This window comes from Bradyrhizobium ivorense, assembly GCF_900696085.1.
GTDB lineage: Bacteria > Pseudomonadota > Alphaproteobacteria > Rhizobiales > Xanthobacteraceae > Bradyrhizobium > Bradyrhizobium ivorense.
Genome location: NZ_CAADFC020000005.1, coordinates 114,702 through 170,832, shown reverse-complemented (window position 1 = coordinate 170,832; position 56,131 = coordinate 114,702). Strand labels below are relative to the sequence as shown.

Annotated in this window: 54 protein-coding genes, 1 tRNA gene and 1 pseudogene (1 of these 56 running past the window's edge); 29 read left to right on the top strand and 27 right to left on the bottom strand. The window is 65.8% G+C overall.

Annotated elements, in window-relative coordinates; all coding sequences use genetic code 11:
• Window positions 1-4 precede the first annotated feature (4 nt).
• A complete protein-coding gene (locus tag CI41S_RS09610) occupies window positions 5-442 on the top strand; it encodes a hypothetical protein (protein ID WP_139858729.1) in 438 nt (145 codons plus the stop codon).
• 249 nt (window positions 443-691) lie between these two features.
• Here CI41S_RS09610 and CI41S_RS09605 read toward each other — a convergent pair whose 3' ends face one another.
• From CI41S_RS09605 to CI41S_RS09595, 3 genes are all read right to left on the bottom strand, one after another.
• Window positions 692-2,068: an AmpG family muropeptide MFS transporter gene (locus CI41S_RS09605; protein WP_139858728.1), complete on the bottom strand. Its 1,377-nt coding sequence runs from the start codon at window positions 2,066-2,068 to the stop codon at window positions 692-694.
• 78 nt (window positions 2,069-2,146) lie between these two features.
• Window positions 2,147-2,452 carry a GIY-YIG nuclease family protein gene (locus CI41S_RS09600; RefSeq protein ID WP_139858727.1) on the bottom strand — a complete coding sequence of 102 codons (306 nt, stop codon included), beginning with the start codon at window positions 2,450-2,452 and terminating at the stop codon, window positions 2,147-2,149.
• Window positions 2,453-2,809: 357 nt separating this feature from the next.
• Window positions 2,810-4,018 carry a DNA recombination protein RmuC gene (locus tag CI41S_RS09595; protein WP_139858726.1) on the bottom strand — a complete coding sequence of 403 codons (1,209 nt, stop codon included), beginning with the start codon at window positions 4,016-4,018 and terminating at the stop codon, window positions 2,810-2,812.
• A 170-nt stretch (window positions 4,019-4,188) separates the two neighbouring features.
• Between CI41S_RS09595 and def the strand changes: the two genes are divergently transcribed.
• The 3 genes from def to truA all read left to right on the top strand — a co-directional run bounded on the left by def (window position 4,189) and on the right by truA (window position 6,666).
• Entirely contained in the window at window positions 4,189-4,716 is a 528-nt protein-coding gene (gene def, locus CI41S_RS09590) for a peptide deformylase (protein ID WP_139487133.1), read from the top strand.
• Window positions 4,717-4,993: 277 nt separating this feature from the next.
• Window positions 4,994-5,929, top strand: a complete 936-nt coding sequence (gene fmt, locus CI41S_RS09585) for a methionyl-tRNA formyltransferase (RefSeq protein ID WP_139858725.1) — start codon at window positions 4,994-4,996, stop codon at window positions 5,927-5,929.
• The gene (truA, locus tag CI41S_RS09580; protein WP_139858724.1) at window positions 5,929-6,666 is read left to right on the top strand and encodes a tRNA pseudouridine(38-40) synthase TruA; all 738 of its coding nucleotides are present in this window, start codon (window positions 5,929-5,931) and stop codon (window positions 6,664-6,666) included. Before fmt ends, truA begins: the two co-directional genes overlap by 1 nt.
• 46 nt (window positions 6,667-6,712) lie before the next feature.
• Here truA and dapE read toward each other — a convergent pair whose 3' ends face one another.
• The 11 genes from dapE to rpmH form a co-directional block, all read right to left on the bottom strand.
• On the bottom strand, window positions 6,713-7,885 hold the full coding sequence (dapE, locus tag CI41S_RS09575) for a succinyl-diaminopimelate desuccinylase (RefSeq protein WP_139858723.1): 1,173 nt from the start codon (window positions 7,883-7,885) through the stop codon (window positions 6,713-6,715).
• Complete coding sequence (locus CI41S_RS09570) at window positions 7,882-8,523, bottom strand: DUF805 domain-containing protein (RefSeq protein WP_172627973.1); 642 nt, start codon at window positions 8,521-8,523, stop codon at window positions 7,882-7,884. Before CI41S_RS09570 ends, dapE begins: the two co-directional genes overlap by 4 nt.
• Window positions 8,524-8,943: 420 nt before the next feature.
• A complete protein-coding gene (dapD, locus tag CI41S_RS09565) occupies window positions 8,944-9,789 on the bottom strand; it encodes a 2,3,4,5-tetrahydropyridine-2,6-dicarboxylate N-succinyltransferase (RefSeq protein ID WP_139858721.1) in 846 nt (281 codons plus the stop codon).
• Window positions 9,790-9,967: 178 nt separating this feature from the next.
• Complete coding sequence (locus CI41S_RS09560; RefSeq protein ID WP_139858720.1) at window positions 9,968-10,672, bottom strand: pyrimidine 5'-nucleotidase; 705 nt, start codon at window positions 10,670-10,672, stop codon at window positions 9,968-9,970.
• Window positions 10,673-10,683: 11 nt separating this feature from the next.
• Window positions 10,684-11,670 carry a DUF1036 domain-containing protein gene (locus CI41S_RS09555; RefSeq protein WP_139858719.1) on the bottom strand — a complete coding sequence of 329 codons (987 nt, stop codon included), beginning with the start codon at window positions 11,668-11,670 and terminating at the stop codon, window positions 10,684-10,686.
• A 149-nt stretch (window positions 11,671-11,819) separates the two neighbouring features.
• Window positions 11,820-12,713, bottom strand: coding sequence for an acetylglutamate kinase (gene argB, locus CI41S_RS09550; protein WP_139487140.1), 894 nt, complete (start codon window positions 12,711-12,713; stop codon window positions 11,820-11,822).
• A gap of 181 nt (window positions 12,714-12,894) precedes the next feature.
• Complete coding sequence (locus tag CI41S_RS09545; protein ID WP_139858803.1) at window positions 12,895-13,221, bottom strand: DUF423 domain-containing protein; 327 nt, start codon at window positions 13,219-13,221, stop codon at window positions 12,895-12,897.
• A gap of 38 nt (window positions 13,222-13,259) precedes the next feature.
• A complete protein-coding gene (gene yihA, locus CI41S_RS09540) occupies window positions 13,260-13,913 on the bottom strand; it encodes a ribosome biogenesis GTP-binding protein YihA/YsxC (RefSeq protein WP_139487142.1) in 654 nt (217 codons plus the stop codon).
• Between the two features lie 169 nt (window positions 13,914-14,082).
• Window positions 14,083-15,939, bottom strand: a complete 1,857-nt coding sequence (gene yidC, locus CI41S_RS09535; protein WP_139858718.1) for a membrane protein insertase YidC — start codon at window positions 15,937-15,939, stop codon at window positions 14,083-14,085.
• Window positions 15,940-15,982: 43 nt separating this feature from the next.
• Window positions 15,983-16,330, bottom strand: coding sequence for a ribonuclease P protein component (gene rnpA, locus CI41S_RS09530; RefSeq protein WP_139487144.1), 348 nt, complete (start codon window positions 16,328-16,330; stop codon window positions 15,983-15,985).
• Window positions 16,331-16,361: 31 nt separating this feature from the next.
• Window positions 16,362-16,496 (bottom strand): 50S ribosomal protein L34, encoded by a 135-nt coding sequence (gene rpmH / locus CI41S_RS09525; protein WP_008542748.1) that lies wholly within the window; start codon window positions 16,494-16,496, stop codon window positions 16,362-16,364.
• Window positions 16,497-16,873: 377 nt separating this feature from the next.
• Between rpmH and CI41S_RS09520 the strand changes: the two genes are divergently transcribed.
• Together CI41S_RS09520 and CI41S_RS09515 are read left to right on the top strand one after the other, a co-directional pair.
• Entirely contained in the window at window positions 16,874-18,352 is a 1,479-nt protein-coding gene (locus CI41S_RS09520; protein WP_139858717.1) for a sensor histidine kinase, read from the top strand.
• Window positions 18,353-18,545: 193 nt separating this feature from the next.
• A tRNA-Arg gene (locus CI41S_RS09515) sits at window positions 18,546-18,622 on the top strand.
• Window positions 18,623-18,905: 283 nt separating this feature from the next.
• On the opposite strand, the gene CI41S_RS09510 is transcribed toward CI41S_RS09515, so the two are convergent.
• Window positions 18,906-19,871, bottom strand: coding sequence for a LysR family transcriptional regulator (locus CI41S_RS09510; protein WP_139858716.1), 966 nt, complete (start codon window positions 19,869-19,871; stop codon window positions 18,906-18,908).
• Window positions 19,872-20,042: 171 nt separating this feature from the next.
• Between CI41S_RS09510 and CI41S_RS09505 the strand changes: the two genes are divergently transcribed.
• From CI41S_RS09505 to CI41S_RS09495, 3 genes are all read left to right on the top strand, one after another.
• Window positions 20,043-20,756: a molybdate ABC transporter substrate-binding protein gene (locus CI41S_RS09505; RefSeq protein WP_172627971.1), complete on the top strand. Its 714-nt coding sequence runs from the start codon at window positions 20,043-20,045 to the stop codon at window positions 20,754-20,756.
• A gap of 385 nt (window positions 20,757-21,141) precedes the next feature.
• Window positions 21,142-21,519, top strand: coding sequence for a hypothetical protein (locus tag CI41S_RS09500; protein WP_139487148.1), 378 nt, complete (start codon window positions 21,142-21,144; stop codon window positions 21,517-21,519).
• A 196-nt stretch (window positions 21,520-21,715) separates the two neighbouring features.
• A complete protein-coding gene (locus CI41S_RS09495) occupies window positions 21,716-21,907 on the top strand; it encodes a transcription initiation factor IIE subunit alpha family protein (protein ID WP_139487149.1) in 192 nt (63 codons plus the stop codon).
• Between the two features lie 122 nt (window positions 21,908-22,029).
• On the opposite strand, the gene CI41S_RS09490 is transcribed toward CI41S_RS09495, so the two are convergent.
• Window positions 22,030-23,106 (bottom strand): AraC family transcriptional regulator, encoded by a 1,077-nt coding sequence (locus tag CI41S_RS09490; RefSeq protein ID WP_139858714.1) that lies wholly within the window; start codon window positions 23,104-23,106, stop codon window positions 22,030-22,032.
• Between the two features lie 370 nt (window positions 23,107-23,476).
• On the opposite strand from CI41S_RS09490, the gene CI41S_RS09485 reads away from it, so the two are divergent.
• The 6 genes from CI41S_RS09485 (at window position 23,477) to CI41S_RS09460 (ending at window position 30,066) form a co-directional block, all read left to right on the top strand.
• Window positions 23,477-25,129 carry a fatty acid--CoA ligase gene (locus tag CI41S_RS09485; RefSeq protein WP_139858713.1) on the top strand — a complete coding sequence of 551 codons (1,653 nt, stop codon included), beginning with the start codon at window positions 23,477-23,479 and terminating at the stop codon, window positions 25,127-25,129.
• A gap of 43 nt (window positions 25,130-25,172) precedes the next feature.
• Window positions 25,173-25,649: a MaoC family dehydratase gene (locus tag CI41S_RS09480; protein WP_139858712.1), complete on the top strand. Its 477-nt coding sequence runs from the start codon at window positions 25,173-25,175 to the stop codon at window positions 25,647-25,649.
• On the top strand, window positions 25,646-27,349 hold the full coding sequence (locus tag CI41S_RS09475) for an alpha/beta fold hydrolase (protein WP_139858711.1): 1,704 nt from the start codon (window positions 25,646-25,648) through the stop codon (window positions 27,347-27,349). The genes CI41S_RS09480 and CI41S_RS09475 overlap by 4 nt, the downstream gene beginning before the upstream one ends.
• Window positions 27,350-27,380: 31 nt before the next feature.
• Window positions 27,381-28,289 carry a poly(3-hydroxyalkanoate) depolymerase gene (gene phaZ, locus CI41S_RS09470; RefSeq protein ID WP_244626455.1) on the top strand — a complete coding sequence of 303 codons (909 nt, stop codon included), beginning with the start codon at window positions 27,381-27,383 and terminating at the stop codon, window positions 28,287-28,289.
• Between the two features lie 24 nt (window positions 28,290-28,313).
• Window positions 28,314-28,739 carry a phasin family protein gene (locus tag CI41S_RS09465; RefSeq protein ID WP_139858709.1) on the top strand — a complete coding sequence of 142 codons (426 nt, stop codon included), beginning with the start codon at window positions 28,314-28,316 and terminating at the stop codon, window positions 28,737-28,739.
• A 109-nt stretch (window positions 28,740-28,848) separates the two neighbouring features.
• Complete coding sequence (locus CI41S_RS09460) at window positions 28,849-30,066, top strand: acyl-CoA dehydrogenase family protein (protein ID WP_139858708.1); 1,218 nt, start codon at window positions 28,849-28,851, stop codon at window positions 30,064-30,066.
• Between the two features lie 310 nt (window positions 30,067-30,376).
• Here the strand turns inward: CI41S_RS09460 and CI41S_RS09455 are convergent, their stop codons facing one another.
• From CI41S_RS09455 to CI41S_RS44175, 4 genes are all read right to left on the bottom strand, one after another.
• Entirely contained in the window at window positions 30,377-31,618 is a 1,242-nt protein-coding gene (locus CI41S_RS09455) for an MFS transporter (RefSeq protein WP_139858707.1), read from the bottom strand.
• A complete protein-coding gene (locus CI41S_RS09450; RefSeq protein ID WP_139858706.1) occupies window positions 31,615-31,944 on the bottom strand; it encodes a hypothetical protein in 330 nt (109 codons plus the stop codon). The genes CI41S_RS09455 and CI41S_RS09450 overlap by 4 nt, the downstream gene beginning before the upstream one ends.
• 24 nt (window positions 31,945-31,968) lie before the next feature.
• Window positions 31,969-32,421 carry a MarR family winged helix-turn-helix transcriptional regulator gene (locus CI41S_RS09445; RefSeq protein WP_139858705.1) on the bottom strand — a complete coding sequence of 151 codons (453 nt, stop codon included), beginning with the start codon at window positions 32,419-32,421 and terminating at the stop codon, window positions 31,969-31,971.
• A 147-nt stretch (window positions 32,422-32,568) separates the two neighbouring features.
• Complete coding sequence (locus tag CI41S_RS44175) at window positions 32,569-32,895, bottom strand: hypothetical protein (RefSeq protein ID WP_244626454.1); 327 nt, start codon at window positions 32,893-32,895, stop codon at window positions 32,569-32,571.
• Window positions 32,896-33,183: 288 nt separating this feature from the next.
• On the opposite strand from CI41S_RS44175, the gene CI41S_RS09435 reads away from it, so the two are divergent.
• The 9 genes and pseudogenes from CI41S_RS09435 (at window position 33,184) to CI41S_RS09395 (ending at window position 39,782) form a co-directional block, all read left to right on the top strand.
• Complete coding sequence (locus CI41S_RS09435) at window positions 33,184-34,254, top strand: sensor histidine kinase (protein WP_172627970.1); 1,071 nt, start codon at window positions 33,184-33,186, stop codon at window positions 34,252-34,254.
• A gap of 43 nt (window positions 34,255-34,297) precedes the next feature.
• Window positions 34,298-34,954, top strand: coding sequence for a response regulator transcription factor (locus tag CI41S_RS09430; RefSeq protein ID WP_139487161.1), 657 nt, complete (start codon window positions 34,298-34,300; stop codon window positions 34,952-34,954).
• Between the two features lie 143 nt (window positions 34,955-35,097).
• Window positions 35,098-35,463 (top strand): hypothetical protein, encoded by a 366-nt coding sequence (locus CI41S_RS09425; protein WP_139487162.1) that lies wholly within the window; start codon window positions 35,098-35,100, stop codon window positions 35,461-35,463.
• Between the two features lies 1 nt (window position 35,464).
• Complete coding sequence (locus CI41S_RS09420) at window positions 35,465-37,216, top strand: OmpA family protein (protein WP_139858703.1); 1,752 nt, start codon at window positions 35,465-35,467, stop codon at window positions 37,214-37,216.
• Window positions 37,216-37,716, top strand: coding sequence for a Rab family GTPase (locus CI41S_RS09415; RefSeq protein WP_139858702.1), 501 nt, complete (start codon window positions 37,216-37,218; stop codon window positions 37,714-37,716). Before CI41S_RS09420 ends, CI41S_RS09415 begins: the two co-directional genes overlap by 1 nt.
• Before the next feature lie 511 nt (window positions 37,717-38,227).
• Window positions 38,228-38,619 (top strand): annotated as a pseudogene (locus CI41S_RS09410) (DUF3597 domain-containing protein).
• 91 nt (window positions 38,620-38,710) lie between these two features.
• On the top strand, window positions 38,711-38,998 hold the full coding sequence (locus tag CI41S_RS09405; RefSeq protein ID WP_139858701.1) for a hypothetical protein: 288 nt from the start codon (window positions 38,711-38,713) through the stop codon (window positions 38,996-38,998).
• A 78-nt stretch (window positions 38,999-39,076) separates the two neighbouring features.
• Window positions 39,077-39,496 carry a large conductance mechanosensitive channel protein MscL gene (gene mscL / locus CI41S_RS09400; RefSeq protein ID WP_139858700.1) on the top strand — a complete coding sequence of 140 codons (420 nt, stop codon included), beginning with the start codon at window positions 39,077-39,079 and terminating at the stop codon, window positions 39,494-39,496.
• A 103-nt stretch (window positions 39,497-39,599) separates the two neighbouring features.
• Complete coding sequence (locus tag CI41S_RS09395) at window positions 39,600-39,782, top strand: hypothetical protein (protein WP_139858699.1); 183 nt, start codon at window positions 39,600-39,602, stop codon at window positions 39,780-39,782.
• Window positions 39,783-39,862: 80 nt separating this feature from the next.
• Here CI41S_RS09395 and CI41S_RS09390 read toward each other — a convergent pair whose 3' ends face one another.
• The 3 genes from CI41S_RS09390 to CI41S_RS09380 form a co-directional block, all read right to left on the bottom strand.
• Window positions 39,863-40,681 carry a class I SAM-dependent methyltransferase gene (locus tag CI41S_RS09390; protein WP_244626453.1) on the bottom strand — a complete coding sequence of 273 codons (819 nt, stop codon included), beginning with the start codon at window positions 40,679-40,681 and terminating at the stop codon, window positions 39,863-39,865.
• Window positions 40,668-41,132 carry an Rrf2 family transcriptional regulator gene (locus CI41S_RS09385; RefSeq protein WP_139858698.1) on the bottom strand — a complete coding sequence of 155 codons (465 nt, stop codon included), beginning with the start codon at window positions 41,130-41,132 and terminating at the stop codon, window positions 40,668-40,670. Before CI41S_RS09385 ends, CI41S_RS09390 begins: the two co-directional genes overlap by 14 nt.
• A 61-nt stretch (window positions 41,133-41,193) precedes the next feature.
• Window positions 41,194-42,924 carry an ATP-dependent Clp protease adaptor ClpS gene (locus CI41S_RS09380; protein ID WP_139858697.1) on the bottom strand — a complete coding sequence of 577 codons (1,731 nt, stop codon included), beginning with the start codon at window positions 42,922-42,924 and terminating at the stop codon, window positions 41,194-41,196.
• 349 nt (window positions 42,925-43,273) lie between these two features.
• Here CI41S_RS09380 and CI41S_RS09375 point away from each other — a divergent pair, with 349 nt between their 5' ends.
• The 3 genes from CI41S_RS09375 (at window position 43,274) to CI41S_RS09365 (ending at window position 47,694) form a co-directional block, all read left to right on the top strand.
• Window positions 43,274-45,616 carry a mechanosensitive ion channel domain-containing protein gene (locus CI41S_RS09375; RefSeq protein WP_139858696.1) on the top strand — a complete coding sequence of 781 codons (2,343 nt, stop codon included), beginning with the start codon at window positions 43,274-43,276 and terminating at the stop codon, window positions 45,614-45,616.
• Window positions 45,617-45,957: 341 nt separating this feature from the next.
• Window positions 45,958-47,058, top strand: a complete 1,101-nt coding sequence (locus CI41S_RS09370) for an LLM class flavin-dependent oxidoreductase (RefSeq protein WP_139858695.1) — start codon at window positions 45,958-45,960, stop codon at window positions 47,056-47,058.
• 81 nt (window positions 47,059-47,139) lie between these two features.
• Window positions 47,140-47,694, top strand: a complete 555-nt coding sequence (locus tag CI41S_RS09365; protein ID WP_139858694.1) for a flavin reductase family protein — start codon at window positions 47,140-47,142, stop codon at window positions 47,692-47,694.
• A gap of 340 nt (window positions 47,695-48,034) precedes the next feature.
• Here CI41S_RS09365 and CI41S_RS09355 read toward each other — a convergent pair whose 3' ends face one another.
• Window positions 48,035-48,439 (bottom strand): hypothetical protein, encoded by a 405-nt coding sequence (locus CI41S_RS09355; protein WP_139858693.1) that lies wholly within the window; start codon window positions 48,437-48,439, stop codon window positions 48,035-48,037.
• On the bottom strand, window positions 48,439-50,022 hold the full coding sequence (locus CI41S_RS09350; RefSeq protein WP_244626452.1) for a tetratricopeptide repeat protein: 1,584 nt from the start codon (window positions 50,020-50,022) through the stop codon (window positions 48,439-48,441). The genes CI41S_RS09355 and CI41S_RS09350 overlap by 1 nt, the downstream gene beginning before the upstream one ends.
• 410 nt (window positions 50,023-50,432) lie before the next feature.
• Here CI41S_RS09350 and CI41S_RS09345 point away from each other — a divergent pair, with 410 nt between their 5' ends.
• Entirely contained in the window at window positions 50,433-51,188 is a 756-nt protein-coding gene (locus tag CI41S_RS09345; RefSeq protein WP_139858692.1) for an SDR family oxidoreductase, read from the top strand.
• 147 nt (window positions 51,189-51,335) lie between these two features.
• On the opposite strand, the gene CI41S_RS09340 is transcribed toward CI41S_RS09345, so the two are convergent.
• Complete coding sequence (locus CI41S_RS09340; protein WP_139858691.1) at window positions 51,336-52,898, bottom strand: winged helix-turn-helix domain-containing protein; 1,563 nt, start codon at window positions 52,896-52,898, stop codon at window positions 51,336-51,338.
• A gap of 591 nt (window positions 52,899-53,489) precedes the next feature.
• On the opposite strand from CI41S_RS09340, the gene CI41S_RS09335 reads away from it, so the two are divergent.
• Window positions 53,490-55,424, top strand: coding sequence for a DEAD/DEAH box helicase (locus CI41S_RS09335; RefSeq protein WP_139858690.1), 1,935 nt, complete (start codon window positions 53,490-53,492; stop codon window positions 55,422-55,424).
• 500 nt (window positions 55,425-55,924) lie between these two features.
• Here CI41S_RS09335 and CI41S_RS09330 read toward each other — a convergent pair whose 3' ends face one another.
• A protein-coding gene (locus tag CI41S_RS09330) for a sigma-54-dependent Fis family transcriptional regulator (protein WP_139858689.1) crosses the window boundary here: on the bottom strand, window positions 55,925-56,131 show its 3' end. The gene runs 1,659 nt beyond the window's last position; the window shows 207 of its 1,866 coding nt (coding positions 1,660-1,866); its start codon lies beyond the right edge, outside the window; the stop codon is at window positions 55,925-55,927.

Below are 56,131 nucleotides of genomic sequence, written 5' to 3'. Positions count from 1 at the left end.
GAAAATGACGACACACCGATTCGGCCTGCGCTCAGGCCTTGCGTTGGGCTTTGCGTTTGTGGCGGGCACACTCGCTGCGCCTAGCGCGATGGCACAGCAGGCCGAGGCGCCGCAGAAGCCCGGCAAGCCGATCCATGCCGGCGAGGTGCTGTCGGGGGAACTCAGCGCGCTGCGGGTGCGTGCCGGCAAGCAGGGCAAGCGGGTCGCGACCTACCAGATCACCAGCGAGCCGCGCCGCCTGCCGGCGCCGAACGGCCTCTGCAACCTCGAGACCGGCCCCGAAACCTTCCAGCTCGTCACCACCAGCGACGCGCAGACCACGCAGCTCAAGCGGCTCGTCGGCAAGGAAATCTCGGTCAAGATCGACGAGGTCGCCTGCGCCCAGGACGCCGGCCAGGTCAGCGAAGCCATCGTCACCAAATGGAGCGTGGTGACGAAGTAGAGGCTACGCCTGTCTTAACCTCCCCTTCAAAAGGGGAGGTCGCTTTGCTCGCCAGGGCAAAGCGGGTGGGGATCGTGTCTCTCCACGAACGTCGGCGCGTGCGGCTGACCCCCATCCCGACCTTCCCCCTTTCAGGGGGAAGGGGAAGGATGAAGCCCGTAGCCCGGATGCAGCGAAGCGAAATCCGGGGCAGTCGTGCAAGCCGATAGGTTTCCCGGATTGCGCTTCGCTGCATCCGGGCTACGAAGGCTAGATCCGCACCGGTCCCAGCTCGTCAAAATGTCCGCGCCGCTGCAGCCAGGCGAGCAGCAGCAGGCTCGGGATCGCGACCAGCACGCAGATCACGAAGAACGCCGACCAGCCGACATATTGCGCCACATAGCCGGCGCCGGATGACAGATAGGTGCGGCCGACCGCGGCGAGCGCGGTGAGCAGCGCGTACTGGGTCGCGGTGTGCAGCGGATTGCGGCACAGCGCCGAGAGGTAGGCGACGAAGATCACGGTGCCGATCGCGCTGGTAAAATTCTCCGCGGTGATCGCGAATGCCAGCGCCCATTGATTGACGCCGACATGGGCGAGCCAGGAGAAGGAGAGGTTGGCGATCGCCTGCACCACGCCGCCGATCCAGAGGCTGGCCGCCAGCGAATAGCGCCGCGCCACGAAGCCGCCGGCAAAGCCGCCGATCAAGGTCGCGGCAAGGCCGACGCCCTTGACGATCGCCGCGTAGTCGACCTTGGAAAAGCCGATGTCGATCACGAATGGCGCGGTCATGGTGCCGGAGAAGGCGTCGGTGAACTTGAACAGCACCACGAAGGCCAGCGCCGCGAGCGCGTCCTTGCGGGTCAGGAACTCGGAGAACGCGCCGAGCGCGGCATGAGCGACACGCTCGGCGGCGTTCTGCGCATGCGTGGCGGCCTCCGCGCCTTTCGATTGGGCGGGCTCGGTCGCGGCGAGCGCAGTGACGGCGCCGATCAGGATCAGCGCCGCCATCACCACATAGCCCCACATCCACGCCGACGGACGGGCAAGGCCTGACGATTCGAAGCCGCTGACGATGAACAGCGCGCCCGCGGTCGAAACCAGCATGCCGACGCGATAGGCCGCGACATAGGACGCCATGCCGGCGGCCTGCTCGCTCTCGGGCAGGCTCTCCACGCGAAAGGCGTCGACCACGATGTCCTGCGTCGACGACGTGGTTGCCACCAGCAGCGCGGCAAAGGCGGCAAACCACGGTGAGCGCGCCGGATCGGCCATCGCCAGCACCAGGATCGCGGCGATCAGCAGCAATTGCGAGAACAGCAGCCAGCCGCGGCGGCGCCCGAACACCTGCGTGAACAGCGGCACATGCAGCGCATCGACCAGCGGCGCCCACAGGAACTTGAGCGTGTAGGGCGTACCGATCAGCGCGAGCAGACCGATGGTGCCGAGATCGACGCCGGCCTCCTTCATCCACACCTGCAGCGTCGATCCCGACAGCGCCAGCGGCAGCCCCGACGAGAAGCCGAGCAGCAGCACGATCAGCACCCGCGGTTGCAGGTAAACCGCAAGGCTGTCGCGCCAGGAGGTGGACTTTAGTGTCTGCTTTTGCGTTGCAGGCACGTCTGACGTCGCTTCAGGTGCGGTCATAGGCCGTTGGTAGCAGATTCGAGCCACAAAGAGGGTGTCATCGCCCGGCTTGACCGGGCGATCCAGTATTCCAGAGGCCTATCCGCCGCCACCGGCAATCTCCGGGTAAAGATCAATCCAGCCCGGATTGTCCTTCTCAATGAGGGCAATTTTCCAGGCGCGGGACCACTTCTTCAGCCGCTTCTCACGCTTGATCGCGTTCTCCGGGTCATCGAATTGCTCGAAATAGACGAGCTTCACGACGTCGTACTTTTCGGTGAAGCCTTCGACGAGTTTCAGCTTGTGCTCGCCCACGCGGCGGATGAGGTCATTTGTCACACCGATGTACAGCGTGCCGCCGATGTGGCTGGCGAGGATGTAGACGTAATAGTGACGTGCTCCCATCTGCCGCCTCTGGGATACTGGATCGCCCGGTCGAGCCGGGCGATGACAGCGAGTATGTTGGCAAAATCACTCGATGACAATCACTCTCCCAAGTGCGGTCATAGAGCGTTCGTACGAAATGCGGCCCCACAAAGACTGTCATCGCCCGGCTTGACCGGGCGATCCAGTATTCCAGAGGCCTATCCGTCGTCTGCAGCAAATCTATTGTCGTGCCAATGTAGAGCGTGCCGCCGATGCGGCTCGCAAGGGATGTAGATGGAGTAGGTGCGCGTTCCCAACTTCCGCCTCTGGGATACTGGATCGCCCGGTCAAGCCGGGCGATGACACCGAATATTTGGCGTGCATCGTAGACGACACCTACTCCCCCGCCTGCAGCTTGCGCGGGGCGGGGAATAGCTCCGGTGTGGCGGCCTTGACGAAGCGGGGGACTTCGATCGGGGCTTCGGACTTGCTGAAGTCGAGCTCCTCGATGCGGCCGGCGCGCTTTTCGATCTTGTCGGCGGAGATCAGGATCTGCCTGACGTCCTCGTTCACCTGGCCGAAATGGGTCTGCAGCTTGAGCACGCGCTCGCGGAGGCGGCCGAGGTCGTCGCCGAGATGCATCACCTCGTTGCGGATCTGGTCGGCGGCGTCGCGGATGCGGGCGTCTTTCAGGATCTGCTGCATCACCTGGATCGCCAGCATCAACAGCGACGGCGACACCAGCACGACGCGGGCGCGATAGGCCTTCTGCACCACGTCGTCGAACCCGTCATGGATCTCGGCATAGACCGATTCCGAGGGCACGAACATCAACGCGGTGTCCTGGGTCTCGCCCGGGATCAGGTATTTTTCCGCGATGTCGCTGACATGCTTGAGCACGTCGGCGCGCAGCCGCTGGCTGGCGAACCGGCGCTCCTCGTCGCTGCGCGCGTCGTGCAGCGCGGTCATCGCCTCGAGCGGAAATTTGGCGTCGATGCAGAGCGGGCGCTGGTCGGGCAGGAACACCACGCAGTCCGGCCGCTTGCCCGACGTCAGCGTGTACTGGAACTCGTAGGAGCCCTTCGGCATGCCGTCCTGGACGATCGCCTCCATCCGCGCCTGGCCGAACGCGCCGCGCGACTGCTTGTTGGCGAGCACGTCGCGCAAGGTCGTGACCTGGGTGGTGAGCTCGCCCAGGTTCTTGTGGGCGTGGTCGATGATGCCGAGCCGCTCATGCAGCACGCGCAGCGAGTCCATCGTGTTGCGGGTCGATTGTTCCATCGACTGGCCGACCCGGTGGGTGACCGAGTCCAGCCGCTCGTTGACCGCCCGCGCCATCTCGGCCTGGCGGCCCGCCAGCGCCTGCGCCATGGCGTCGACCCGGCCGGAGGCCTCGCTCTGGGCCCGCAGCATGTCGGCGAGCCGCTCCTCCAGCTCGTCGGCGCGGATGGTCTGGGCCATCGCCAGCTCGGCGCCGCGCCGGCTGGCGCGGGCGATCACCACGGCGATGGCGAACAGCAGCACCAGCGCCAGCGCGCCGAGGCCGATCAGCGCATCGGAGACGCGGACCGGCAGGTCGCCGATCATGAGGAGAATCTCGTTCATGTCGGCCGTTGTAGCCGATTCGCCGGCCATGGCGAACGAAGAGGGAACACTTATGGTTAATGGAACGTCAATTTTCGTGGTTAACGCGGTGTGAAGAAACGTGGTTAAGGCTGCCTTAACCGGTTCCGGAGCGCATTGACCCCCGGATAGCGTCGGCTTAAATCGCGCGCATGGCACTTAGAGAAATCATCATCCTGCCGGACAAGCAATTGCGCCTGGTGTCGAAACCTGTCGAGAAGGTGACGCCGGAGATCCGCAAGCTGGCCGACGACATGTTCGAGACCATGTATGACGCGCCCGGCATCGGGCTCGCGGCGATCCAGATCGCCGAGCCGCTGCGGCTGATCACCATGGATCTCGCCAAGCGCGACGAGAACGGCGAAACCCAGCCGAAGCCGCGGGTGTTCATCAATCCCGAGATCATCGCGCGCTCCGAGGAACTGTCGGTCTATGAAGAGGGCTGCCTGTCGATCCCCGAATATTACGAGGAGGTCGAGCGGCCGGCGCGGGTGCGCGTCCGCTATATGGACCTCGACGGCAAGCTGCACGAGGAGGACGCCGACGGGCTGTTCGCCACCTGCATCCAGCACGAGATCGATCACCTCAACGGCGTGTTATTCGTGGACTATCTGTCGAAGCTGAAACGCGACCGTGTCTTCAAGAAATTCGAGAAGGCCGCCAAGCGCGCGGCAGAGTAGCTTCGTCATCAAGGCTCGACTCCCTCTCCCGCTTGCGGGGGAGGGGGGGGGGTGGCGGTCTTTCCGCGAGTCGTATCGCGGAGATAGCCTCCACCCGGATCGCACCTTCGATGCGACATAGCCGAAGCTTTTGCTTCGGCGTCACTTAGAGACGGCCGCCGAAGGCGGCCTATGCCTCCCCGCAAGCGGGAGAGGCAAACCGAATTCGCGGAAAGACCCGCGCGCTTCATATGCGTTCCTCTCCCCGCAAGGGGTAGGAACAGACCGAGTTCTCGTCATGTCCCTCCGCCTGATCTTCATGGGCACGCCTGATTTCGCGGTGCCGACGCTGCTGGAGCTCGTGGCCCACGGTCACGAGGTGGTGGCGGTCTACACCCGCGCGCCGAAGCCCGGCGGGCGCCGCGGCCTGCAATTGCAGCCGACCCCGGTCGAGCAGGAGGCGCGGCGGCTTAACATTCCCGTGCTGACGCCGAAGACGCTGAAGACGGCCGAGGCGCTCGACGAGTTCCGCGCGCACGAGGCTGATGCGGCCGTCGTCGTTGCCTACGGCATGATCCTGCCGCAGGCCATTCTCGATGCGCCAAAGCTCGGCTGCTTCAACCTGCATGCCTCGCTGCTGCCGCGCTGGCGCGGCGCCGCCCCGATCAATCGCGCCATCATGGCGGGCGATGCCGAAAGCGGCGTCATGGTGATGAAGATGGATGTCGGGCTCGACACCGGCGACGTCGCGATGGCCGAGCGGCTGCCGATCTCGGACAGCATGACGGCCGCCGACCTGCACGATGCGCTGGCGCCGCTCGGCGCCGACCTGATGGTGCGCGCGATGGGCGGGCTGGAGCGCGGCGGCCTGCAGCTCACCAGGCAGAGCGCGGACGGCGTCACCTACGCCGCCAAGATCGAGAAGGCCGAGGCGCGGATCGACTGGCACCAGCCCGCGCATGCGGTGCTGCGGCACATTCACGGGCTCTCGCCGTTCCCGGGCGCCTGGTGCGAACTCGCCGGCGAAGGCGAGCCGGTGCGGCTGAAGATTCTGCGCTGTGAGCTCGCCAAGGGTTCGGGTGCGCCCGGCGATGTGCTCGACGATAACCTTGCGATCGCCTGCGGCGACGGTGCGATCCGGATTCTCGAGCTGCAGCGCGCCGGCAAGGCGCCGATGAAGGCGGCCGACTTCCTGCGCGGCACGCCGCTGAAGCCGCCTGCGCGGCTCGTCTGATGCCGCGCTACAAGCTCACCATCGAATATGACGGCACGCCGTTCTCCGGCTGGCAGATCCAGGACACTGCGCCGACCGTGCAGGGCGCGCTGGAAGCCGCGGTGAAGGCGATCTGCGGCGAGGACGTGCGCGTCCACGGCGCCGGCCGCACCGACGCCGGCGTTCATGCGCGCGGCCAGGTCGCGCATTGCGACATCGCAAAGTCGTTTCCGCGCGGACGCCTGCGCGACGGGCTGAACGCGCATCTGCGTCCGCATCCGATCGCCGTACTCGCGGCCGAGATCGTGGCCGACGATTTCGAGGCGCGCTTCTCGGCAATCAAGCGGCATTATCTCTACCGCATCGTCAACACCCGCGCGAACCTCGCGCTCGACATCGGCCGGGTCTGGCGCGTGCCGCGCGCGCTCGATGCGGCGGCGATGCACGCGGCCGCGCAGCGGCTGCTCGGCAAGCACGACTTCACCACCTTCCGCGACACCGAGTGCCAGGCCAGATCGCCGGAGAAGACGCTCGACCAGCTCGACGTTGTCAGAGAGGGCGACGCGGTGAACATCGTCACCTCGGCGCGCTCGTTCCTGCACAGCCAGGTGCGCTCGATGGTGGGGTCGCTGGTCTGGGTCGGCGAGGGCCGCTGGAGCGCTGACGATCTCGCCGCCGCGCTCAAAGCCCGCAACCGTGCCGCCTGCGGCCCGGTCGCCCCGCCGGAGGGGCTATATCTGGTGCGGGTGGATTACTGATAACCCCAATCCCTACTGTGCATGGGGTTGTTTTTCGAGGTTTGGTCTAGCCGAGCGCGAAATACCGGTCGAGGATGCCGCGATAGACCCGGGTCAGCTTCTCCAGATCGGACACCGGGGTGCGCTCGTCGACCTGGTGCATGGTCTGGCCGACCAGGCCGAACTCGATCACCGGGCAGTAGCTGGAGATGAAGCGCGCATCGGAGGTGCCGCCTGAGGTCGAGAGCTCCGGCCTGCGGCCGGTGACCTCCTCGATCGCCGCCACGGCAAGATCGGTGAACGGCCCGGGCTTGGTGACGAACACGTTGGAGTTCGACGGCGCCCAGTCGATGCGGGCGCGGATGCGGTTGCCGCAGGCTTTTGCGAGCCGCGCGTCGACCAGCTGGCGCAGGCTCTCCTGGGTGTGGTTGTCGTTGTAGCGGATGTTGAATTTCGCCCGCGCCTGGCCCGGGATCACATTGCCCGCGGTGTTGCCGACATCGACGGTGGTGAATTCGAGGTTGCTGGCCTGGAATTGGGTGCTGCCATGGTCGAGCGGCTCGTCGCTCAGCGCTACGATCAGCCGCGAGATATCAGGCACCGGGTTCGAGGCGCGGTGCGGATAGGCGACGTGGCCCTGCACGCCGTCGACAACGAGCGTGCCGGACTGCGAGCCGCGCCGGCCGACCTTGATCATGTCGCCGAGCACCTCGACATTCGACGGCTCGCCGAGCACGCAATGGTCGAATCTCTCGCCGCGGTCGGCGCACCATTTCAGCAGCTTGACGGTGCCGTTGATCGAGACGTCTTCCTCGTCGCCGGTGATCAGGAACGAGATCGAGCCGTTGCCGTCTCCTCGCGGCTTGCCGTCATGCTCCCTGAGATATTGCAGCACCGCGGCGACGCTGCAGGCGATGCCACCCTTCATGTCGACCGCGCCGCGGCCGTAGAGATAGCCGTCCTTCACCTCACCGGAGAACGCGCCGACCGTCCATGCGGCTTCGTCGCCCGGCGGCACCACGTCAGTGTGGCCGGCGAAGGACAGATGCGGCGCGGCGGTGCCGATGCGGGCATAGAGATTGTCGACGTCGGCGGTGCCGGGCTCGGAGAAGGTCACGCGATGGACCTCGAAGCCGGCGGCCTTCAGCAGGTTTTCCAGGACTCCGAGTGCGCCGGCATCCGCAGGCGTGACGGACGGGCAGCGGACGAGATCGCGGGTGATCGAAACGGCATCGCTCATGCCTCCCGCTTAACACGCCACACCGGAGGTGGGCCAGCTTTGTGCGGCTCGATTTCGAGCTCGCTCTGCTGATCCCAGCCCTGCGTGGCACGCGGCCTGATGTCGCGGTCGTGGCGCGGCCGCGCCTGAACTTTCCGCAGCGGATTGGCGCCGTAGCGGTTGGGGTATCGGGTACCGGGTAAACATGCGAGCTCGATGAAGGCCCAGATGTACAGCAGGAAGGCGATCGCGCCGACGATCGAGAGCGCGTAGACATTCTCCGGCAGCCGGCCCGCGAATTGATTGATCAGCCCCGGCACCACGAAGAACGGGATCATCCACCACGCGCTCTTGTCGCGGTCGTGCAGCCGCTTGATCGACACCGCGAGATAGACCCAGGTGAACAGCGCCGTTCCGCTCGCCTTGACCAGCAGCGCGGGCAACTGGCGGACGGTCAGCGACCGGTACGTGTCGGGATCGAGGACGCGGAAGATATCCTCGACATTGAAGCCGAACGAGGCGCCCTTGCCGGCAAGCCCGATTGCGATCAGCAGCGCCGCCAGGAACACCATCCAGCAGACGATGACCAGCGCACCGAGCCAGAACTTGGCGCGGTTGATGCGGCCCTTGAAGCTGAACAGGTACCAGGCCCAGTCCATGGCAAACTCCGGGCGGCAATCTTCGCGGCCCGGAGTCTTTGTCGTTGGTGACGATAACTTGGTTCGAGAAGCCCGACCCGTCACCCTGAGGGGGTGTGAAGCTTTGTCCTCCCCCACCGCTGTCATCGCCCGGCCTGTGCGCAATTGCGCACATGGACCGGGCGATCCAGTACGCCGCGGCCTCTCGGTTCATTCACCACCGCCTCTGGAATACTGGATCACCCGCATGCGCGGGTGATGACACTGAGCAAGTTGAGCTAACCAACCCGTCACCCTGAGGTGGCCGCTTCTTCAGCGGCCCTCGAAGGGTCGACGGCCCGGCTGGTGGCCGTGCATCCTTCGAGGCTCGCCCAGCAGCGCAATTGCGCTGCAAGGCTCGCACCTCAGGATGACGGGTCGCACAGCAGGCGCTCCTTCCGATCAGTCGCGCAGCAGCTCGTTGATGCTGGTCTTGGTGCGGGTGCGCTCGTCGACGCGCTTGACGATCACGGCGCAGGCCACCGCCGGGCCCGGCTGGCCGTTCTTCAGCGGCTTGGCCGGCAGCGTGCCGGGCACCACCACGGCATATTCCGGCACTTCGCCAACAAAAACCTCGCCGGTCTCGCGGTCGACGATCTTGGTCGAAGCGCCGAGGAACACGCCCATCGCCAGCACCGCGCCCTTGCGCACGATCACGCCCTCGGCGACCTCCGAGCGCGCGCCGATGAAGCAATCGTCCTCGACGATCACGGGCTCGGCCTGCAGCGGTTCGAGCACGCCGCCGATGCCGACGCCGCCGGAGATGTGGACGCGCTTGCCGATCTGGGCGCAGGAGCCGACCGTCGACCAGGTGTCGATCATGGTGGCTTCATCGACATAGGCGCCGAGGTTGACGAAGGAGGGCATCAGCACGACGTTGCGGGCGATGAAGGCCGAGCGGCGGACGATCGCGCCCGGCACCGCGCGAAAGCCGGCGTCGCGAAAGCGGTTCTCGCCCCAGCCGTCGAACTTCGAGGGCACCTTGTCCCACCACGACGCCTTGCCCGGGCCGCCCGCGATCTGGCCCATGTCGTTGAGGCGGAACGAGAGCAGCACCGCCTTCTTCAGCCACTGATTGACCTTCCACTTGCCGCTGGCCTCGCGCTCGGCGACGCGGGTCTCGCCCTTGTCGAGCAGCTCCAGCGCATGATCGACCGCCTCGCGGACCTCGCCCTTGGTCGAGGTCGAGATGCCCTCGCGGGCGTCGAACGCGGCGTTGACGGTGGTTTCGAGGGCGGACAGCGACATCGGGACGATCCTTGGACGTAGCGGGATTATGACGGGAATTTTGCAGGGCTTTTTCGGGATTTGGGCCCGCGGAGTCAAGGCTGACTCGACCGTGCAGCCCGGATGCAGCGAAGCGCAATCCGGGATCCTTGCGGCAGGCGGAGGCGCCCGTCCCGGATTTCGCTTCGCTGCATCCGTGCTACGGTTTCAGTGGCGTCCCGCTCAACCGCTGCAAGAATACGGTCAGATCGTCGGTGACATGATCGACATGGGCGGCGTCGCGGCCCTCGAGCTCCCAGGTCTCGCGCACCACCTCCTGGCTGCCGTCGGGGACGACTAGCACGGTGACCATGCCGAGCTGATGCGGCACCACCAGATTGCGCGCGAGGTCCTCGAACATCGTGGCTTTCGCCGGGTCGACGTCATGCAGCTTCAGGAATTTCTGGTAGGTCTGCGGCGCCGGCTTCGGCTCGAGGTCGGCGGCGATGATGTCGAATACGCCGTCAAAGTGATCGGTGATGCCGAGCCGGCCGAGCACCGCATCGACATGGTCCACCGAGCCGTTGGTCAGGATCAGCTTGCGCCCCGGCAGCTTTGCGATCGCAGCGCCCATCGCTGGATTCGGCTGCAGCGGCGAATGGTCGATCTGGTGCACATAGGCGAGGTAGTCGTCGGCACTTACGCCGTGCTCGGTCATCATGCCGCGCATCGTGGTGCCGTAGCGCAAATAATAGTCCTTCTGCAGCACCCGTGCCTCCTCCGGCGAGATCTTCAGCCAGTTGCTGACGAACTCGCCGATCCGCGCATCGACCTGCTGCCACAGATTGACGTGGTGCGGATACAGGGTGTTGTCGAGGTCGAACACCCAGGTCTCGACATGGCCGAAGCTGCGGGGAGTTTTCATGAGCGCCTCATTCACGGCATCGCAAAGCGCAGCGTCTTGCCGCCGCTGGTCATGTCGACGGTGGTGAAGCCGGCGACGGCGAGGCCGCGGTTGCCGCAGTCGCCCTGCTCGTTGATCTCGAACTTGCTCTCGCGGGTGCAGAGCGGGACCGCGCCGCCCCAGTTCAGCGGCTTGTCCTTGATGCGGACGGTGCGGTTGTCGTTGTCGACGGCTTCGGCAAACGAATAGATCTGCTTCGGCGTGCCCGACACGTCGGGATGCAGGCACTTGCCGGGATCGATGCGGTACCAGCCGCGGCTGGTGACGGCCTTGCCGTCGTCGGTGGCGACCGCCGCCATCACCTTGTGCGGCGTGTCGTTGCACCAGGTCAGCCCCGATGCCGACGGTTTCTGCACGGCATCGACCATGGCGGTGAAGAAGTTTTGCGACTGCACGATGTCGCTGTTGAGCCCGCGGCTTTTCAGGAATGCCGACAGCGCGGCCTGCGTCTTCGGCCCGTCGACGCCGTCGATCGGCGCCGCGTCGTAGCCTGCGATCACCAGCAGGCGCTGGATGCCGGCGAGCCGCGCCTGTTCGTCGTCATACTCTGAGTCTTCGGCGAGATAGGCGACGAGATTGCCGTCGTCGGTCCGGGTCGGCGTGATCTGGGTGAACTGCGCCGGTATCTGGCCGGAGCGGCATTGCCGCGCGGCGGCGATCACGAAATTGTCCTGCGCGACGCACAGCGTGTCGGTGCCGCTCTGCGGGATCGGCGAGGCGCCGTAGACGCCGAGCGCGCGGGCGTTCAGCAGCACGCGGTCGGCGGTCAGCGCTCCCTGCACCACCACCCGGCAGGTCGCGGGATCGATCCGAAACCAGCCGCGCGTTGCGGAGGCCGCCTTGTCGTCGATGCCGATCGCGGCCTCGACCACATAGCTCATCCGATTGCAGAGTTTCAGGTCCGCATTGGCCGGCGCCGAGGAGAACAGCAGCGACACGGCCGCTGCCGGCAGCGACATCAAGAGGCGCGCGAGCGGAGAGCGACACGGCGACTTCAGCGCGGCGGCGATCCGCGCGTGCAATGTGGTGCGGCGACCAATGCGCAGGGCGCGCACGGCAGGGACGTACCCGGCCGTGACCGCCCTCGATCGCTTGACCCCGCCCCGCATTATTTGTGGATCAGCGTGCCGGTGCCCTGGTTGGTGAACAGCTCCAGCAGCACGGCGTGTTGCGTCTTGCCGTCGATGATCACGACGCCCTGCACGCCCTGCTCCAGCGCGTAGATGCAGGTCTCGACCTTCGGGATCATGCCACCGGAAATGGTGCCGTCGGCGATCAGCTTGCGGGCATCCTTGATCGACAGATCGGGGATCAGCTTTTTCGACTTGTCGAGCACGCCCGGCACGTCGGTCAGGAGCAGCAGGCGCTTGGCCTTCAGCGCGCCCGCCACCGCACCGGCAAAGGTGTCGGCGTTGACGTTCAGCGTCTGGCCGTCCTGCGAGGTCGCGAGCGGCGCCAGCACCGGGATCAGCTCGTAGCCGATCAGCTGGTTCAGCAGCGTCAGGTCGACCTTTTCGGGGTCGCCGACGAAGCCGAGATCGACCGCCTTCTCGATGTTGGAGTCGGGATCGACCATGGTGCGCGTCGTCTTCGACGCCTTCACCATGTTGCCGTCCTTGCCGGAGAGGCCCACGGCCTTGCCGCCGGCCTCGTTGATGTAGCCGACCAGCTGCTTGTTGACCGAGCCCGCCAGCACCATCTCGACGATCTCGATGGTTGCGGCGTCGGTGATGCGCAGGCCCGCGGCGAATTCCGACTGGATGCCGAGACGCTTCAGCATGGTCGCGATCTGCGGTCCGCCGCCATGCACGACCACCGGATTGATCGCGGTCTGCTCCAGCAGCACGATGTCGCGCGCGAACGCCTTTGCAGTCTCCTCCGCGCCCATGGCATGGCCGCCATATTTGATGACGATGGTTTCCTCGTCATATTCCTGCATGTGCGGCAGCGCTTCCGACAGGATGCGGGCCTGATCGAGCGGGCTGATGTGCTGGTCGGTCATGGGGCGGGTCTCGTCGTCAGCGGAGGGGTGGGCGCGGTTCTATCTGATTGCCGGGCAGGGCGCAAAGCGGGAGAGGTATTCGTGAATTTCCGTAGCCCGGATGCAGCGCAGCGCAATCCGGGGACGGCCTGTCCGCGGATGCAGGCCCCGGATTTCGCTTCGCTGCATCCGGGCTACAAGTTTACCGCCGCGGCCACATCGCCGCGACCGCCAGCACCAGCCAGCTTGCGATCAGCAGCGTTCCGCCTGATGGAGCCGCCATCTGAAACAATCCGTGGCCGGCATATTGGCGCAGCGCGAGGTCGCCGGCGAACAATGACGATGCGATGACGAAACCCGTGGCGGCCACGAGGGCGATCTTTGCCGGAACGATCGCGCGCTCCGCGATCGCAACGGTCGCCAGTACGGCGGGGGCATGAAACAGCAGCATCGAGGAGGCCGCCGCGAGCCGCGACGCGTCGGACAGATGGGCGGCGGCTGCCGCCAGCACCACGCCGCAGGCGCCCATGATCGCGGCAAGGCCGATCAGCAGGCGGGATACGCCGTTCACCGGCGCCGCTCCTCGATCAGGCGCACCATCGCGGCGCGCAGTTCAGGCATGCCGCCGCCGGTGCGCGACGACGTCACCAGCACCTCGGGAAACGCCGCCGGATGCTTTGCCAGCGCCGCCGTGGTGTCGGCGATCATGGTTTTCAGCTCGCCGGCTTTGACCTGGTCGGCCTTGGTCAGCACGACCTGGTAGCTGACCGCGGACTTGTCGAGCGTCTTCAGCACGTCGAGATCGACGTCCTTGATGCCGTGGCGGGCATCGATCAGCACATAGACCCGCGCCAGCGTGGCGCGGCCGAGCAGGAATTTATGGATCAGCTCGGTCCATGACGCGACCTTGGACTTCGCCGCGGCGGCGTAGCCGTAGCCGGGCATGTCGACGAGGCGGAAGCCGGCGTGCTCCGGTCCCTCGAAGAAGATCAGCTCCTGGGTGCGGCCCGGCGTGTGCGAGGTGCGCGCCAGGTTGTTGCGGCCGGTCAGCGCGTTGATCAGGCTCGACTTGCCGACATTGGAGCGGCCGGCAAAGGCGACCTCGAGGCCGGTCATCGGCGGCAGCGTTGCAATCGAGGGCGACGCCCAGATGAAGCGCCAGTCGCCGGCGAACAGCTTTCGCCCCTGCTCGATCAGCTTCGGGTCGGGTTCGGCGGTCATGCGACGGTGTTCCTGGCGGAGAAGGGTACTCCTCCGTGATTGCGAGCGGAGCGAAGCAATCCAAGCGCCACGTGTCGAGACATGGATTGCTTCGTCGCGGAGTTTATCATCGGGCCGGCCGGCGGCCGGACCCGTTGGCTCCTCGCAATGACGGCTAAGCCGACGGTTGCTACGTCGGCTTCTTGGCGAAGGTCGCCTTCAGATTGTCGAACAGCTCCACCTTCACGCCGTTGAGGCGCATGATGTAGCTCTGCTGTGCCACCGACAGAAGGTTGTTCCAGGCCCAGTAGATCACGAGACCGGCCGGGAAGCCTGCCAGCATGAAGGTGAAGATCAGCGGCATCCAGTCGAAGATCATCTTCTGGGTCGGATCCGGCGGCGCCGGATTGAGCTTCATCTGCACCCACATCGTGATGCCCATGATGATCGGCCAGATGCCCATCACCAGATAGGACCCGATATGCGGTCCGAGCAGCGCGACCGGATCGAACGGGATCAGTCCGAACAGGTTGAACAGGTTGGTCGGATCGGGCGCGGAGAGATCCTTGATCCAGCCGAAGAACGGCGCGTGCCGCATCTCGATGGTGATGAACAGCACCTTGTAGAGCGAGAAGAACACCGGGATCTGGACAACGACGGGAAGACAACCGGCAATCGGATTGATCTTCTCCTTCTTGTAGATCTCCATCATCTCCTGCTGCTGCTTCACCCGGTCGTCGGGATAGCGCTCCTTGAGCGCCTGTAGTTGCGGCTGCACCGACTTCATCTTCGCCATCGAGGCGTAGGATTTGTTGGCAAGCGGGAAGAACAAGAGCTTCACGATCACGGTCACGAGCAGGATCGCGATGCCGAAATTGCCGACCAGGCGGTAGAACCAGTCGAGCGCCAGGAACATCGGCTTGGTGATGAAGTAGAAGTGGCCCCAGTCGATCAGAAGATCGAAATGGTTGAGGCCGAGCTGCTTGTTGTAGCCGCCGAAGCCGACCAGCGGGAAGTTGAGGCCGACCACGGCCGCCTCTTTCGCTCCCGCAAACAGCCGCGAATTGGCGACGGCGGTGCCGCCGATCGGCACGGTCTGCGGCCCCTGCATGTAGTCGGCCTGATAACGCTTGTCGCCGGTGGTGAAGCGGGCGTTGTCCAGCGTCGCGTTGGTGTCCGGCAGCAGCGCGGTGGCCCAGTATTTGTCGGTGATGCCGAGCCAGCCGTTGAGCACCTTCTGGAACACGACGCCGCGCGAGTTGCCGCCGGTGGAGGTCTTGGCGTCGTCGATGTTCTTGTAGGTGTATTCCTGCAGGCCCTGGTCGCCGAGATAGCCGATCATGCCCTCGTGCAGGATCGCGTAGCCGGAGACCGGCGGCTTGCCGCCGCGCGAGATCAGCGCGAACGGGTACAGCGTCACCGGCGCGCTGCCGAGATTGTTGACCTCATCCTTGACGTTGAACAGGTAGCGATCGTCGATCGAGATGGTGCGGCGGAAGATCAGCCCTTCGCCATTGTCGTATTTCAGCGTCACCGGATTGTTCGGCGACAGGCTGTTGGAGCCCTCCTGCTGCCAGACCGTCTCGGCATTCGGGGTCTTCACGGCGACACCGCTCGACGAAAGCCACAGGAACTCGGCGTAGTAGGGCTCCGCCGTGCCCGACGGCGACAGCAGCACGATGGCCGGCGAATGGGGATCGACGGTTTCGCGGAACTGGACCAGCGACAAGTCGTCGATCCGCGCGCCCTTCAGCGCGATGCTGCCGATCACCCGCGGAGTCTCGATCTTGATGCGCGGGCCGGACGCCAGCACCGCCTCGCGGCTCTGCACCGGGGCTTCGGCCGCGGGCGCACCCGGCGCCGGCGTGGCGGCAGTTCCGGGAACGGCTCCAGGCGCTGCCGGCGGCGCCGACTTCTGCAGCTCGGCCTGCCGCTGCTGCTCGATGCGCTGCTTCTCCATCTGCGGCATATTGTAGAAATATTGCCAGGCGATCAGGACGAAGCCCGACAGAATGACGGCGAGGATTGTGTTGCGGTTGTCGGACATCTCTTATGGTCTCGTCATTCCATTCGGATTGGGCACGCTGGTGTTACGCCCGGCTCTTGTTCGGCGCAGGCCGGTCGAGGCGGCGCAGCGCCGACCGCAGATCGTCAAGCATGGTCGCAAAGTCACGGGTCAGCGCGTCGCGGCGGCCGACTAGCACATAATCATGCTGGGGACGCATCGATACGGGGTCGACGCGCTTCACCAGTTCGCGAAGCCGGCGGCGGATGCGGTTGCGCTCGGTCGCGGTGCCGTTCTTCTTGGTGACGGTGAAGCCGATGCGGACCGGGCCATCATCGTCGCGGCGGCGGCCCTGCAGCACAAAGCCTGCGGTATTCGCCCGCGCGCCACTGGCAACGGCGAGGAAGTCCGCCCGCTGCCTTAGCCGATCCATAAGAGAAATCTCCGGCGGGAGACGTCCGGGCTCAGGCGCTCAGGCGCTTGCGGCCACGCGCGCGACGCGCGGCGAGGACCTTGCGGCCGCCGGCCGTGGCGAGACGGGCGCGGAAGCCGTGACGGCGCTTGCGCACCAGTTTGCTGGGTTGATAAGTCCGCTTCACGGGTAAGTCTCCGCTGACCGGGCAATTTGCCAGGATTAAGATTAGTCCGTTGAGATGAAGTCCGGTGATGCCGGCCGCCCAAAACGGGCCGCTCGCGGCCCAAATGAGCCGCCCCCGGGGTCAAGAACCGGGCCATCGCGGACAGTTGGCGCGGCTTATAGGGCAGCGCCTCCTTTTCGTCAATGTCACAGGCTGCCGCAAACGGGCTTCTTTGAAACGTCGCAATTGGGGCGAATATATCTGTTTTCGCGGGGTTTTTGCCGGAGAGGGGAGCGCTATGCGGCGCTCGGGAACCGCCGACATTAGCGATCCGTAATTTGACCGGCTTGGGGCCGGGGCCGCATCTTCCACCCCCTGAGCCAAACAAGGCCTTGCTTGTGGCTGAAACTGACGATCAGGCGACCGCGCTGGAGCTGCGGCCCAAGCCATCCCTACGGCTCGGGCTGTCGGGAAAGCTTTTGCTGCTGACGATTCCGCTGGTGATGATCGCCGGCCTGCTGATCTATGTCGCCGCCATTGCCAACTTCCGCATCAACCGCCTGAACGATCGTCTGGCCGCCGCCAACACGGCCGCGCTGGTGCTGGACGCCGCGCCCTCCGGCTTCGTGCCTGAAACGCTGGCGCGCCAGATCCTGACCAGCATCGGGGCCCGCGCCGTCGCCATCAAGATGGGGCAGCAGCGCCGCCTGCTCGCCAGCGCCGATCTGCCGGCCGCGATCGACCATGACGTTGACATGCGGAAGATCACGGTGTGGTCGGCGATCGTCGATGCCTTCGAGCTGATGCTGGAGCGCGGTGACCAGACCATCCGCGTGGTCGGCCCGGCGCCGGGCCAGGCGCAATTCATCGAGGTGGTGATCGACGAGAAGCCGCTGCGGGCGGCGATGTACCGCTTCTCGCGCAACAGTCTCGTCGTGGCATTGTTGATCGCCGCCTTGACCGCGGGGCTGGTTTATCTGGCGCTGCATTATTTGTTCGTCCGGCCGATGCGGCGGCTGACCGCGAGCCTGGTCGGCTTCCACGAAAATCCGGAGAGCTCGGCGCGAATCATCGTGCCGAGCCAGCGCGGCGACGAGATCGGCGTGGCCGAGCGCGAGCTGTCGGACATGCAGCGCGACCTGGTCTCGATGCTGCATCAGAAGAGCCGGCTCGCCGCGCTGGGCCTTGCCGTCTCCAAGATCAACCACGATTTGCGCAACCTGCTGGCATCCTCGCAGCTGCTGTCGGATCAGCTGGCCAGCGTGCCCGATCCGCGGGTGCAGCGCTTTGCGCCAAAGCTGCTGCGCTCGCTGGAGCGCGCCATCGCCTTCTGCCAGTCGACCTTGTCCTATGGCCGCGCCCAGGAGGCGGCGCCCGACCGCCGCATGATCCTGGTCGAGCCGGCGGTCGCCGAGGTGCGCGAGTCGGCCGGGCTTGCGACCGACGCCTCGATCACCTGGATCAGCGCAATCGAGCGCGGGCTCACCATCGACGCCGATCCGGACCAGCTGTTCCGGGTGCTGCTCAATCTGGTGCGCAACGCGGCCCAGGCGCTGGAGAGCCGGCCGGCGAGCGACGGCGGCGCCCGGCAGGTTCGCATCACCGGCCGCCGCGAGGGGACAGTGACGATCATCGAGGTCTCCGATACCGGCCCCGGCGTGCCGGCGAAGGCCCGCGAGCACCTGTTCGAGGCGTTCCAGACCTCCGGCCGCCCCGGCGGCAGCGGGCTCGGCCTTGCCATCGCCGCCGAGTTGATCCGCGCCCATGGCGGCCAGATCCACCTGGTCGAGGGCACCATCGGCGCCACCTTCCGCCTCTCGATCCCGGATCGTCCGGTGGAACTGCTGTCGATCCGCAACGAACGGGCGCGGGCGTAAGGCCTCTTCTGCTGTCATTCCGGGTTCATCGCCGGCCGCGATGCCCCGGAATGACGAACAACGGGCCAAAATCACCGGTCCGGACATGCCTGTCAGACCTTGCCAACGGGATCGGGACCCTGTAGCTAGAGCGCTCTTTCGCGACGTTCCGGCCTTCCGGATCCATGCGGGCTTAACGCCCTGCCGCGAAAATGCGCCCGTAGCTCAGCTGGATAGAGCACCAGACTACGAATCTGGGGGTCGGACGTTCGAATCGTTCCGGGCGCGCCATTCCGTACAAGCCAAATAGCGCACGGCTTGACTGGTCCCGCCTCCGCAGCCCGTGAGCTGCCAGGCTCTCAGCTAGACCCCTTCGTAGTACTGCCGATTGCCCCGCCAGCTTCGCGTGACCCAGCGAAGCCGGCCGAGCCCAGAAAATCCAGGCGGCAATGGCGATATCGCGGTCCGGATCGTCGAGCATGCGTTGCCGCAGCGACTCGCTCCCGTCCCAGACTGTGCTCTTCAAGAACATGAGCCACGCGCCCTGGGGCTGCGACGGCAGGACGGCGCGGGGCTATTGCTTGCGGGAACGATCGAGCGCCGCGCCGCGGGCGAGCGGCTTGGCAACGTCGCGAACGCAATCGGCAAACACCTGCGCCACCGGGCTCAGCATTCGGCCCTTCAGGGTGAAAATCCCCGTCGGCAGATGCCAGCGGGGCAATGCGACGGGGAGCGGCTTGAGCAAATCGGCCCCGGGGCCGAACCGCAGCGCCGAGCCCGGCACGAGGGTGAGGTAGTGGCCGGTGGCAAGCAGGCTGATGCGAAGGTGCAGCGAGTTGCTGAAGATCGTTGCAGCAGGGATCGGCAGTCTCGCGGCATGGAAGGCCTCGACGAAAGGGGAGCCGGGTTCGACTTCCAACGTCGAAAGGATCCACGGCGCAGCGACGAGCTCCGAAAGCGTCAGCTTGCGGCGGCGCGCCCAGGAACTTTGCGGGCCGGCGACGACGACAAGCGGCTCGTAGAACAGCGGCTGCATGTCGATGTCGGAGTCGGGTGTCTCCGTGAGCAGCCGCGAGATCACGATTTCGCAACGACGCTCCCGGAGAAGGTTGAACTGATGCTGAGCCGTGCCTTGCTCCAGTGTGACCCGCAAGCGCGGAAGTCGTCGTGACAGTCGCTCGATCGCTGCCGGCACGAGCCCGGCGGCCCACACCTCCGTGCAGGCAATGCGCAGCTCGCCAGCCTGGGGATCGGTGAGAAATGCGATCTCCTCGACGCCTTGCCGAAGCTCGTCGAACACCGCGGTGCCACGCCTGAGCAGCGCCGTGCCGAATAGCGTCGGCTCGATGCCGCGCGCGGTCCGGTCAAGGAGCGTCACCCCGAGCACGTGTTCGAGATTGGCGATGGTGCGCGAGATCACCGGCCGCGAGATCGCCAGGCGCTCGGCGGCTTTCGCCATGCTGCCCTCCTCGACCACCGTCATGAATACGTGGAGGTCCCGAGGCTTGAGAAGTCGTCCGACCCGATCTGCCCAGCGCATGCGTTGACGTATCCAAACTGCTACCAGCCTGTCCAATAATCGATCTTGTGGATACTCCTAGTCTGGCGCTGACTCCAGTTCCGGCTTCGATTCTTGGCCCGGAGCCGCGTGAAATGGGGGGAGATGGCGATGAGAGGCCTTCGTATCGCGGTTGCAGCTCTGGTCGTCGTGATGAGCACCGCCGCCGGCAGTGCCGCCGAGGTCAACGTCCTCAGCACTCCGACCATGAAGAGCGCACTGGATGACCTCGCGCCAGCGTTTGCGCGCGCAACCGGCCATACGCTCAAGCTCACCTTTGAGGGCGTGCCGGTGCTCAAGCGGCAGATCGAAGCGGGCGAGATGTTCGATGTCGCCATCCTGTTGCCGGCGGCGATCGATGATCTCGTGAAGCTGGGCAAGATCGCCGAGGGCACGCGTGCAGACATTGCCCGCACCGCCGCCGGCGTGGCGATCCACGCGGGCGCGCCAAAAGCTCAGGTCTCCTCGATCGAGGACTTGAGGCGCACCTTGCTCGCGGCGAGGACGATCTCCTATTCGCGTGACAGCGCGAGCGGGAGCTATCTCCTTCATCTGCTCGATCGCCTCGCAATCGAGAGCGAAGTGAAGCCGAAGCTCCTCGCCGTAACGGGTCGGAGCCCGGTAGAGGCCGTCGCGCGCGGGGAGGCGGAACTAACCGTGATCACCGTGCCGAACATCATCGGGGTAGAGGGCGTCACCCTCGCAGGGTTGCTTCCGGACGAGTTGCAGAACTACACGACTTTCAGTGGCGGCCTCAGCGCCAACGCCAGGGAGCCCGGGGCCGCCCAGGAATTGATCGCATTCCTGCGCTCGCCAGTGGCCGCTGCTGCGATCCGGAGCAAAGGACTGGAGCCGTTTGCCCCATGAGACGGCGGCGACGCGTAGCGTAAGATCGCGGGCTGTCGCCATCTTGGCGATCCAAGAGCAGCACACGCTGCAGCGTCGTAGCGCCACGGCGAAACAAGAGCGCCCAGCTTCATCGGCCGCGGCGCGCCATTCCGCTTTGTTTTCATCGAGATTTCGCGTGCTTGTCGGCGTTGTGGCCGGCAACCGTCCGAGCGATCGAGCGCCGTGCTGAGGGCCTGAGGGCAATCATCTGGCGGCCGGCGGCGCACCCCGATCGATCCTGCGACCTTGACGGCTGGTTCGGTTTGGCGCGACTTTCGTCGCAGCCATAGAACCTGCTCGCCAGATCCGGCGACAAACGCGTCAGCGGTGCGGATGGTTGCCTCGGCGCGGAAGGAGAAATGCCATGTTGGACAGGACAGCCCTCGCCATCATCATCTGCAGCACCGTGATCCTGGGTGCGCTGGGCGCCTCCGTGCACGCGCAGACGCCGTCAAGCTGCAAGGAGCCACACGCCGGCACCAGCCGCGTCCCGATGCTGTCGCCGCCGCTCGCCAGCGTGGTCACGGGCACGCGACGGGTGAAATTCTATTCGGCGCCGAATCTTCACTGCCCGATCAGCGGCGTCTTCGTTGTTCCAAATGACAGGCTGATCGCCTATGCGCAAACCCGCGATGGATGGTCATCGGTGATGTATCTCAATCCCAAGACAGGCAACGACGTCTCGGGTTGGGTGAGATCGGCAAGGCTGAAGACAACCGGCACCGTCGGCCCGAAGCAATAAGCGCCACTGTTCGCGGCGCCAATCGACTGGGCCGATCCGGCGAGGGTGGCCTCCGCTGCGATGTTCACACATTCATGGAAGCGTCATCGACACCATACGTATCGCCGACGATCACCACGGCAAACGCGTGATGTCGTCACATTTTCGCCTATGGGCGTGTGGGAAAGTAGAGCGAGCAACAGAACTTGCCAAACCCATGCGCAAATCGGATGTGACCTGCCCCAATTGCCAGGCCGGCTATCGCCGGATCGAGTTGACGTCGAAGGGCGGCGTCGCCGGCGAGTTTCGCTGCCTGGTTTGTGACGATCTCCTTGAGCTGATGGACGGCTCGACCGAGATCGCTTTCCGCCTGACCGTGCAGCCGAACAAGACCTCCTACGTTTTTTAGAGCATGATCCGGAAAAGTGTGAAGCGGTTTTCCGAAAAGATCATGCTCAAACAAAGAGCTAAAGCGCGATGACGATTCAATTCAAACTCATCGCGCTTTAGGATGAGTGGCTTGCGTCGCGGCTATTCGCCGCGGATATCGCTCGGGGCCTTGTTGGTCCAGCGGTGGAACGCGCGCCTGAAATTGGCGGCATCGCTGAAGCCGAGCGCCAATGCGATGTCTTCGTTGGCGAGCGTCGTGTGACGGAGATATTTCAGCGCAATCTGGGTGCGCAGCTCGTCGTGCAGGCCGCGGAATGAAAAGCCCTGCTGACGCAGCTGGCGCCGCAACGAGCGCTCGTTGACGCCGAGCAGCTTGGCGATCGCCTCGAAGGTCGGCGGGTTTGCGATATCGCGCAGCAGGTAGGCGCGAATTTTCCCGGCCACGCCTATGCGCAATTCCAGGTCGCCGAGCAAATCATCGCACAGCGCAACGATGGTCGGATACGTCGTCTTGTTGCCGAGATCGGCGCTGCGGTCCAGCCATTGCGACTTGAACACGATCTGATTGGCCGGCTGCTCGAAGCGCACCGGGCATCCGACATGGTCAGGCGGAAGCTCGAAGTCCGCGGCCTGCGGATAGGCGAGCTTGATTTCGGACGGCGCAAAGCCCGGTCCCATGATGTCCCGCATCAGCGAGATATGGATGCCGATCTGCATCTCGGTGACGAACCGGTAGAGCGCGGGATCGGCCATCGCGGGCAGGTTGGGCTCGATGCTCCATCGGCCGGATGACTTGTCCTCGCTGAAGTTGATCGCCGCCAGCGGCGCCGCCAGCGCGTGGTAGCGCATGGCGAATTCCATCGCCTTGCGGAAGTCGGGACAGCACAGCAGCGCGTAGCCGTACATGCCGTAGGTCGAGATGTGGATCGACGCGCCGATCCGATAGGGCAAATGGCGGTCGCTCGACAGCCGCAACGCGTTTTGGCACACGGTCATCAGCTGCGTCAGCGAGATCCGCGCCTGCGGCGAATGCACGTCCTCGAGCGTGATGTTCACGCCGCGCAGGATCGCGTCGGCGGCCACGCCCTGGCCGTGCAGCATGTCGAAGATGGCGCCGAGCTTGGTGGTCTCATAGATCCTGTCGCTGACGCCGACGGTCAGGATGTCGCTGCGGGCGCTCAAGGGCCGCTTCAGTCGCGTCGTCGGTTGCAAGATCAACCCTGCCTTTCCTTCGGTGCCGGGGTCGCACGATCCCAAGAGATGGAGTGGGACGGAGTCTGCTCACCGCTTGCCAGACCATAATGCCATCTTCGCCCGTGCTGCAAAGCAGCAAAGGAAGTGCGCCACGGAAAACGGCAAAAAAGCCGTTGCGGAAGAAGGCGATGCCGCCGGCGTATGCGGCCTGTCCGGTTCGGACCCGGCTGATGTCCGTTCCGGACCTTCACAAATCTCGGGCGTCACGCGACGCTTCGGCCTAAGGTCATGCGGTGGGACCGCCGTCACCAGACGGCAGGCCACACGATCCGCTCGCTTCAGAATTGCGGACGCTGCAATGGTCGGAGGACACGCCAAGTCGAGGGAGGCTTTCATGGTTGGAAGGCTGATTCAGACCGCCAAATCCGCATACCAATATCCGCTCATCTTCAAGCAGCTCTGGCACACGCCGCGCGTGCAATCGCCGGATCAGGAGATCGTCTACCGCGATCAGAAACGCCAGACCTATCGCCAGACCAAGGAGCGCATCGGCCGGCTCGCCTCGGCGCTGAGCAAGGCCGGCGTCGAGCCGGGCGACACCGTCGGCGTGCTCGAATGGGACAGCCACCGCTTCCTCGAAGCCTTCTTCGCGATCCCGATGATGGCTGCGGTGCTGCAGACGGTGAATGTCCGGCTGTCGCCGGAGCAGATCGCCTACACGATCGATCACGCCGGCGCCACGACGCTGCTCGTCAACGACGAGTTCGTCGGTCTGCTGGAGGGCATCAAGGCACACCTGCCGAAGGTGAAGCGGATGATCGTGATGTCGGACCGGCCGACGCCGCAGACCGGCAGCCTGTCCTTCATCGGCGAGTATGAGAGTCTCTTGGCCGCGGCCTCGCCGGATTACGACTTCCCCGATTTCGACGAGAACACCCAGGCGACCACCTTCTACACCACGGGCACGACCGGACTGCCGAAGGGCGTCTATTACAGCCATCGCCAGCTCGTGCTGCATTCGCTCGCCGGGCTGGCGCTGTTCGGCATGGCCGGCTCGCAGGGCCGCTTCTCGCGCGACGACGTCTATATGCCGATCACGCCGATGTTCCACGTTCACGCCTGGGGCTTTCCGTGGTCGGCGACGCTCGCCGGCGTCAAGCAGGTCTATCCCGGCCGCTACGATCCGGCGATGCTGGTCAAGCTGATCAAGAGCGAGGGCGTCACCTTCACCCATGGCGTGCCGACCATCCTGCAGATGCTGCTCAACGCGGCGGCTGCGGCGAAGGTCGATTTCAACGGGCTGAAGATGGTGATCGGCGGCTCGGCGCTGCCGAAGGCGCTGGCCAAGCAGGCGCTCGCGGCCGGCATCGACATCTTCGCGGGCTACGGCATGTCGGAGACCGGGCCGCTCGCCGCGGTGTCGCATGTCATGTCCAAGGATCTCACCGGCGATCCCGACGGCGAGGTCGAATTCCGCGCCAGAGCCGGCATCGCCGGGCCGCTGGTCGACCTGCGCATCGTCGATCCCGACATGAACGACATCCCGCATGACGGCAAGTCCGCCGGCGAGATCGTGCTGCGCGCGCCGTGGCTCACCCAGGGCTATTACGACAATCCCGAGGGCTCGGAGCAGCTCTGGGCCGGCGGCTATCTGCACACCAGCGACATCGCGGTGGTGAGCCCGGGCGGCTACGTCCACATCACCGACCGGATCAAGGACGTGATCAAGACCGGCGGCGAGTGGGTCTCCTCGCTGCAGATCGAAGACCTGATCACGCAATGCGCCGGCGTCGCCGAGGCGGCGGTGATCGGCATCAAGGACGACAAATGGGGCGAGCGGCCGCTGGCGCTCGTGGTCAAGAAGGCGTTGGAGGCCGACGGCCTCAGCGATGCCGCCATCAAGACCCACCTCAAGACCTTCGCCGACCAGGGCGTGATCTCGAAATACGGCATCCCCGAAACGATCCTGTTCATCGACAGCATTCCCAAGACCAGCGTCGGCAAGATCAACAAGAAGGAGCTGCGCGAGCAGTACGGCAACATGTGACGGTGCGCGCGCAGCCGAAGGGAGCATCGAGGAGGACAGCGACATGAGCAACCTCACACTTGCCGGCCTGGGCGACCGCATTGGACAGGAGCTCGGCGTTTCCGATTGGACCGTCGTCGATCAGGCGCGCATCGACAGCTTCGCGGCGTGCACCGGCGACAAGCAATGGATCCATGTCGACGTTGAACGGGCCAAACGCGAGAGCCCGTTCCGCGGTCCGATCGCGCATGGCTATCTGACCTTGGCGATGGTGGCGCCGCTGTCGATGCAGGTCGGCGTCATTCCGCGTGATGCGGCCGCCGGGCTGAATTACGGGATCGACAAGGTGCGCTTCCTGGCGCCGGTGCCATCAGGCGCGCGGGTGCGGCTGCGCGTCGTACTCGCCGGGATTGAGCCGCGGGAGGGCGGGCAGATGATCATGAAGACCCAGAACACGCTGGAGGTCGAAGGATCGGAGAAGCCCGCCCTGATCGCCGAAACCCTGGCGCTTCTGATTCCAGCGGCGGGAGCACGGCCATGACCACGCAAAATCGCAGTGCGGATTCGTCGCCGTCGGAAATGTCCGAAGCCGCGTCCAGGAACACGCTGGCGCTCAACCCGCTGGTCGGCATCCAGAGCCAGGACCTGGTCGAGGGCGCCAATGTCCTGTTCAAGGCCGTGATGAACGAGCCGAAGGTCGCCACCGAACAGTGGCTGTCGTTCGTCGGCGAGCTCGGCTCGATCGTCTCCGGCAAATCCGAACGCGCCCCGAAGGCGGGCGACAAGCGCTTCGCCGATCCGACCTGGAAGGAAAGCTCGCTGCACTCTGGCCTGCTCAAGGCCTATCTGGCCTGGGGCGAAGCGGTCAACGGCCTGGTCGACAAGACCAGCCTCAGCGACATCGACAAGCAGCGCGCGCATCTGATCACCGAAATCCTGATCGACGCGGTGGCGCCGACCAACACGATGCTCACCAATCCGGCGGCAGTCCGCAAGTTCATCGACACCGGCGGCCAGAGCATGTGGGGCGGCCTGAAGAACTACATGGACGATTTGACGCGCAACCGCGGCATGCCGTCGATGGTCGACATGAGCGCGTTCAAGGTCGGCGAGAATCTGGCGACCACGCCGGGCGCGGTGATCTTCCGCAACGATCTGCTCGAGCTGATCCAGTACACGCCGACCACGCCGACAGTCAGGAAGCGGCCGCTGGTGATCACGCCGCCGCAGATCAACAAGTACTACGCGCTCGATCTCTCGCCGGACAAGAGCATGGTCCGCTTCCTGCTCGAGAGCGGCATCCAGGTCTTCGCCGTCAGCTGGCGCAATCCGACGGCGGCGCACCGCGACTGGGGGCTGGACACCTATGTCGCCGCGCTCGACGAGGCCGTCGACGCGGCGCGCGAAATCTCCGGCAGCGACGACATCTCGATGATGGGGTCGTGCTCGGGCGGCATCACCTCAACGGCCTATTTCGCCACGCTCGGCAGCGCGGCGGAGCAGAAGATCAGGAACCTGGTGCTGGCGGTCTGCCTGCTCGATCCCAACTCGGCCGACGAGAGCGCGTTCGGCTGCCTGATGACGCCCGAGACCATGCGCGCGGCCAAGGCGTCGTCGCAGCTGCGCGGCATCGTCGACGGCCATGATCTGGCGCGGATGTTCGCCTGGATGCGGCCGAACGATTTGATCTGGAACTACTGGGTCAACAACTATCTGCTCGGCAACCAGCCGCCGGCGTTCGACATCCTGTACTGGAACGCCGACACCACCCGCCTGCCGGCGGCGCTGCACGGCGACTATCTCGATCTCTATTTCACCAATCCGTTCGTCAATGCCGGCAAGGTGACGCTCAACGACAAGACCATCGACATGAGCAAGGTCAAGGCCGACAGCTATGTCGTCGCCGGGGTCACCGACCACATCACGCCGTGGAAGGGCGTCTACAAGACCGCGCAGATCATGGGCGAGGGCACCACCTTCGTGCTGTCGAACAGCGGGCATCTGCAGAGCCTGCTCAATCCGCCGAGCAATCCGAAGGCCTCATTCATGATCGGGACGGTCGGCGCCGCCACGCCCGACGCCTTCCTGGCTGCGGCCGAGAAGCGCAAGGGCAGCTGGTGGCTCGACTGGCGCGACTGGCTGCAGCCGCGTTCGGGCGACGAGGTGGCGGCGCCGGCATCGCTCGGCAGCGCGCGCTATCCGGTCCTTGGTCCGGCTCCGGGGACTTATGTCTTTGAGTGATGATCCTACGAGAGACCTCGCGAGTCCGGCCGTGGCGGCAACCCGCGGCACGATCGAGACGCGCGAGATCACGATCGACGGCCAGCTGCTGCAGGTCGCGATCCGGCATGGCGACGGCGGCGGGCCGCCGCTGCTGCTGTTCAACGGCATCGGCGCCAATTGGGAGCTGGCAAAGCCGTTCCTCGCGGCGCTCACCAGCACCACTGCCATCATCTTCGACGTGCCCGGCGTCGGCGGATCGCCGCGGTCGGCGTGGCCGTACCGCCCGTCGACGCTGGCGCGGCTTGCTGCCGAGCTCGTGGCGGAGCTCGGCTACGCCGAGGTCGACGTCGCCGGCGTGTCCTGGGGCGGCGGCATCGCGCAGCAATTCGCGCATCAGTTTCCAAAACGCTGTCGGCGGCTGGTGCTCGCCGCGACCGCGCCCGGCTTCACCATGGTGCCGGCCAGTCCCTCGGTGCTGTGGAAGATGGCGACGCCGCGCCGCTACACCGACAAGGGCTACATGAAGCAGATCGCGGCCGACATCTATGGCGGCGCGTTTCGCAATGACCCGTCACTGATCGGCCGCCATGCCGGCGCGATGCATGGGGCCCGCAGCATGGGCTATTTCTATCAGCTGCTGGCGATGGCCGGCTGGACCAGCCTGCCGTGGCTGTGGTCGCTGCCGCAGCCGACGCTGATCCTGATGGGCAGCGACGATCCGCTGGTGCCGCCGATCAACGGTCAGATCATGGCGAGCCTGATCCCGAAGGCCGAGCTGCGCATGATCGACGACGGGCATCTGTTCATGGTGACGCGGCCGGGCGAAACCGCGGCACTGATCGAGGCGTTTCTCGCCGGCGAGAGCCGCGAGGCCGCGCCGGCGACGCTGCTGTCGCGCACCAACGGTCGCCTCACGGATCTCATTCCAACGTCCGGAGGCGGACGGGAGAAGTCGTAAACATCAGCAACCAGGGAGGATCTCATGACGGATAAAAGCTCATACAACGATATGCTGCGAAAATTCGGCACTGATCTCGGTCTGCCGAAGCTGAACGTGGACGACCTGATGCAGGCCCAAAAGAAGAATCTCGAGGCGCTGACCCAGAGCGCCAAGGTGGCGGCGCAGGGCGCGCAAGCGGTGGCGCAGAAGCAGCGCGAGGTGATGGAAGCCGGATTGCGTGAGGCCGCGACGCTGGCGCGCGAATACAAGCCGCTCAAGGTCCGGGAGAACATCACGCTGCAATCCGAGTTCGCCCGCAAGATGTTCGAGATCGCGGTGAAGGGCGCGCAGGAGAGCGCCTCCACCGCACGGCAATCGACCACCGAGGCCGTGAAGATCATCCAGGACCGCATGAAGGAGAGCTTTGAGGAGTTCCGCGCCAGCGTCCGTCCGAACAAGCCGACCTGACGTCGCGTCCTGAGCCATCAACGACGACCGCTCCCGGCGGGACGTCAGTCCTGCCGGGACGGCGGCATATCAAGGCGAAAGATCTCGGCACGCATCAGGGGAGGAAACCATGGCGAACCCGCAGGCGACACGGGCTGCAAAGCCGGCCTATGCGCCGCCGCCGATCGACGGCGATTTCTACCGGATTGCAACCGTCCTGAACGAGAGCGAGCGCGCACTGGTGAAGCGCGTGCGCGAATTTACGGAAGGCGTGGTCGCGCCCGTGATCGAGGAGTTTTGGGGCCGCGACGAATTTCCGTTCGCGATCATTCCAAAGATGGCCGAGATCGGCATCGGCGGCGTCGGCTATCAGGGCTATGGCGCGGCGGGCGGCAACTGGCTGCTGAACGGCTTTGTCGCGATGGAGCTGGCGCGGGTCGATTCCTCGGTGGCGACCTTTTGGGGCGTGCATACCGGGCTCTCGGCCGGCTCGATCTATCTGTGCGGCGGCGAGGCGCAGAAGCAGCGCTGGCTGCCTGCGATGATGCGCTTCGAGAAGATCGGCTCGTTCGGCCTGACCGAGCCGCTGGTCGGCTCCGCGACGTCCGGCGGCATGCTGACCACCTGCCGGCGCGAGGGCGACGTCTGGATCCTCAACGGCCAGAAGAAGTGGATCGGCAACGCCACCTTCGCCGACATCAACGTGATCTGGGCGCGCGAGGAGGGCTCCAACCAGGTCAAGGGCTTTGTCGTGGCTAAGGACAATCCCGGCTTTTCGGTCGAGAAGATCAAGACCAAGATGGCGCTGCGCGTTGTGCAGAACGGATTGATCACACTGAAGGACTGCCGCGTGCCGGAGGCGGATCGCCTGCAGAACGCCAACACCTTCAAGGACACCGCAAAGGTGCTGCGCATGACCCGCACCGGCGTTGCCTGGTTCGCGGTCGGTTGCCAGATGGGCGCCTATGAGCACGCGCTGCGTTATGTCACCGAGCGCCAGCAGTTCGGCCGCCCGATCGGCGGCTTCCAGCTGGTGCAGGATCTTTTGGTGCGGATGCTCGGCAATGTCACCGCGACGCAGGCGATGATGTTGCGGCTCGGCCAATTGCAGGACGAGGGCGTGATGCTGGACGAACACGCCTCGCTGGCGAAGGCGTTCTGCACCGTGAAATGCCGCGAGACCGTCGGCTATGCGCGCGAGCTGCTCGGCGGCAACGGCATCCTGTTGGAGAACCACATCGGCCGCTTTGTGGCGGATGCCGAGGCGATCTATTCCTACGAGGGCACCCGAGAGATGAACACCCTGATCGTCGGCAAGTCGATCACCGGGCTGAGCGCGTTCGTCTGAGGGAAGCGCCCGCCGCGGCAGGCGGGGCTATCGCATTGGATCGCAGTGTTGCCGGCATCGGCAGTTGGCTCCCTCTCCCGCTTGCGGGCGAGGGTTGGGGTGGGGGTCTCTCCGGGAGTCGTATCGCGGAAATAGCCCCCACCCGGATCGCGTCTGCGATGCGACATAGCCGAAATTCTGTTTCGGCGTTTCTTAGAGACGGCCGCCGAAGGCGGCCTACGCTCCCCCGCAAGCGGGAGAGGCGAAGCGAGCCCGCGGAAAGCCGGCGCATTGCATACGCGATCGCCCTGGCCGCGGCTGGCTGCCGCCGTCACTCCGCCGCGTGCGGGAGGCTGGCGTGCCTGGCCGCCTCGGCGTTCCGACGCGACATCACGGCAACCGCCACCGCTGCCGCGGCAAAGCCCGCGGCGGCGCCGACGCCGAGCGCCCAGCGCGGGCCGAGGTGATCGGCGACCCAGCCGACGATCGGCGCCCCGATCGGCGTGCCGCCGAGCGCCACCCCGAGCCGCAGCGCCATCACGCGGCCGCGCATCGCGGGTTCTGTCGAGAGCTGCATCAGCGCATTCGAGGTGTTGAGGACGGTCAGCGAGGCGACGCCGATCATGACGAGCGCGGCGGCGAACAGCCAGTAGTTCGGCGCCAGCGCCGCGAGCGTGCAGCCGACCCCGAAGATCGCGGCGCCCGCCATCAGCGCGCCGAAGCGCGGCCGTTCGCGGCTCGCGGCCAGCAGCGCGCCCGACATCGTCCCGATCGCCATCATCGACGACAACAGGCCGAAGCCGCGCGCGTCGGTGTGGAATACGCCGACTGCCATGGTCGAGATGAAGATCGGGAAGTTCAGCCCAAAAGTGCCGATCAGGAACAGCATCACCAGCGTGGCGCGGAGGTCGGAGCGCGACCAGACGTAGCGAAACCCTTCGGTGATGCCGCCCTTGGCGCGGTGCGCCCGCGCGTTCGGCCGCAGCTCGGACTTGCGCAGCAGCGACAGCGACGTCAGCACCGCCATGAAGGACATGCCGTTGAACAGGAACGCCCAGCCGGTGCCGACCGAGGCGATGATGAGCCCGGCGGCCGCGGGTCCGATCATCCGCGCGGCGTTGAACGAGGTCGAGTTCAGCGCGATCGCGTTCGACAGATCCGCGTCACCCACCAGCTCGGCGACAAAGGTCTGGCGCACCGGGGCGTCGAGCGCGGCGCTGCAGCCGAACAGGAATGCGAACACATCAACGTGCCAGAGCTCGACCAGCCCGGTGACGGTGAGTATGCCAAGGATCAGCGACAGCGTGCCCATCGCCGCCTGCGTCATCATCAACAGCCGGCGCTGGTTGAAGCGATCGGCGGCGAGGCCGGACCAGGGCATCAGCAAAAGTTGCGGGCCGAACTGCAGCGCCATCACGAGGCCGACCGCGGATGCGCTGTGATCGGTCAACTGCGTGAGGACCAGCCAGTCCTGGGCGGCGCACTGCATCCAGGTTCCGACATTGGACACCAGCGCGCCGGCGGCCCAGACCCGGTAGTTGAAGCTGCGCAGCGATCGAAACACCCGCCTCATGAGCGTCCCGGTTCGTTGCCGCCGTGAAACCGTCCGAACCGCCGCGCCAGCACCAGGCCGATCGCGAGGCCGCCGAGGAAGAGTGCAGTGATGTCGCCGGTGTTGCGCAGTCCGAACTCGCCGACGCGGCAGACCAGCAGATATCCGACGAGGAGGTTGAAGAAGCCCCAGAGGATGTTGACCGTCGATGTCGACAGTCCTTCGCCGCGCTGCTTTGCAAACGGGGTCTGGAACGGTTCGCCCATCATGCCGGCGACAACGTGAGGAATGGCGTTGGTGAGAAAGGCGCCGCCGAAGAAATAGGCGACAAGGTCAGGCCAGTTCATGGGCGTACCTCCTTTCAAGCGGCCTCAATCGTCGATCAGGCGCTTCAGCAGCCCGACGGCGGCCGCCAGCTCGTCCTGTTCCTTCGGCGACAGCTGCGCGGTGATGGTGCGCGACAGCCAGTCCTGCCGCGCGGCGCGGCTGGCGCGGAGCCGCTCGCGGCAGGCGTCGGTCAGCGACATAATGGTTTGCCGGCCGTCCTGTGGATCCGGCGCGCCGCGGACCAGGCCCGCGGCCTCGAGCGCCGCGATCGCCGAGCTCATCGACTGCGGACGCATCCCTTCCGAACGCGCCAGACTGGATACGGTTGCCGGGCCGTGCCTCTCGAGACGCAGCAGCACCGCGACCTGCGACGGCGAGAGGTCGTCGCGTTCGCCCTGCTCACGCAGCCGGCGCTTCAGCTTTCCGATCAGCAAGCGCAGTTCTTCGGCGAGCGCGGACGCACGCGCAGACCCGGCACGGCCCGATGCAGCGTTCATGCCGGTTGCGTAGCAGATATGAAGATAAACTGCAAAGATGAGCTTCGCAGTTTGGCTGCATGGCTGCCCCGCGCGCGCCGCGTCCGCCGCCGCCCGTTGCGGACCGCGGGGCATGCTCGCGCCAATCTTGAGAAGAGCGGGCGAGACCTATTGGGGCGCCTTGTGGCCGCCACCCGTGCGGCCGCCGGCGCCCGGCCCCTTGGCCTGAAGGTCCGCTGCGTCAGTCGTTGGACTGGAATGCATTTCCTTGGCGCGCTTGGTCAGGGCCGCGTAGCGCGCCGTCGCGCTGAGGCTCATCAGGCCGGCGCGCACCAGCCCGAGAATCGCGCGGCGCGAGTGGAACGGGCCGGTCTTGCTCGCGGCATAGCCGCGCGGAAAGAGTTGCAGGCGGCCGGCAAGCGCGGCCTGCAGCGCTGCCTTCTGGGTTGCGCTCAGGCGGCGGCGCCGCGCAGGCTTTACCGCCTCCGCCAACATGCGCTGCTCCGTGCGCGACGACTTCCGTGGCGCGGCGCTCATCTCCGTCAACTCACACTCCGGTCGATTGGCGCGGCTTTCGAGAGGCGCCGCCGAGCTGGCATCGCCGTCGGCGCCGGCATCTGGCACGCGATGGCTTGCACTTTCGCTTGTTAACCAGAAACCGCATTTCGGGCGGCTGCGACATCTGACGGAAGTCAGGATCGGTTATGACGAAAGTCATATTCGTTTGCGGCCGCTATCGGCTTACGTCAGAGTGGGATGCTCGCTGAGCTGACTGGGCAACGCATGATCGACCTGAGCGCGGACTTGCTTCCGGCCGCAGAAGCCGACGTCATCGGCCTCGCCGTGATCGGCGCCGACCGGCGCATGGTGCGGAAGATCGGGCGGCTGGTCGAATGGCTTCCCGCGGTCGGCGCCGACTGCTGCGAGTGCATGCTGCTGGTCGGCATGGAGGCCGAGCTCGTGGCGCTCGCCGAAGGACGACGTGACATGATCGCGCTGGCCGGCGTGCGCGGCGCCGCGCCGGGGATCGCCCAGCCGGTGACCGCCGTGGTGCTGTGGAACGACGCGCAGTCGCATTATTTCATCATTGCGATGCCGGATTTCGCCGCGCGCCAGGTCGAGACGCTGCTCGGCAGCGAGCGCCGGGCCCGCCGCCTGATGGAGCAGCAGCTCGAGGCGGCAAGCGCGGAGGTGCGCTTTGCCTCGCTGGCGCGGACGCGGCTGCGGCTGGCGCGCGATCTCCACGACACGTTGGTGCACTCGATCGTGGCGCTGCTGACCCAGATCCGGCTGATCCGGCATTACCTGTCGACCGATCCGGCGCGCGTCGCCGACGGCCTTGCGACGGCGGAGGATGCGGCGGCCAGCGGCCTGCAGCGCGCCCGCGAGGCGATTGCCCGCCTGCGCATGCCCGACGATCTGAAGCTCGATACCGACATCGAGGAACTGCTGACCGACTTCGCCAAGCGCAGCGGCGTCAAGGTGTCGACCGAGATCGACGATCGGGCGCGTGCCGGGCTGCGCGACTGCGGCCTGACGATCCAGCGCATCCTCGGCGAGGCGCTCCGCAACGTTCAGGCCCATGCCGAGGCCCGCCACGTTGCGTTTCGCGCGTTCGAGATGCCGGCCGCGGTCGGCCGCAGACTTGTGGTGGAAGTTCGTGATGACGGCCGCGGCTTCGATCCCGCTGTTCCCAAGCCCGGACATTTCGGATTGATCGGAATGGCTGAATTTGCTGAACTTGTCGGCGGAACCTGCGCGGTCGAGAGCGCGCCGGGGCAGGGCACGGTGGTCCGGATCTCGCTGCCCGTGGCGGTGCCGCCGGCAGCGTCGTCCGGCGTGCTGGCCGATTAAGTTGCCGAGCGCGGACTCGGAACGAGAGGATGGCGGTAAGCCCGTGAGCAGAACAGAGAAGGTGCGGGTGCTGATCGCCGAGGATCAGGCGCTGATCAGGGAAGGTATCGCTACACTGCTGTCGCAGCAGAACGACGATTTCGAGATGCTGCCCGGTGCGGCCGACGGCGAGCAGGCGATCGAGTTCGCGCGGCGCTATCGGCCCGACGTCATTCTGATGGACCTGCAGATGCCGCGCGTCGACGGCATCGCGGCGACCCAGCGCATTCTCCGCGAACTGCCGCAGACTCATGTCGTGGTGCTGACGACGTTCGAGACCAACGATTTGATCTTCGAGGCGGTCAGCGCCGGCGCCAAGGCCTATCTGCTCAAGGACGCCAGGATCGACGAGATCGCCGCGACGATCCGGGCGGTGATCAACGGCCAGTCCGGCCTCTCACCGAGCGTCGCCGCGCGCATCCTCGACGAGTTCAAGCGGCTGCGCGGCCCGCGCGTCTCGGCCAAGCTGCCGGTCCGCGACGGGCTGACGGCGCGGGAGAATGAAATTCTCACGCTGATCGTCGAGGGCAAGAGCAACACCGAGATCGGCGAGCGGTTGCATTTGGCCGAGGGCACGGTGAAAAACTACGTCAGCACCATCCTGGAAAAATGCCAGGTCAAGAACCGCACGGAACTCGCAATAAAGGCAATAACTTACTAGAATCAATTGGCTTCGCGCGCACGTCGTTGCTGCATTGTCTCGCGATTGCTCGCCCGCACCCGCAAAATTGGCTATAGGATTGGTCCGGATTGCTTTTTGACGGCGGGCCGGGTGGCGCGGTTTAGGGTAAGCAGGGAACGACCATGAAGGGTATCGAGCGCGAGACCAAGGCTACGGATGGGCTCGCAAACGCAGCGGCCGCGGGCAACGGTGCGGATTCCGCCGCGCATGGCGCGGCCACGATCGATCAGGTCCGTGACCTCCTGTTCGGCGGCGCGCAGCGGTCGATCGAGAGCAACCTTGCCGGCCTCCGCGAGGAGATGCAGGCCTCGCTCAAGCAGCTCCAGGCCCACTTCGCCAATGAGCTTGCCGCCCTCCAGGCCAAGGTCGCCGATCTCGAGCAGCACACCGAGCAGAAGCGGCTCGACTCGCTGAAGGATATCGGCGCGGCGATCTCGCAACTCGGCGCGGCCGTCAGTGGATTGGGATCCGGCCGCACGGACAGATAGCATGGCAGCTGCTGCCGGGCAGAACCGCGAGATCGAGCAGCTCAAGACATTGCTGTTTCAGCCCGAAGCGACGCGCCTGCAGTCGCTGGAGGCCGATCTTGAATCGTTGCAGCACTATGTCGGCACCGCCGACCGGCTGGAGACGGCGACCGCCGGCATCCTGGTCGAGGCGCTGGAGCGCGCCGAGGTCACTCGTCCGCGCGAGCTCGCCAATGCGATTGCGCCCACCGTGGTCTCCGCGATCAGGAGCGAGATCAGGAATTCGCGCGAGCAGTTGATCGAGGCGCTCTATCCGATCGTCGGCCGTCTCGTCAGCGCCGCGGTCGCGAACTCCTTCAGGGAGATGGTTGCCTCGCTCGAGCAGCGCATCAACAGCCTGACATCAGCGCAATTGTGGGTGGGGCGCATCAAGTCGCTGGTGACCGGACGTCCGATCAGCGAGTTCGTGCTGGCGGACAATCCGCCGCGGGTGAACCGGCTCCTGATCATCGAGCGCGGCAATGGCCGGCTGGTCGCGGACTACAAGCACGACGCGACCGCCGATGAGCGGGCGGATTTGCTCAGCGCGATGGTCGCGGCGATCCTGGAGTTCTCGGTTCAGGCGCTCGCTGGCGAGGGCAATCTGCAGACGCTGGATTTCGGCGGACGGGAGATCGCGCTGCGCGCCTCGGCGCGCTTCATCCTGGCGGCGGAGTGCCTCGGGCCGCTGCGCCCCGCCGACAATGCTCGGATCAATGCGCTGTTCTTCGACGCGATCGAGCGCATCGACCGCGGCGCCACCTGCGACGCCAGGATGCTCGCATCGCTGGCGGCGTCGATCGAGGCGGATGACGCGCCGCGCAAGACCGGCGGCCGGCGCGGCAAGGTGATCCTGATCGGGCTGCTCACGGCGGCGGCCGCGCTGCTGGTCTGGCTCGCCGCGACGTCGCTGACACGAAGCCTGCTGGAACGGCGGACCGAGGCGGCGCTGGCGCAATTCGCCACGCAGCAGCCGCTGCTGGCGTCGTTTCCGCTGCGGCTCGATTTCGATCATGGCAACCGTAGCGTCGCGGTATCGGGCATCGAACCGAGCGAGTTCACGGCGGCGTCGCTGATCGATGCGCTCAGCGCCGCCGCAGCACCGTACAAGATCGTCGACCGCATCGGCGTCGTGACCGGACCGCAGCAGGTGGCGGCGGCCCGGGCCGACATCGCGGGCCTGCAGCAGTCGCTGGCGCGCGCCCAGGCGAGCCTCGACCAGATCCGCGATGCGATAGCGGCGCAAGCGAAGTCGGGCGACCAGCAATACGCCAGGCTGAACGAGCAGGTTGCGAAGCTCGGCGAGCAGTATGGCAAACTGGGCGAGCAGTCGGCCGCGCTGCAGTCGATCGTCGACAGTCCGGCGGCGCGGCTCGACCGCTTCATCGCCACGACGGCGGTGTTCTTCGTCTACAATTCGGATGATTTCCTGAACAATGATGCGGCCGAGCAGCAGCTCCGCGAACTCGCCGGTCTGCTGGCGAACAACGATCTGCGCCTGCGCATCGTCGGCTATGCGGATCCGAGCGGAACCGAAGGGACCAACCGGACGCTCGCACGCAAGCGGGCCGAGCAGGTGATGCACAAGCTGACGGCGCTCGGAATCGATCCGTCGCGGCTGACCCCGGTGTCGCGCGCGGCGACCATGCCGATCACCGACCGGCTCGACCCGACGGTCGGCGGCAACCGCCGCGTCGCGTTCGAAACCGTTTACCGCACCGAAGTGCCGCGCTGATGCTGACCGCGAAAGTCATGCTGCTCGGCGATATGGGGGTCGGCAAGACCTCGATTTTGCACCGTCTCGTCTACGACCGGTTCGAGGGCCAGTACAAGTCGACGCTCGGCGTCGAGATCCTGAGCCATGACGTCGCGCCGGCCGACGGCGGCGAGCCGACGCGCCTCGTGCTGTGGGACACCGACGGCGATTTCGGCACCCAGATCTTCGACACCGTCTACGTCACCGGCGCCTCCGCCGCGATCATCGTGTCCGACGTGACGCGTCCGCAGACGGTGACGCGCATGGTCGAGCTGGTCCGCGGCTTCGAGGAGCGGTTTCCGGGCCGGCCCTACAAGGCGCTGCTGAACAAGGTCGATCTTCCGGAGGCTGCCGGCAGCGCCGGCGCGATCGGCGAACTTGCGAGGTCGAGCGTCAAATCGGTCAGCGCCAAGACCGGCGCCGGCATCGTCGAAAGTTTTGCCGAACTGGCGCGGATCATTCAGCGCCGCCAGTTTTAGGAACGTCCTGGTTGAATCAGCCTGTCCGCAGGCTCGCTCTGCCTCTCCCGCTTGCGGGGGAGGCCGACGCGCGTAGCGCGGCGGGTGGGGGTTCTCTCCAAGAGTCGTATTGTGGCGAGAGCCCCCACCCGCATCGCATCTTCGATGCGCTGCGACCTCCCCCGCAAGCGGGAGAGGTCGTGCCGCGGCATCATTCCATTGTCGCGCTTAAGTTGCCTGTGGCCTTGCTACGCTTTTTGCAAAGTTTACGAGCGTGTCAGCCGCCCCGGCTGCTCGGGGCTGGCGAATCGGGCCGGGACGGCTGACTTTCATCGCACGTGGAGCGCACGATGAACGGCGATCGCCGTGCGGTCGATTCACGCGCACCAAGGTGAATTTGCATCACGCTGCGCGGCTCCCCGAAAGTGACGATGGTCATCTTCCGCCGGTTTGGCGGCCTGCCTATCGTTCGCCCCGTCACTGGAAACCGCCGCGAGATCGACAATGTCTCGGGCCCACGGAGCGAGAGATCATGAGCATTTTTGGAAGCATCATGGGTGCGATTTTTGGCCATGGCGCCCAGGCCAAGACTACGTCTCCTGCAACCGAAACCGCGGGTGCCCCTGGCGCATCGCCGGCAACATCGACCGCGTCAGCTGCGCCCGGAACCTCGGCGACGCCGACGGTCGACGTCGCAGCGATCGTCGACAAGGCGGCCGCCGCCAAGGGCGAGAAGCTCGATTGGCGCACCTCGATCGTCGACCTGATGAAGGCGCTTGGCCTCGACAGCAGCCTTTCGCCAAGGAATTGCACTACACCGGCGACACCGACAACACCGCCGCGATGAACGTCTGGCTGCATCAGCAGGTGATGGCCAAGCTCGCCGCCAACGGCGGCAAGCTGCCGGACGATATCAAGTCCTGACGACCTGCGCTGACGCGCTGCGAGGCGCTCGCGGCAGCCGAGCGGCCTCGCACGCCTCGGACCGACGTGTATCGCGTGAGGAGCAGTTGCCATGGCTTCGCATCATCTCGCCATCATGCGCGGGTTGCGGCCCGCCGTTGTGCGTTCCGCCGCCCTGATCGGCGCGGCTCCGGTAGTCGTCGCGATGGCGCTCGGCATCTGGGTGGCCGTCGCATATGCGGATAATGCGAACGGCGAGCCACCGCCGCAGGCGGATGCGAACCTCCAGCGTGCCGCGCAGAGCCCGCCGCCGGCGCGGGTGATCTTGCCGGCCCCATGGGAGCAGGCCGCTCCCGCGCGCCCCGTCACGGCGCCGGCCGAGCCGACCAATCGTAGATAGTCCGCGCCACTTGCACCGCGCGCAGCCCTGCATCGACATGCCGGGCCGGCGCGCCCCCCTTCGAGAACGGGAGATCACATGCTGAAGGAATTCCGCGAATTCGCCATGAAGGGCAACGTCGTCGATCTCGCCGTCGGCGTCATCATCGGCGCTGCGTTCGGCGCCATCGTCACCTCGCTGGTCGGCGACATCATCATGCCGATCATCGGCGCGATCACCGGCGGCCTCGACTTCTCCAACTATTTCACCGGACTTTCCAAGGCCGTGACCGCGACCAATCTGGCCGACGCCAAGAAGCAGGGCGCCGTGCTGGCCTGGGGCAACTTCCTAACCCTGACGCTCAACTTCCTGATCGTCGCCTTCGTGCTGTTCATGGTCATTCGCGCCATGAACCAGTTCAAGCGCAAGGAAGCGGTTGCGCCCGCCGAGCCGCCGAAGCCGACCAGAGAGCAGGAGTTGCTCGGCGAAATCCGCGACCTCCTGAAGTCGCGCGTCTAACGCATTCTCGCGCGAAGCGGATGCCGGTTCGCGTGATCTCATCGCGCTTCGGCCGGCACGTCGCGCGCCGTTCCACCAGCACTGTCCTATTCCGGAGATAGCCATGACGGACAAGGTCAAGCTGCCCCGAAAACTGTCTCAGGAGCCCGGTGCGCCGGCGCCGCTGCGGCCGAGCCACGAGCGGGTCATCGAGGATTTGGACCGCTGGGCCAACAGCCCCGGCCTCCAGCCGCCGACGGCCGATGATGCCGAGAACGACGACGGCAAGGCGCGCTCGCGTGAGTGACGAAGCGCGGCGGGGCGGTGCGGCGCCCTATCCAATCCGAGTTCGGCGAACGACGATTGGCTGCGGCCGTAGAGCCACGATCAGGGCCGTCGTGCCGTTGCGATCATCGCAGTCGAGGGTATTGGGAAGATATCGCCGACCCGCCCGCGCTCGATTTCGCTCCAGAATGCGCGGGCGACGGCGGCGCGCTGTTCATCGTCCAGCGCATTCCAATGCGAGATGAAGGGGAACAGCCGCTCGACACCATTGAAGTCGGCGACATCGAGGCCGAAGTCGCGCGTGACTTCGGTGATGACAGGTGGTGCGAAGCCGGCGTCGACGACGGCCGCAGCGAAACGCGCGGGATCGGCAAGCTGAGCGAGCCCTGCCGCGGGCGGCGGACCGAGACGATCGGGATAGAGCGTGCGGACGATCCGCGACACCAGCATGTGCACCCCGCCGCCGTCGGCGCTGTTCCACACCGCGATCGCCGCGGCTCCGCCCGGCCGCGTCACCCGCGCCATCTCGCGCAGGCCGGCGCGCCAGTCCGGAAACAGCATGACGCCGAACACCGACAGCACGGCGTCGAACGCGGCGTCGGGCAGGTCGAGCGCCTGGCCGTCCATCTGCCGCGCCTCAATATTTTGCACGCCATGCGCGCGCACCCGCTGCACCATGCCGGCGGAGAAATCGATCGCGGTGACCTTGGCGCCGATGCGGGCGGCGGCCAGCGCCGCGGCGCCGGTACCGGTCGCGACGTCGAGCACCTTTGACGACGGGCCGATGTCGAGGGTTTTGAGCGCGGCTTCGGCGTAGTGCATCGTGAACGGCTGCGACTGCGCTTCGTAGGTGGCGACCATCTTGTCCCAATGCGCGGGATCGTTGAACGGCTGATGATGCGCGGGCTCACTTTGCGGCATGGATCTGGTCCTTGAGGGTCTGCCGGTGTTTTGCCAGCCGGCGCTTGAAATCCTTGGCGAGCGCCTCCAGCGTCACCGCGCCGAGCCGCTTCAGAAACAGCGCCTCGACCTCGCGAAACGTGTCGCCGAGCGCGTCGTTGACGGCCTGCTCGACCAGGCAGCCGGGGTTCTCCGAGCGATGGCTCATCGCGACGATGGTGGGCGCGCCGACCGCGCGGTAGATCTCGGCGAGCGTGATGGCGGCGGGATCGCGCGCCAGCGTCCAGCCGCCGCCATGGCCCTTCTCGGAGCGGACCAGCCCCTGCTCGCGCAGCCCGGCCATGACGCGGCGGACCACGACCGGGTTGGTCGCCATCGCGGTTGCGAGGTGCTCCGACGTGACGGGCTCGCCCGCGCCGATCATGTGGAGCAGGCCGTGCAGCACGCCGGATAAACGGCTGTCGCGTATCATGTAACTTCATATGTTACATGATGGCGCCGCCGTCAAGAGGGGCCGGCGGGACAGCCGATCATCACCCCGCACTCATGCCCTGCGCGCCGCCGAGCAGTTTTGCGTTGAGCCGGCCGCCGTCGAACAGCATCTCGTTGACCGCGCCGTCGATGTCGTCGGCGGTGACGTCCTGGCCGCCGTCCCTGACGATGCTGGCCTGGGCGAGGCGCCGCATCAGCTCTTTGATGAAGGCGGCGCTGACCCCCGCGGTGCGTCGCACCGCCTCGTCGACGATCGGCTGCGCGAGCGGCAGGCCCTTGCCGTAGAGCCGGACCAGCTTGCTGCGCCCGGCCTCGTCGGGCAGCGGCACCTCGATCGCCTGGTCGATGCGGCCGGGCCGGCCGGCCAGCGCGCCTTCTAGTTCCTCGGGGCGGTTGGTGGTCAGCACGAACAGGATGTCGCAATCCTCCTTCAGGCCGTCCATCTCGTTGAGCAGTCTGTTGAGCAGCGATTCCTCGCAAGGGGAATCCATCTCGTCGCGATCGCGGGCGATCAGGTCGACGTCCTCGATCACAACCATGGTCGGCTGCAGCAGCCGCGCCAGGCTCATATAGGCACCGAGCAAGCCGACCTGTTCGGCGGTGATGATCAGCGTGGTATGGCCCGGCAAATTGGTGGCGAGATAGCGAATGGTGTGGGTCTTGCCGGTGCCGGGCGGGCCGTAGAGCAGGATGCCCTTGCGGGTCGACTGGCCGAGCCTGCGCAGCAGCTCGCGGCTGCCGACGAAGTCGAGCACGTTGCGCTCGAGCAGCCGCAGCGTCTTTTCCGGCAGGATCACCGCGTCACGGTCGACCGTCGGCAGGCGATGCACGGTCACGCCGCGTGAGCGGCCGCTATAGTCGGCGTCGCCGTCGAGCGAGAGGATTTTGCCGCGATAGGATCGCGCGGCGTCCACCGCCATTTCCAGCTCGGCGAAGATGCGCTGCACGAAGGCGTTGCCAGCCATACCGGCCGGCACCACAAGCTCGATCCGCATTCCCGACTCGCGGTTGTAGTCACGATGGAAGGCGAGCAGCACCGCATAGCGCAACTCGCCGCTGCGGCACAGCCATAGTCCATTGACCAGGCATTTGACCGGCTGCGCCTCGCCGATATCGACATCGTGGTATTGCGGCGGCGCGATTGCCGGCGCGCCGCGCCCGTATCGCATCAGCGTTGCGACATCGAGCGTCTCGTAGCGATGTTCCTCATGAATGCCGAAGAAATGGATGGGGTCGGCGAGCAACCGGTCGATCGCGATCTGAACGTCGGCGCGCATGTGGCCGGGAAACAGCCGCGACCGCGTCAGCAGCTGGTTGCGCGGGACGCCGGCGAAATGCCAATCGAGCGCGGTCACGGCAAACTTGAACTCGTCGCCCGGGAGCTCTTCCGAACTCCTCCTGACGGCCAGCACGCAGCCGCTGCAAAGGCATACCTTCCTGTCGTTGAGAAAGATATTGGTCACCGATCTTTGCGCGTCACAGAGATCGCACGGGCGCACCGCATCGACGGCTTCGGCCGTGATCAGCAGCGGCTGCTCGTCGTCGCGGATCAGCTGCTGCGCGGCCTCCAGCAGCGCCCTGGCCACTTGAGCGGGAAATGGGCCGCAAATGATACCGTACTGGTCCTCGATTTGCGCAGCGACCGTAATCGCTTCCCGCTCGGACTTGCCGAACACCACGCGCAGCAGGTGCCGGACGAAGCTCAGTGGCGTATCGCCGTCGTCTCGAATGAAGAGTTTGACCGGGCCGTTCTCGGTGAAGACGTCGTGCATGAAAGCCTCAAAACGCTACTGGAAGAGATAAGAACAAAACGAGAACATCATATCGGCCGGAACCCGTCAAGCGAAAGATTTTCCGTCGCAGCTTGAACGTGTGGGATGCCGAACGATCGGCAGGTCCGTACGGCTCGCAATGGTAAACGCCGCGCAATGCCTGTGACGAATTTGTGCAGCGGCGAATGCCAGGAAGACCTGCCGACGGAATTGCCAAGACATCGCCGCCCCAGCGGCAAACTTCCGACACATCATCGGGGCGAAAAGGGGCGATCGACATGGCCAGCGCGCGAGGGGAGATTCGACTTCAAGCGAATCTTCCGTCGCGCAATTATTTTATGAGGCTCTCGTGTCGCACAAACTTGGTTTTGCGATCCTTCTCGTCTTCACGCTGTTGCTTTCTCCTGCCGTCGCGCAGCCGCCCGCCAAGCCGGCGCCGCCGCAACAAAATACCAGCGATGCGCTGACGCCCGAACAGGCGAAGCGCGCGCTCGACACGCTGCAGGACGACAAGAAACGCGGCGAGATCATCAACACGCTGCGCGCGATCGCCACCGCCTCGCCGCAGGCCGCGCAGAGCGCGCAGCCTGCGGCGGAGCCGTCCCCGATCCCGCTGTCCGCCGACAGTCTCGGCGCGCAACTGCTGTTGATGGTGTCGGAGCAGGTCACCGAGGTCTCGAGCCAGGTCGCCGACGTCGCGCGCACGCTGACGCATTTCCCCGCCTTCTATTACTGGTTCCTGCGCACCGCCAACGATCCGGCCGCCTACGGCCAATTGATCGATATCGCCTGGAAGCTGGCGCTGGTGTTCGGCTGCGCGCTCGCCGCCGAATGGGTGGTGTTTCGCCTGATCAAGCGGCCGGTGGCGTTTCTGGAGCAGCGGCTGCCGCAGACCGCGCGCGTGCCGGTGCAGACGCTGGCGAGCGTCGATCCGCCGTCCTCGGTGGCCGATGTCACCCCGCAGGGCGAGCTGCAGCGCCGCCGGCTCAGCCTGGCGCGGGCCTGGCAGTCGCTGATCCGGCTGCCCTTCGTGCTCGGACGGCTGGTGCTCGAATTGCTGCCGGTGGTCGCCTTTGTCGGCCTTGCCACCATGCTGCTCGGCACCGAGATCGGCGACCAGTCGACCACGCGCCTCGTGATCCTTGCCGTGGTCAACGCCTACGCATTCTCGCGCGCGCTGATCTGCGCGGTGCGGGCGCTGGCCGGCCCGTTCGGGCTGTTTCGCGTTCGCGCCGAGACCGCGGCCTATATCGAGATCTGGGCCCGCCGCATCGTCGCCGTCGGCGTGTCCGGCATCGCCTTTGCCAATGTCGCGCTGCTGCTCGGGCTGTCGCGCGCCGGCTATGCCGCGATCCTGCGGCTGGTGATGCTGGTCGTGCATCTGTTCATCGTCGTCATCATCCTGCAGTGCCGCCGCCAGGTCGCCGACGCCATCCGCGCGCCGGCCGACCGCGCCGGCGTCGCGGCGCGGATCCGCAACCGCGTCGCCGGCCTCTGGCACGTGCTGGCGATCGCGCTCGATCTCGCGCTGTGGGCGGTGTGGGCGCTCAACATCCGCAACGGCTATTCGCTGCTGCTGCAATATTTCGTCGGCACCATCGCGGTGCTCCTGATCACCCGCCTCGTCACCATGGTGGTGCTGAGCCTGATCGACCGCGGCTTCCGCATCTCGCCGGATCTGCTGCAACGCTTCCCGGGGCTGGAGTCGCGCGCCAACCGCTATCTGCCGCTGCTGCGCCGGGTGGTGTCGGCGGTGATCGCCTTTATCGGCTTCGTCGCGCTGCTGGAGGTCTGGGGCGTCGACGCCATCGTCTGGTTCTATGGCGGCCAGATCGGCTCCCGCCTGATCTCGGCGCTGGTGACGATCGGGATCGCCGCGCTCGCCGCCGCCGTGATCTGGGAGGTCGCCAATGCGCTGATGGACCGCCAGATCAACACGCTGTCGCGCGAGGGGCATTTTGCCCGTGCCGCGCGGCTCCGCACCTTCCAGCCGATGCTGCGCACCGCGCTGTTCTGCGTCATCGTCGCCGTGGTCGGCCTCACGGCGCTGAGCGAGATCGGCGTCAATGTGGCGCCGCTGCTCGCCGGCGCCGGCATCGTCGGCATCGCGATCGGCTTCGGCTCGCAAAAACTGGTTCAGGATTTGATCACCGGGCTGTTCCTCCTGATCGAGAACACCGTGCAGGTCGGCGACAACGTCACGGTGTCGGGCCTGTCCGGCGTGGTCGAGAACGTCTCGATCCGCACCATGCGGCTGCGCGCCGGCGATGGCTCGGTGCATGTCGTGCCGTTCAGCGCGGTGACCACGATCACCAATGCCAGCCGCGGCGCCGGCAATGCGTCGGTCAGCGTCAACGTGTCCTACAAGGAGGACACCGACCGCGCCGGCGAGATCCTGAAGGACATCGTCGCCGAGATGCGCCAGGAAACCGCGTATCGCGCGCTGATCCGCGGCGATCTCGAATTGTGGGGCGTCGACAAGGTCGACGGCTCGATGGTGACGATCGTCGGCCAGATCCGGTGCACCGATGGCGGCCGCTGGTCGGTGCAGCGTGAGTTCAACCGCCGCATGAAGCGCCGCTTCCAGGAGAGCGGCATCGAGATCGCCTCGATGGGCCAGACCATCCTGATGCAGATCCCTCCACCTGCGGAGCCGGACGCCGACGCGAGGCCGCGCCGCGCCGCCAGCTAAGAGCCGAATTCCACTTCACCTCGCCCCGCTTGCGGGGAGAGGTCGGAACGCATCGCAGATGCGTTCCGGGTGAGGGGGGTCTCCTCGAGAGTATCTCTCGCCCGCATCTGCGGTGGCGCAGGAACGAGAGGCTCGACGCGTCTCACGGTTGCGACACCGTCTCGCGACAGCGAGACGGCAACGACCTGACCAACCCCCAACCACCGTGTGCAGCCGGCCGAAAGCGCCGCATTTCGCTTCCTTCCCTGCGATTTTCACGATGGCACAGCGCTTGCTCAATGTGCTGCGAATGCGCGGCAAGACGCATTGCATCTCAACCGTAAAGCCAGAAGGAAACGCACATGGAGCTTGGCTATTTCACCATGCCCTCGCATCCGCCGGAGTGCGGATTGAAGGAGGGCCACGACTGGGACCTGCAGACCCTGCGCTGGCTCGATGAGCTCGGCTATCAGGAGGCCTGGATCGGCGAGCACCACACCGCGCCGTGGGAGCCGCATCCGTCGCCCGATCTCTTGATGGCGCAGGCGCTGATGCAGACAAAGAATTTGCGCATCGGCCCCGGCGGCTTCCTGCTGCCCTATCACCACCCCGCCGAGCTCGCCAACCGCGTCGCGATGCTCGATCACCTCTCGAACGGGCGGATGAACTTTGGCGTGGCGGCGAGCGGCCTGCCGAGCGACTGGGCGATGTTCAACGTCGACGGCATGTCCGGCCAGAACCGCGACATGACCCGCGAGGCGCTGGAGATCATCCTGAAGATGTGGACCGAGCCGGGGCCCTGGACCCACAAGGGCAAGTTCTGGACGGTGACGAAGCCGGACACCATGTTCGACTTCCTCAAGCCGCACATCAAGCCGCTGCAAGCGCCGCATCCGCCGATCGGCGTCGCCGGTCTGTCGAAGAATTCCGACACGCTCAAGCTTGCCGGCGAGCGCGGCTTCATCCCGATGAGCCTCAACCTCAACCCGGCCTATGTCGGCAGCCATTGGGACTCGGTGGAAGCCGGCGCCGCCAAGACCGGCCGCAAGCCGAGCCGCAAGGACTGGCGGCTGGTGCGCGAGGTGTTCGTCGCCGATACCGACGAGGAGGCGTGGCGGCTCTCGACCGGCGACATGATGGGCCGGATGATGAGCGAATACTTCCTGCCGTTGCTAGGCCATTTCGGCTTCAAGGACTATCTGAAGCACGCGCCCGACGTGCCTGACAGCGATGTCACCGTCGAATATTGCGCGCGCCGGAATTGGATCGTCGGCTCGCCCAAGACTGTCACCGAGAAGATCGAGCAAATCTACCAGGAGGTCGGCGGTTTCGGCGTGCTCCTGGTGTTCGGCTTCGACTACAAGCACAAGCCGGAAGCCTGGCGGCACTCCCTGGACCTGCTCAAGAACGAGGTGATGCCGAAGCTCAAGCATCTCGGCGCCGAGTTCGAGAAGGCTGCATGACTGCTGCGCGGGGTGCGGGGCTTGCCTCGCACCCCGTGTTCCATATCTTAAGCGGAGTTTTTTGCTACCGAGGTTGGCGGAATGACGGTCGACGCACAGAGTTTCAAGCAGGCGATGCGCCATTGCGCCGGCGCGGTTGCGCTGGTGACGGTCGGTCGGGAGGCTGGGCAGCGCACCGGGCTGACCGTGACCTCGGCCTGCTCGCTGTCCGACAACCCGCCCTCGGTCCTGGTTTGCGTTAACCGGAATGCCAGCGCCCATGCCCGCATCCGCGAGGAGCGCCATTTCGTCATCAACTTCCTGAACGAGGAGCACGCGCTGCTGGCGCTGACCTTTTCGGGCCAGAAGGGCGTCAACGGCGACGACCGTTTTGCGTTTGGCAACTGGACGGTCGGCGCCACCGGCGCCCCGGTGCTGGAGGACGCGGTCGCGGCTTTCGACTGCGTGCTGACCCAGGAGCTCGAGACCAAGACGCACTCGGTCTTCATCGGCGAGGTCAAGCACGTCCGCGCCGCCACCGCGGTCGATCCCTTGATCTACCTGCGCAGCGGTTTTCAGAGCGTGCGCAACATCCACGATCCGGTCGTGCTCGGCGACCTCGACGCCCGTCGCATCAGCTGGAACGAGTTTTCCTGAGAAACCCGTCGACGCGGCTCTCCTATAGTGTGGTGAGGTTAGGTCGAACGGCGACGGCGCTTGTGCCCCTCTCCCCGTTCTTACGCTAGGGCATGCGCACATCTGGTGCGAGGGCTTACAGGTCAGGAAGGCACCACCGGATGGGTTCCCTCCCCCCTTGCGGGGGAGGGTTAGGGAGAGGGGTAAGCCGCACGGGCGGTGTTTGTGGCTTACCCCTCTCTCCAACTCTCCCCCGCAAGGGGGGAGAGAGCCCTCCCACCTCCCGTGCAGCCTCAAGCAAGATCGGCTGAGTGAGGGGGTTGGGGTGAGGGCCTGTCTCCGCACGCCGCTCGCGCTCGGCCTATCTGAGCCACACCAGCATCGGCACGGGCGCGCGGCCCGCGCACGACAGCGTCCCCTCATAGGCGTGCGTCTTGCGGGCGCTGTATTTGCAGGGTGCATCATCCAGCACCAGCTCCGCCGTCACCTGTGAGTCGGAGCCGGCGAATTGCAGCCTGATCTCGCCGGCGCGTTCGTCCGGACCGTCCTGGGTGCAGATCCCGACGTGCTTCATCTTCAGCGGACCGGAAAATTGCTTGCCCGGTCCCGGCTCGCTTTCGCTGAGATTGCCGGTCAATTCCCATTCGCCCAGCACGCCGGCCTGCGCGAGGAACTCCATCGCGTTGAGCCGAGGGGCGTGACAAAGACAGAGCGCGACGGTGCCGAGCAGCACCGCCCAACCGTCGCGCCTGATGGTCCGTCGCATCACAGCTTGCTTCCGGTTGTCTGCCGGAGCTCGATCAGGTCCGGTCGCGACACGTTGGCATCCGCGGTGAGCCGGGCGATCTGCGCCGCGCATTCTCCGGTCTTGGCCTGGTCGCCGGCCGCCTTGGCGCTCTTGCTCATCCCGATGTAGGCCGCCAACCGGTTGGGCTCCTTCTTGAGCACGGCCTCATAGGCGGCAAGCGCTTCCTTGGCCTTGCCATCGTCGAGCAGCATCGCCCCGTAGAGCTCGCGCGCCGGTGCCAGCGGCCCCGGCGTCACCGGATGCTTGTCGGTCTTGTCTTCCGCCTCCGCGGCGGCATTCATCGCCTCGAGCGCCGCGTCGTGCTTGCCCTCGGCGTAGAGGATCCATGCGCTCGCGACCTGGCGCTGGATGTCGACGATGTTGGACCAGTAGGCGTCTTTCGCCTCCTTGAGCTTGTCGCGCAGCTCGGCGAGCTTGGCGACATCGCCCTGGGCGGCAGCCGGATCACCGGAGCGCGCGGCGCCGACCGCTCGCGCAAAGTAGGTGATCGCATCCGCGTAAGCGTACTTGGTCTGTTTCGGCTGCAGCGCGGCGGCGGCCTTCCAGTCGCCGCGTTCGAACACATAGCGCGCCTGGCTTGCCGCGACCGCGTACGGTCCGGCGAACCGCTCGAGCCTGAATTGCATCTGGCCGAGTTCGTCGACGACGGCGCGCGCCTCCTCGTCCTGGCCGAGCTGGAGATAGGCATAGACCAGGTAGTCCATGGCGTGGGCCTGATCCTGCTGCTCGCCATCATCCTTGGCGATCCGCGCCGATTCCTTGTTCGAGGCGATCGACTCCTTCCAGTAGCCGACCCGGGTGAAGATATGCGACGGCATGTGCTGGGCATGCGGCGCATGGGCCGCGATCTTCGAATAGCGCGTCGCCGCGTCGAGACCCTTCTCCGCCAGCGCCGGATAGTCGTAGAGATGGATCAGATAATGAGCGACGCCGGGATGGTCGGGCTGGCGCTTGAAGATCGGCTCCAGCAGCGCCGCGCCCTTCAGCTGGTTGGCGTAGGTCTTGTCGGTCGGCAGAGCCGCGACGTTGAGCGTGATTGCATACGCGATCTGGGCCTCGTCATCGTCGGCATAGCGGCTCGCCACCTGCTCTTCGGCGGCGAGGAATCGCTGCACGCGGGTGCGGTGATCGACCTTGTCGTAGTCGACATACATCGCGGCGATCGCATCGATGTAATCCCGCTCGCGGTCCGTCTTCGCGCCCACCGCCTGGCCCTTCTTCACCGCCTCCAGCCCGAGCGGAAGGTTCTCCGGCGGCGGCGGCGCGTGCGGATTGTAGAGATAGCTGAGCGCGATCCCCCAATAGGCGATGCCGCATTGCGGGTCTTCCTTGAGCGCCTCCTCGAAGGTGCGCCGCGATGCGCTGTACCAGAACGAGTGCTGATACCGCATCGCCTGGTCGAACAGCTCCTGCGCCTGCGGCGTGCAGGACGTTGTGAAGTGCACGGTGCCGAGCTGTTGTTCGGCCGAATGTGCGGCGGCAGGTTGCGAAATGGTCGCGGCAACCAGGCCAAGGACCACAGTGAGAGGAAACCGCGTCATGGGACCCGCTCCGTGTCGTCGATGAAAGCGGACACGATATCACCATTTGCGCGCGAGCGGAAATATGACGGCTGCATCGTCGTCCGTTAGCGGGCTGGGTTTTGTGACGTTTGATGTCGTCCGTGAACGATCAGCATTGCTGACTGGTCGGCCAACTCGCCATAGATCCGTACTTCATGATATCGTGCTATCGCGCACCTTAGGGTGACGGACTGGTTTGCTCAGCTTGCTCGGTGTCATCACCCGCGCATGCGGGTGATCCAGTATTCCAGAGGCGGTCGTGCTTGAGCCGATATGCCGCGGCGCACTGGGTCGCCCGGTCCATGTGCGCAATTGCGCACAGGCCGGGCGACGACAACAGTGGGTGAGTGTAAAGCCTCACATCCTCTCAGGATCATAGGAGTGCCACTATGAAGATCGTCGTGATCGGCGGGACCGGCCTGATCGGCTCCAAGACAGTCGCAATCCTGCGCGAGCGCGGCCACGAGGTGGTCGCCGCATCGTCCAAGAGCGGAATCGACATCATCACCGGCGAGGGCCTCAAGGAGGCCATGGCGGGCACGGCGACCGTGATCGACCTCGCCAACTCGCCCTCGTTCGAGAACAAGGCGGTGCTGGAATTCTTCGAGACCGCCGGTCGCAACCTGCTCGCGGCCGAGTCCGCCGCAGGTGTCCGGCATCACGTCGCGCTCTCCATCGTCAACACCGACCGCACGCCGGAGAACGGCTATTTCCGCGCCAAGGTCGCGCAGGAGAAGCTGATCGAGGCGTCCGGCATTCCCTACACGATCATCCGCGCCACCCAGTTCATGGAATTCATCGGCGCCATCGCCGACGCAGGCGCGGTCGGCAACACCGTGAAACTCTCGCCCGGCCTGTTCCAGCCGATCGCGGCGGAAGAGGTGTCCGCCCTGGTCGCGGATATCGCGCTCGAGCCGCCGCGCAACGGCATCGTCGACATTGCCGGCCCCGACCGGGCGCCGTTGGATGAAATCGTCACCCGCTACCTGAAGGCGGTCGGCGACCCGCGCCAGGTCGTGCGCGACCCCGATGCCCTCTACTGGGGCGGCCGCGTCGAGCAGCTTTCGCTGGTGCCGCTCGGCGACGCGCGTCTCGGCCGCATCGACCTGAACGAATGGCTGCGCCGCGCGCGGGCGGGCGGTTGATCATTCGTTCTGAACCCGGTTGACGGCCTCTCTACTGGCCCGATCGAAAGGCGGACCTGCGCGCAACTCTATCAAAGCAGCGTCCATCGCGCCAAAACCGACGCAGGCAGGAACGCGCTGAAGTCGGCTGCTGCCCGGAAGCGCCGATCACCCTTCCGGCACGCCGGCGAGGCGCCAGCCTTCACACAAGCGCTGCAGCCCGGCAAGGTAAATTGGATTGTCGCTTTGTTGAGCTGCGAGCAAGCGACGAATGGTGAAACCTGAGTTGAGCGCAAGTCCCGTTCTCGCAGCAGTTCGCGCCTCATCGAGCGCGCCGGTCAAGGCCAAGGCAGCGGCGAGCGATAAATGAGCGAGATGAAAGTTACGGTTCGCCTCGGTGCTTCGTCGCAGCCAACTGACGGCCTCGACGTCTGAACCAAGCAGCAGCTTGGCCACGCCCGCAAAACACGCCCACTGGTAGGCGAAAACGTCGCGAGGAGAGAGCCGCAAAGCTTCGAGTATATGGCGTTCGGTCTCGGTAGCGCGACCTATGTAGGATTTGGCGAAACCAAGGGCTGCATGAGCGAGGACCAAATTCGGAGCCAGCGCCAACGCATGTTCGAACTCACGGATGCCTTGGGCGGCCCGGTTCGTAAAGGTCTGGACCCAACCCCGAGCCATGTGGGCTGAGGCACTGTTCGGCCTAATCGACAATACCTTGTTCACCATCGCCTCGGCCGCCGCAAGCCGCGCGGGCCCATCATCCGTCGTAAAGCTACCTCCAACTACCGTATCAACATTTGCCAGACCAATCATTGCTTCGACGTTGCCCGGATCGAACTCCAGCGAGCGTTCGAAGAAGCCCCGCGCTTGCGTCACGCATTCAAGGCTAATCCCCTTCATCAACCAGGCCCGGCCCTGGAAGCACAAGTCCATCGCATCGGGATGCAGCGTATGCTCGGCTCGTCGCGCCTCAGCCTCGATGAGCTGGGCACCTAATGTACCGGCGAGGCTCGACACGATTTCGTCCTGCATATCGAACAGGTCGACGACAGGCTTCTCGAAGCGCTCGGCCCAAAGATGCTGGCCGCTCCTGGCATCGATCAGCTGAACATTCATCCGAAGTCGCTTGCCGCTGCGTTGCACTGAGCCTTCGAGCACGTAGCGAACATTCAATTCGCGGCCGACTTGGCGCACATCGACAGCTCTGCCCTTGTATGAGACGGCGCTGTTCTGTGCCATTACAAATGAACCACCGATGCGCGACAGGTCCGTGGTCAGACTCTCGGTTATACCGTCCGCGAAATAGTCCTGCTCACGATCACCGCTCAGGTTCGCGAAGGGTAGCACGACGATGGACAGGCGCGGCGGCGCTTCGCCGGTTCGCTCAATTAGGCCAACCGTCTCATTTGCGGGCCTCCGGTCTTCCTTCACTGCGCAAACGAAGCGGAAACCCTTGCGCGGCAATGTTTTGATCAAGTGCTGTTTCTCGCCGGTGTCGCCGATTGCGCGCCGGGCGGCGTTGAGGCGAGTCGTCAGCGCAGCATCCGAGACGATGCGGCCCTTCCAGATCGCGTTGATGAGATCGTCCTTGCTGACGACGCGCTCTCGGTTTCGGATCAGGTATTCAAGCAGATCGAACACCAGGGGTGTAACAACAACCACGTCCGTCGCGCGCTGCAGTTCGCGCCTGTCGGTATCCAATGCGTAATCCTCAAAAAGAAAACGCAAGCTGCATTCCCTCTCGCGGCTATCTCTGAAATCCAAGGATAAGCTGCCAGCGAAGAAAATGTAAGCGAGCTGTCAAGCGCGCGCCAAGGGACGTGTGCTGGCCACCTCGCCTGGTCGAAATAGCCGGGGCGAGAAAGACTACGTCGCTCGATCGGCGGTCTCAACCGACCGGTGTTGCACACCATAGCTGTCTATTTGAGCGGACGATCGCGTCTGGGGACCAATACCTTCGTCCTCAAACAGCGGCCGGATTGAGTCCAATGGCAGCGCCTGCCTGCTGCGGAGCATTGGTCCGCACGTTGCCTTGGATCTGCCGAAGAAAGCCGACATGCCGTCGTCACCCGACAATGTCCGGTTTTAGGGGGAAAGCCGAATTGGCTGAGTACACCCCTTGGCCGCCTCCGGGGCCGGCACGCCCGATCAAATCTACCCCCGGCGCGGGCTTTTTTGGCCCTTGGGCATGGTGATTTGGCCGGGTTTGGCGTAAAGCAGCCGAAATCACAAATCGCTACGCGCGCGGCCGTGCCATTTGCCGGACCCGGCGCTTCATGTCACGCGGTGCGCTGCGCCGCGCCAACCAAGGTTTTTCCCGTGTCATTCCCGACCACCAGTCCGCCGCTCGCCCGGGCGCTTGCCGAGCGCAGCTACGATCGGCCGACGCCCGTTCAATCCGCCGTGCTTGCCGATGACGCCGTCGGCCGCGACTTGCTGGTGTCGGCGCAGACCGGCTCCGGCAAGACCGTCGCCTACGGGCTCGCGATGGCGAGCGATCTGCTGGCCGAGGCCGAGCGGTTCGCGCCGGCGGCTGCGCCGCTTGCCCTGATCGTCGCGCCGACGCGCGAGCTTGCGTTGCAGGTCCACCGCGAGCTCGCCTGGCTCTATGCGCACGCGGACGCGCGCGTCGTGTCCTGCGTCGGCGGCATGGACCCGCGGCGCGAGCAGCGCGAGCTGGCCGCCGGCGCCCACATCGTGGTAGGCACGCCCGGCCGGCTGTGCGATCATCTGCGCCGCGGCCATCTCGACACCTCCGAGTTGAAGGCCGTCGTGCTCGACGAAGCCGACGAGATGCTCAACCTCGGCTTTCGCGAGGACATGGAATTCATCCTGGAATCGACGCCGGAGACGCGCCGCACCCTGCTGTTCTCGGCGACGTTTCCCCGCGGCATCGTCGCGCTGGCAAAGCAGTATCAGCAGGACGCGTTCCGGATCGAGGTCGCGGGCGACGAGGGCGGCCATGCCGACATCGACTACCGCGCGATCCGGATTGCGCCCGGCGACGTCGAGCACGCCGTCGTCAACGTGCTGCGCTTCTTCGAGGCGCCGAGCGCGCTGGTGTTCTGCAACACGCGCGACGCGGTCCGGCATCTGCAGGCGGCGCTGCTCGAGCGCGGCTTCTCCGTGGTCGCGCTGTCGGGCGAGTTGACCCAGAACGAGCGCACCCAGGCGCTGCAATCGCTGCGCGACGGACGCTCGCGCGTTTGCGTTGCGACCGACGTGGCGGCGCGCGGCATCGATCTGCCGAGCCTCGACCTCGTCATCCATGCCGATCTGCCGAACGACCCGGAGGTGATGCAGCACCGCTCCGGCCGCACCGGCCGCGCCGGCCGCAAGGGCGTCAGCGTGCTGCTGGTGCCGCCGGCACGCCGTCGCCGCGCCGAATTGCTGCTCGATCTCTCCGGCATCGATGCGCTCTGGGGCACCGCGCCGCAGGCCGACGAGATCCGCAGGCTCGATCACGACCGCATGCTGAAGGATGCGGTGTTTTCCGAGGAGGCGACCGCCGACGATCTGGTGCTGGCGCAGGCGCTGCTGGCCGAGCGGTCCGCGGAGCAGATCGCCGCGGCGCTGGCGCGGCTCTATCGCGCGCGGCTGCCGTCGCCCGAGGATATCATCGATCCCGGCGAGATCCGGTCGCGCGACGATCGCGGCCGCGACAAGGCGCGTGCGCGCGGCGACGACCGATCGGAGCGACCGCGCTCGAAGCCGGGCAAGTCCTTGGCGCGCCACGGCATGGCGGAAGACAGCGTCTGGTTCCGCGCCGCGATCGGACGGCGCAAGAACGCCGAAGCGCGCTGGCTGCTGCCGATGATCTGCCGCCGCGGCGGCATCGACAAGCGCGACATCGGCGCGATCAAGATCATGGACACGGTCACCGAGTTCGAGATTTCCGCGCGCGTCGCCGACTCCTTCGCGGTCAAGATCCAGCGACCCGACAAGGAAGACAGCATCCGCATCGAGCCGCTGGCCGGCGCGCCGCAAGGTGAAGCGCCGCCGGACAAGCGCGCGCATGTGCCGCGGCGCGAGGATCGCGACACGCGTGGAGACGAACGGCCGCGCGAGGCGGCACGGCCGAAGCACCACGGCAAGCCATCGCGCGAGGGCGACGCAGAATTTACCGACGAGCGGGGCTTCGGGAAGAAGAACAAGCATCGCAACAAGCCCGGCCACACCGGCGCAGCGGTCGGCGTCACGGCGTGGCCGACCAAAGCTGCGTCCGGAAAGAAGAAGAAAAAGCGCCGCGGCTGAGGAATTGGTTGCTCAGCACGCTCGGTGTCATCACCCGCGCATGCGGGTGATCCAGTATTCCAGAGACGGTAGTGCTTGAGCCGATAGGCCGCGACGTACTGGGTCGCCCGGTCTATGTGCGCAATTGCGCACAAGCCGTGCGACGACAGGTAGTGAGACAAAGCTTCACATCCTCTCAGGGTGACGGTGAGGGAATAAGCTCCCGTAGCCCGGATGCAGCGAAGCGAAATCCGGGGGCAGCATCCGTGGCAAGATTCCCGGATTGCGCTGCGCTCCATCCGGGCTACGAGCTACGAACTTGCGCAATTTCGGAATATTGGAAGGGTAATGGTGAGTTGCCCGACGTGTCAAGCGGCCTGGTCGACGCGGGCGGCCACCCGCCGCTGGCTACTTTGCATGGGGTTGTTTTTCGGGATTTGGTAGCCCGCCCCGCTGCGGGCCCGCAAGCGGGAGTGTGCCAACCCCCTCGCGGCCGCAATTCAACCCGATTTCATCACGCCTTAGCCGTCCAACCCGATCTTCAGCGCCTTGATCTTGCGGTACAGCGTCGCGCGGCTGAGTTTTAGCGCCTTCGCCGCCTCCGTCACGCGCCCGCCGCTCGCCCGGAGCGCGTCCACGACCATTGCGCGCTCGGCCGCGTCGTGATCGGCCACGGCCGCCCGTCCGCCGACGGGCAGATCGAGATCGGCCTCGCCGATGACGCCGCC

Coding starts and splice junctions, on each gene's coding strand:
- CI41S_RS09405 (WP_139858701.1), top strand. CDS start 38,711: ATGGCTTCGCATCATCTCGCCATCATGCGCGGGTTGCGGCCCGCCGTT.
- CI41S_RS09425 (WP_139487162.1), top strand. CDS start 35,098: ATGAAGGGTATCGAGCGCGAGACCAAGGCTACGGATGGGCTCGCAAAC.
- mscL (WP_139858700.1), top strand. CDS start 39,077: ATGCTGAAGGAATTCCGCGAATTCGCCATGAAGGGCAACGTCGTCGAT.
- CI41S_RS09355 (WP_139858693.1), bottom strand. CDS start 48,439: ATGCGACGGACCATCAGGCGCGACGGTTGGGCGGTGCTGCTCGGCACC.
- CI41S_RS09365 (WP_139858694.1), top strand. CDS start 47,140: ATGACGGTCGACGCACAGAGTTTCAAGCAGGCGATGCGCCATTGCGCC.
- CI41S_RS44175 (WP_244626454.1), bottom strand. CDS start 32,895: ATGTTGGCGGAGGCGGTAAAGCCTGCGCGGCGCCGCCGCCTGAGCGCA.
- CI41S_RS09370 (WP_139858695.1), top strand. CDS start 45,958: ATGGAGCTTGGCTATTTCACCATGCCCTCGCATCCGCCGGAGTGCGGA.
- truA (WP_139858724.1), top strand. CDS start 5,929: ATGCCGCGCTACAAGCTCACCATCGAATATGACGGCACGCCGTTCTCC.
- CI41S_RS09380 (WP_139858697.1), bottom strand. CDS start 42,924: ATGCACGACGTCTTCACCGAGAACGGCCCGGTCAAACTCTTCATTCGA.
- rnpA (WP_139487144.1), bottom strand. CDS start 16,330: ATGGATCGGCTAAGGCAGCGGGCGGACTTCCTCGCCGTTGCCAGTGGC.
- CI41S_RS09505 (WP_172627971.1), top strand. CDS start 20,043: ATGAGCACCGCCGCCGGCAGTGCCGCCGAGGTCAACGTCCTCAGCACT.
- CI41S_RS09555 (WP_139858719.1), bottom strand. CDS start 11,670: ATGTCGCTGCCGGCAGCGGCCGTGTCGCTGCTGTTCTCCTCGGCGCCG.
- CI41S_RS09445 (WP_139858705.1), bottom strand. CDS start 32,421: ATGAACGCTGCATCGGGCCGTGCCGGGTCTGCGCGTGCGTCCGCGCTC.
- CI41S_RS09395 (WP_139858699.1), top strand. CDS start 39,600: ATGACGGACAAGGTCAAGCTGCCCCGAAAACTGTCTCAGGAGCCCGGT.
- CI41S_RS09460 (WP_139858708.1), top strand. CDS start 28,849: ATGGCGAACCCGCAGGCGACACGGGCTGCAAAGCCGGCCTATGCGCCG.
- CI41S_RS09385 (WP_139858698.1), bottom strand. CDS start 41,132: ATGATACGCGACAGCCGTTTATCCGGCGTGCTGCACGGCCTGCTCCAC.
- CI41S_RS09450 (WP_139858706.1), bottom strand. CDS start 31,944: ATGAACTGGCCTGACCTTGTCGCCTATTTCTTCGGCGGCGCCTTTCTC.
- CI41S_RS09510 (WP_139858716.1), bottom strand. CDS start 19,871: ATGCGCTGGGCAGATCGGGTCGGACGACTTCTCAAGCCTCGGGACCTC.
- dapD (WP_139858721.1), bottom strand. CDS start 9,789: ATGTCGCTGTCCGCCCTCGAAACCACCGTCAACGCCGCGTTCGACGCC.
- CI41S_RS09345 (WP_139858692.1), top strand. CDS start 50,433: ATGAAGATCGTCGTGATCGGCGGGACCGGCCTGATCGGCTCCAAGACA.
- CI41S_RS09455 (WP_139858707.1), bottom strand. CDS start 31,618: ATGAGGCGGGTGTTTCGATCGCTGCGCAGCTTCAACTACCGGGTCTGG.
- CI41S_RS09560 (WP_139858720.1), bottom strand. CDS start 10,672: ATGAAAACTCCCCGCAGCTTCGGCCATGTCGAGACCTGGGTGTTCGAC.
- fmt (WP_139858725.1), top strand. CDS start 4,994: ATGTCCCTCCGCCTGATCTTCATGGGCACGCCTGATTTCGCGGTGCCG.
- yihA (WP_139487142.1), bottom strand. CDS start 13,913: ATGACCGCCGAACCCGACCCGAAGCTGATCGAGCAGGGGCGAAAGCTG.
- CI41S_RS09465 (WP_139858709.1), top strand. CDS start 28,314: ATGACGGATAAAAGCTCATACAACGATATGCTGCGAAAATTCGGCACT.
- CI41S_RS09485 (WP_139858713.1), top strand. CDS start 23,477: ATGGTTGGAAGGCTGATTCAGACCGCCAAATCCGCATACCAATATCCG.
- CI41S_RS09605 (WP_139858728.1), bottom strand. CDS start 2,068: ATGACCGCACCTGAAGCGACGTCAGACGTGCCTGCAACGCAAAAGCAG.
- CI41S_RS09570 (WP_172627973.1), bottom strand. CDS start 8,523: ATGGACTGGGCCTGGTACCTGTTCAGCTTCAAGGGCCGCATCAACCGC.
- CI41S_RS09610 (WP_139858729.1), top strand. CDS start 5: ATGACGACACACCGATTCGGCCTGCGCTCAGGCCTTGCGTTGGGCTTT.
- def (WP_139487133.1), top strand. CDS start 4,189: ATGGCACTTAGAGAAATCATCATCCTGCCGGACAAGCAATTGCGCCTG.
- CI41S_RS09595 (WP_139858726.1), bottom strand. CDS start 4,018: ATGAACGAGATTCTCCTCATGATCGGCGACCTGCCGGTCCGCGTCTCC.
- CI41S_RS09600 (WP_139858727.1), bottom strand. CDS start 2,452: ATGGGAGCACGTCACTATTACGTCTACATCCTCGCCAGCCACATCGGC.
- CI41S_RS09495 (WP_139487149.1), top strand. CDS start 21,716: ATGCGCAAATCGGATGTGACCTGCCCCAATTGCCAGGCCGGCTATCGC.
- CI41S_RS09435 (WP_172627970.1), top strand. CDS start 33,184: ATGATCGACCTGAGCGCGGACTTGCTTCCGGCCGCAGAAGCCGACGTC.
- yidC (WP_139858718.1), bottom strand. CDS start 15,939: ATGTCCGACAACCGCAACACAATCCTCGCCGTCATTCTGTCGGGCTTC.
- CI41S_RS09545 (WP_139858803.1), bottom strand. CDS start 13,221: ATGGGCGCCTGCGGCGTGGTGCTGGCGGCAGCCGCCGCCCATCTGTCC.
- CI41S_RS09390 (WP_244626453.1), bottom strand. CDS start 40,681: ATGCCGCAAAGTGAGCCCGCGCATCATCAGCCGTTCAACGATCCCGCG.
- CI41S_RS09480 (WP_139858712.1), top strand. CDS start 25,173: ATGAGCAACCTCACACTTGCCGGCCTGGGCGACCGCATTGGACAGGAG.
- CI41S_RS09415 (WP_139858702.1), top strand. CDS start 37,216: ATGCTGACCGCGAAAGTCATGCTGCTCGGCGATATGGGGGTCGGCAAG.
- CI41S_RS09420 (WP_139858703.1), top strand. CDS start 35,465: ATGGCAGCTGCTGCCGGGCAGAACCGCGAGATCGAGCAGCTCAAGACA.
- argB (WP_139487140.1), bottom strand. CDS start 12,713: ATGACCGACCAGCACATCAGCCCGCTCGATCAGGCCCGCATCCTGTCG.
- dapE (WP_139858723.1), bottom strand. CDS start 7,885: ATGAGCGATGCCGTTTCGATCACCCGCGATCTCGTCCGCTGCCCGTCC.
- CI41S_RS09475 (WP_139858711.1), top strand. CDS start 25,646: ATGACCACGCAAAATCGCAGTGCGGATTCGTCGCCGTCGGAAATGTCC.
- CI41S_RS09350 (WP_244626452.1), bottom strand. CDS start 50,022: ATGACGCGGTTTCCTCTCACTGTGGTCCTTGGCCTGGTTGCCGCGACC.
- CI41S_RS09500 (WP_139487148.1), top strand. CDS start 21,142: ATGTTGGACAGGACAGCCCTCGCCATCATCATCTGCAGCACCGTGATC.